The organism is Corallococcus macrosporus (genome assembly GCF_017302985.1).
Taxonomy (GTDB): domain Bacteria; phylum Myxococcota; class Myxococcia; order Myxococcales; family Myxococcaceae; genus Corallococcus; species Corallococcus macrosporus_A.
In genome coordinates, this window is the sequence record NZ_JAFIMU010000004.1 from 1 (window position 1) to 55,626 (window position 55,626).

Annotated in this window: 50 protein-coding genes, 1 tRNA gene and 1 pseudogene (1 of these 52 only partly in view); 29 read left to right on the forward strand and 23 right to left on the reverse strand. The window is 70.8% G+C overall.

The features are described 5' to 3' along the window. The 3 genes from JYK02_RS05465 to JYK02_RS05475 form a co-directional block, all read right to left on the reverse strand. The coding region (locus JYK02_RS05465; protein WP_207048990.1) for a hypothetical protein at positions 1-382 on the reverse strand (382 nt) is incomplete at its 3' end. A 357-nt stretch (positions 383-739) separates the two neighbouring features. After that, positions 740-2,128: a hypothetical protein gene (locus JYK02_RS39500; RefSeq protein ID WP_242588464.1), complete on the reverse strand. Its 1,389-nt coding sequence runs from the start codon at positions 2,126-2,128 to the stop codon at positions 740-742. Further along, on the reverse strand, positions 2,125-4,362 hold the full coding sequence (locus JYK02_RS05475; protein WP_207048993.1) for a glycosyltransferase family 4 protein: 2,238 nt from the start codon (positions 4,360-4,362) through the stop codon (positions 2,125-2,127). The genes JYK02_RS39500 and JYK02_RS05475 overlap by 4 nt, the downstream gene beginning before the upstream one ends. Positions 4,363-4,391: 29 nt before the next feature. On the opposite strand from JYK02_RS05475, the gene JYK02_RS05480 reads away from it, so the two are divergent. Then, complete coding sequence (locus JYK02_RS05480; protein ID WP_207048995.1) at positions 4,392-5,504, forward strand: glycosyltransferase family 4 protein; 1,113 nt, start codon at positions 4,392-4,394, stop codon at positions 5,502-5,504. A 37-nt stretch (positions 5,505-5,541) separates the two neighbouring features. After that, positions 5,542-6,099: a hypothetical protein gene (locus JYK02_RS05485; RefSeq protein ID WP_207048997.1), complete on the forward strand. Its 558-nt coding sequence runs from the start codon at positions 5,542-5,544 to the stop codon at positions 6,097-6,099. Here the strand turns inward: JYK02_RS05485 and JYK02_RS05490 are convergent. Continuing rightward, positions 6,089-6,601 (reverse strand): NADAR family protein, encoded by a 513-nt coding sequence (locus JYK02_RS05490; protein WP_207048999.1) that lies wholly within the window; start codon positions 6,599-6,601, stop codon positions 6,089-6,091. The two genes, JYK02_RS05485 and JYK02_RS05490, sit on opposite strands and share 11 nt — an antisense overlap. A gap of 93 nt (positions 6,602-6,694) precedes the next feature. Between JYK02_RS05490 and JYK02_RS05495 the strand changes: the two genes are divergently transcribed. Then, positions 6,695-7,435 (forward strand): hypothetical protein, encoded by a 741-nt coding sequence (locus JYK02_RS05495; protein ID WP_242588465.1) that lies wholly within the window; start codon positions 6,695-6,697, stop codon positions 7,433-7,435. Positions 7,436-7,455: 20 nt separating this feature from the next. Here the strand turns inward: JYK02_RS05495 and JYK02_RS05500 are convergent, their stop codons facing one another. Both JYK02_RS05500 and gmd read right to left on the reverse strand, forming a co-directional pair. Further along, the gene (locus JYK02_RS05500) at positions 7,456-8,379 is read right to left on the reverse strand and encodes a GDP-mannose 4,6-dehydratase (RefSeq protein ID WP_207049010.1); all 924 of its coding nucleotides are present in this window, start codon (positions 8,377-8,379) and stop codon (positions 7,456-7,458) included. Between the two features lies 1 nt (position 8,380). Then, positions 8,381-9,352, reverse strand: a complete 972-nt coding sequence (gene gmd / locus JYK02_RS05505) for a GDP-mannose 4,6-dehydratase (protein WP_207049018.1) — start codon at positions 9,350-9,352, stop codon at positions 8,381-8,383. A gap of 139 nt (positions 9,353-9,491) precedes the next feature. Here gmd and JYK02_RS05510 point away from each other — a divergent pair, with 139 nt between their 5' ends. From JYK02_RS05510 to JYK02_RS05520, 3 genes are all read left to right on the forward strand, one after another. After that, positions 9,492-10,751 carry a myxosortase-dependent phytase-like phosphatase gene (locus tag JYK02_RS05510; protein WP_207049026.1) on the forward strand — a complete coding sequence of 420 codons (1,260 nt, stop codon included), beginning with the start codon at positions 9,492-9,494 and terminating at the stop codon, positions 10,749-10,751. A gap of 51 nt (positions 10,752-10,802) precedes the next feature. Continuing rightward, positions 10,803-12,596 (forward strand): bifunctional metallophosphatase/5'-nucleotidase, encoded by a 1,794-nt coding sequence (locus JYK02_RS05515; protein WP_207049029.1) that lies wholly within the window; start codon positions 10,803-10,805, stop codon positions 12,594-12,596. Positions 12,597-12,830: 234 nt separating this feature from the next. Continuing rightward, complete coding sequence (locus JYK02_RS05520; RefSeq protein ID WP_207049030.1) at positions 12,831-13,262, forward strand: hypothetical protein; 432 nt, start codon at positions 12,831-12,833, stop codon at positions 13,260-13,262. 77 nt (positions 13,263-13,339) lie between these two features. Here the strand turns inward: JYK02_RS05520 and JYK02_RS05525 are convergent, their stop codons facing one another. From JYK02_RS05525 to JYK02_RS05540, 4 genes are all read right to left on the reverse strand, one after another. Continuing rightward, on the reverse strand, positions 13,340-16,120 hold the full coding sequence (locus tag JYK02_RS05525; protein WP_207049032.1) for an Hsp70 family protein: 2,781 nt from the start codon (positions 16,118-16,120) through the stop codon (positions 13,340-13,342). Between the two features lie 25 nt (positions 16,121-16,145). After that, the gene (locus JYK02_RS05530; RefSeq protein WP_207049034.1) at positions 16,146-18,008 is read right to left on the reverse strand and encodes an Hsp70 family protein; all 1,863 of its coding nucleotides are present in this window, start codon (positions 18,006-18,008) and stop codon (positions 16,146-16,148) included. Between the two features lie 87 nt (positions 18,009-18,095). Next, complete coding sequence (locus JYK02_RS05535; RefSeq protein ID WP_207049036.1) at positions 18,096-18,710, reverse strand: DUF2760 domain-containing protein; 615 nt, start codon at positions 18,708-18,710, stop codon at positions 18,096-18,098. Between the two features lie 96 nt (positions 18,711-18,806). Continuing rightward, positions 18,807-18,882, reverse strand: a tRNA-Ala gene (locus JYK02_RS05540). A 205-nt stretch (positions 18,883-19,087) separates the two neighbouring features. On the opposite strand from JYK02_RS05540, the gene JYK02_RS05545 reads away from it, so the two are divergent. The 5 genes from JYK02_RS05545 (at position 19,088) to JYK02_RS05565 (ending at position 25,326) form a co-directional block, all read left to right on the forward strand. Beyond that, positions 19,088-21,439, forward strand: a complete 2,352-nt coding sequence (locus JYK02_RS05545) for a tetratricopeptide repeat protein (RefSeq protein ID WP_207049038.1) — start codon at positions 19,088-19,090, stop codon at positions 21,437-21,439. A 204-nt stretch (positions 21,440-21,643) separates the two neighbouring features. Beyond that, entirely contained in the window at positions 21,644-22,528 is an 885-nt protein-coding gene (gene cyoE, locus JYK02_RS05550; protein WP_207049047.1) for a heme o synthase, read from the forward strand. Between the two features lie 45 nt (positions 22,529-22,573). After that, positions 22,574-23,563, forward strand: a complete 990-nt coding sequence (locus JYK02_RS05555) for an ABC transporter ATP-binding protein (RefSeq protein ID WP_207049048.1) — start codon at positions 22,574-22,576, stop codon at positions 23,561-23,563. After that, positions 23,560-24,426 carry an ABC transporter permease gene (locus JYK02_RS05560; protein WP_207049050.1) on the forward strand — a complete coding sequence of 289 codons (867 nt, stop codon included), beginning with the start codon at positions 23,560-23,562 and terminating at the stop codon, positions 24,424-24,426. Before JYK02_RS05555 ends, JYK02_RS05560 begins: the two co-directional genes overlap by 4 nt. A 69-nt stretch (positions 24,427-24,495) precedes the next feature. After that, complete coding sequence (locus JYK02_RS05565; RefSeq protein WP_207049052.1) at positions 24,496-25,326, forward strand: carboxypeptidase regulatory-like domain-containing protein; 831 nt, start codon at positions 24,496-24,498, stop codon at positions 25,324-25,326. Between the two features lie 48 nt (positions 25,327-25,374). On the opposite strand, the gene JYK02_RS05570 is transcribed toward JYK02_RS05565, so the two are convergent. The 4 genes from JYK02_RS05570 to JYK02_RS05585 are packed head-to-tail and all read right to left on the reverse strand — an operon-like array spanning position 25,375 to position 28,250. Next, complete coding sequence (locus JYK02_RS05570; RefSeq protein WP_207049060.1) at positions 25,375-26,790, reverse strand: HAMP domain-containing sensor histidine kinase; 1,416 nt, start codon at positions 26,788-26,790, stop codon at positions 25,375-25,377. Continuing rightward, on the reverse strand, positions 26,790-27,470 hold the full coding sequence (locus JYK02_RS05575) for a response regulator transcription factor (protein ID WP_207049062.1): 681 nt from the start codon (positions 27,468-27,470) through the stop codon (positions 26,790-26,792). Before JYK02_RS05575 ends, JYK02_RS05570 begins: the two co-directional genes overlap by 1 nt. Before the next feature lie 15 nt (positions 27,471-27,485). Further along, entirely contained in the window at positions 27,486-27,701 is a 216-nt protein-coding gene (locus tag JYK02_RS05580) for a hypothetical protein (protein WP_207050616.1), read from the reverse strand. Positions 27,702-27,734: 33 nt separating this feature from the next. Further along, positions 27,735-28,250 carry a periplasmic heavy metal sensor gene (locus JYK02_RS05585; protein ID WP_207049064.1) on the reverse strand — a complete coding sequence of 172 codons (516 nt, stop codon included), beginning with the start codon at positions 28,248-28,250 and terminating at the stop codon, positions 27,735-27,737. Between the two features lie 355 nt (positions 28,251-28,605). Between JYK02_RS05585 and JYK02_RS05590 the strand changes: the two genes are divergently transcribed. Both JYK02_RS05590 and JYK02_RS05595 read left to right on the forward strand, forming a co-directional pair. Then, positions 28,606-28,806 (forward strand): cold-shock protein, encoded by a 201-nt coding sequence (locus JYK02_RS05590; RefSeq protein ID WP_207049066.1) that lies wholly within the window; start codon positions 28,606-28,608, stop codon positions 28,804-28,806. 198 nt (positions 28,807-29,004) lie between these two features. Continuing rightward, entirely contained in the window at positions 29,005-29,370 is a 366-nt protein-coding gene (locus JYK02_RS05595; protein WP_207049068.1) for a cupin domain-containing protein, read from the forward strand. A gap of 131 nt (positions 29,371-29,501) precedes the next feature. Here JYK02_RS05595 and JYK02_RS05600 read toward each other — a convergent pair whose 3' ends face one another. Next, positions 29,502-30,425: a LysR family transcriptional regulator gene (locus JYK02_RS05600; RefSeq protein ID WP_207049070.1), complete on the reverse strand. Its 924-nt coding sequence runs from the start codon at positions 30,423-30,425 to the stop codon at positions 29,502-29,504. Between the two features lie 207 nt (positions 30,426-30,632). On the opposite strand from JYK02_RS05600, the gene JYK02_RS05605 reads away from it, so the two are divergent. From JYK02_RS05605 to JYK02_RS05620, 4 genes are all read left to right on the forward strand, one after another. Further along, positions 30,633-31,517 (forward strand): MBL fold metallo-hydrolase, encoded by an 885-nt coding sequence (locus JYK02_RS05605; protein WP_347402434.1) that lies wholly within the window; start codon positions 30,633-30,635, stop codon positions 31,515-31,517. A 114-nt stretch (positions 31,518-31,631) separates the two neighbouring features. Continuing rightward, positions 31,632-32,204, forward strand: a complete 573-nt coding sequence (locus JYK02_RS05610; protein WP_207049074.1) for a tRNA-uridine aminocarboxypropyltransferase — start codon at positions 31,632-31,634, stop codon at positions 32,202-32,204. Positions 32,205-32,209: 5 nt separating this feature from the next. Next, positions 32,210-32,836, forward strand: a complete 627-nt coding sequence (locus JYK02_RS05615) for an HAD hydrolase-like protein (protein WP_207049076.1) — start codon at positions 32,210-32,212, stop codon at positions 32,834-32,836. Between the two features lie 9 nt (positions 32,837-32,845). After that, complete coding sequence (locus tag JYK02_RS05620; protein ID WP_207049084.1) at positions 32,846-33,307, forward strand: GNAT family N-acetyltransferase; 462 nt, start codon at positions 32,846-32,848, stop codon at positions 33,305-33,307. On the opposite strand, the gene JYK02_RS05625 is transcribed toward JYK02_RS05620, so the two are convergent. After that, positions 33,304-34,752: a M20 family peptidase gene (locus JYK02_RS05625; RefSeq protein ID WP_207049086.1), complete on the reverse strand. Its 1,449-nt coding sequence runs from the start codon at positions 34,750-34,752 to the stop codon at positions 33,304-33,306. The genes JYK02_RS05620 and JYK02_RS05625 overlap by 4 nt on opposite strands. 289 nt (positions 34,753-35,041) lie before the next feature. Between JYK02_RS05625 and JYK02_RS05630 the strand changes: the two genes are divergently transcribed. The 3 genes from JYK02_RS05630 to JYK02_RS05640 all read left to right on the forward strand — a co-directional run bounded on the left by JYK02_RS05630 (position 35,042) and on the right by JYK02_RS05640 (position 38,168). Next, positions 35,042-35,968, forward strand: coding sequence for a GNAT family N-acetyltransferase (locus JYK02_RS05630; protein WP_347402435.1), 927 nt, complete (start codon positions 35,042-35,044; stop codon positions 35,966-35,968). Between the two features lie 155 nt (positions 35,969-36,123). Then, positions 36,124-37,170, forward strand: coding sequence for an acyltransferase family protein (locus JYK02_RS05635; RefSeq protein WP_207049103.1), 1,047 nt, complete (start codon positions 36,124-36,126; stop codon positions 37,168-37,170). A gap of 8 nt (positions 37,171-37,178) precedes the next feature. Continuing rightward, the gene (locus tag JYK02_RS05640; protein WP_242588466.1) at positions 37,179-38,168 is read left to right on the forward strand and encodes a GNAT family N-acetyltransferase; all 990 of its coding nucleotides are present in this window, start codon (positions 37,179-37,181) and stop codon (positions 38,166-38,168) included. A 10-nt stretch (positions 38,169-38,178) separates the two neighbouring features. Here JYK02_RS05640 and JYK02_RS05645 read toward each other — a convergent pair whose 3' ends face one another. Next, a complete protein-coding gene (locus JYK02_RS05645; RefSeq protein ID WP_207049118.1) occupies positions 38,179-38,373 on the reverse strand; it encodes a hypothetical protein in 195 nt (64 codons plus the stop codon). Further along, entirely contained in the window at positions 38,370-39,260 is an 891-nt protein-coding gene (locus tag JYK02_RS05650) for a LysR family transcriptional regulator (protein WP_207049120.1), read from the reverse strand. Before JYK02_RS05650 ends, JYK02_RS05645 begins: the two co-directional genes overlap by 4 nt. A 103-nt stretch (positions 39,261-39,363) precedes the next feature. Between JYK02_RS05650 and JYK02_RS05655 the strand changes: the two genes are divergently transcribed. From JYK02_RS05655 to JYK02_RS05685, 7 genes and pseudogenes are all read left to right on the forward strand, one after another. After that, positions 39,364-40,107: an SDR family oxidoreductase gene (locus JYK02_RS05655; protein WP_207049122.1), complete on the forward strand. Its 744-nt coding sequence runs from the start codon at positions 39,364-39,366 to the stop codon at positions 40,105-40,107. A gap of 208 nt (positions 40,108-40,315) precedes the next feature. Then, positions 40,316-41,528, forward strand: a pseudogene (gene cml / locus JYK02_RS05660) (CmlA/FloR family chloramphenicol efflux MFS transporter). 192 nt (positions 41,529-41,720) lie between these two features. Continuing rightward, positions 41,721-42,554, forward strand: a complete 834-nt coding sequence (locus JYK02_RS05665) for a hypothetical protein (RefSeq protein ID WP_207049125.1) — start codon at positions 41,721-41,723, stop codon at positions 42,552-42,554. A gap of 56 nt (positions 42,555-42,610) precedes the next feature. Further along, positions 42,611-43,645: an MAC/perforin domain-containing protein gene (locus JYK02_RS05670; protein WP_207049127.1), complete on the forward strand. Its 1,035-nt coding sequence runs from the start codon at positions 42,611-42,613 to the stop codon at positions 43,643-43,645. A gap of 64 nt (positions 43,646-43,709) precedes the next feature. Then, positions 43,710-44,702 (forward strand): cupin domain-containing protein, encoded by a 993-nt coding sequence (locus JYK02_RS05675; protein WP_207049130.1) that lies wholly within the window; start codon positions 43,710-43,712, stop codon positions 44,700-44,702. Position 44,703: 1 nt separating this feature from the next. Further along, the gene (locus JYK02_RS05680) at positions 44,704-45,735 is read left to right on the forward strand and encodes a hypothetical protein (protein WP_207049132.1); all 1,032 of its coding nucleotides are present in this window, start codon (positions 44,704-44,706) and stop codon (positions 45,733-45,735) included. Further along, a complete protein-coding gene (locus JYK02_RS05685; RefSeq protein WP_207049134.1) occupies positions 45,701-47,767 on the forward strand; it encodes an ArnT family glycosyltransferase in 2,067 nt (688 codons plus the stop codon). The genes JYK02_RS05680 and JYK02_RS05685 overlap by 35 nt, the downstream gene beginning before the upstream one ends. A gap of 42 nt (positions 47,768-47,809) precedes the next feature. Here the strand turns inward: JYK02_RS05685 and JYK02_RS05690 are convergent, their stop codons facing one another. Beyond that, the gene (locus JYK02_RS05690; protein ID WP_207049144.1) at positions 47,810-50,020 is read right to left on the reverse strand and encodes a DUF7594 domain-containing protein; all 2,211 of its coding nucleotides are present in this window, start codon (positions 50,018-50,020) and stop codon (positions 47,810-47,812) included. A gap of 345 nt (positions 50,021-50,365) precedes the next feature. Beyond that, entirely contained in the window at positions 50,366-52,297 is a 1,932-nt protein-coding gene (locus JYK02_RS05695; RefSeq protein ID WP_207049146.1) for a M61 family metallopeptidase, read from the reverse strand. Positions 52,298-52,372: 75 nt separating this feature from the next. On the opposite strand from JYK02_RS05695, the gene JYK02_RS05700 reads away from it, so the two are divergent. Beyond that, a complete protein-coding gene (locus tag JYK02_RS05700; RefSeq protein WP_207049153.1) occupies positions 52,373-53,320 on the forward strand; it encodes a LysR substrate-binding domain-containing protein in 948 nt (315 codons plus the stop codon). On the opposite strand, the gene JYK02_RS05705 is transcribed toward JYK02_RS05700, so the two are convergent. Continuing rightward, positions 53,277-53,870, reverse strand: coding sequence for a biotin transporter BioY (locus tag JYK02_RS05705; protein WP_207049155.1), 594 nt, complete (start codon positions 53,868-53,870; stop codon positions 53,277-53,279). The genes JYK02_RS05700 and JYK02_RS05705 overlap by 44 nt on opposite strands. Positions 53,871-53,975: 105 nt before the next feature. Here JYK02_RS05705 and JYK02_RS05710 point away from each other — a divergent pair, with 105 nt between their 5' ends. Beyond that, positions 53,976-54,389: an MAPEG family protein gene (locus JYK02_RS05710; RefSeq protein WP_207049157.1), complete on the forward strand. Its 414-nt coding sequence runs from the start codon at positions 53,976-53,978 to the stop codon at positions 54,387-54,389. Between the two features lie 37 nt (positions 54,390-54,426). Here JYK02_RS05710 and JYK02_RS05715 read toward each other — a convergent pair whose 3' ends face one another. Next, entirely contained in the window at positions 54,427-54,957 is a 531-nt protein-coding gene (locus JYK02_RS05715; RefSeq protein WP_207049159.1) for a hypothetical protein, read from the reverse strand. A 182-nt stretch (positions 54,958-55,139) separates the two neighbouring features. Continuing rightward, positions 55,140-55,626, reverse strand: the 3' portion of a protein-coding gene (locus JYK02_RS05720) for a LysR substrate-binding domain-containing protein (RefSeq protein ID WP_207049160.1). 398 nt of this gene lie beyond the right edge of the window; only the last 487 of its 885 coding nucleotides appear in the window; the start codon falls outside the window, past its right edge; its stop codon occupies positions 55,140-55,142.

Below are 55,626 nucleotides of genomic sequence, written 5' to 3' on the forward strand. Positions count from 1 at the left end.
GGGCATCCGGGCCCTTGGGGCAGGAGAGCTTCTTCGCGGGGAGCTTCACCTCGCGGGAGTAGGTCCCCGGCGCGAGCAGCTTGAGATGTTCGAGGACGGGGCCCGCTTCGTCGGCCGCGCAGGTGCCCAGGATCCAGACCCAGAAGCCGGGCTTGAGGCCAGGGAGGGTCTTGCTCTCGACGAGCTTGGGGTGGCCTTCGGGAAGGGTGAGGCCGGTCTTCTCGAGCAGTTCCTCAAGCTGGGACCAGGTGTCCTCCTGCGCCTCCGCTTCGGCCTTGTTCTTGGAGCCCTTCCAGATGAGCGCGGTGGGCTTGCCCTCGGCTTCGGCCCGGAAGGACGCGGTGAAGGCCAGCAGGCCCAGGACGAAGATGAACGGACGCATGGCGGTTCCCCCTTGTGGTGCATGACCGCACCGGCCGTGATGCTAAGCCCCGAGCATCCAGGCGGTACACCTCATCCGGCGCGGCCCATTCTCGCCCGGGTGTCTGACGGCACCTCCCGCGGCGCCAGGCTCCGGGTGCCTATGCCTGCTGGCTCCCGTCCTGCGCGGTCATCCAAACCTGTCCGACTGTCGGACAGGTTTCCGCTGGTCGGATGGAGGGGAAGCCCCAAGTCCGGGGGCACGAGGCGAGTGTCTGTGGACTTCCGTCAGGGCAGGGGGCCAGCGGCGGTTCAAACCTGTCCGACAGTCGGACAGGTTCGTGTGGCGCCGCTGGCGGGGAGCGTCGTGTCCGAAGGCTCAGCGCTTCTTCGGTCCGCCGCGCCGCGGGCGGGAACCGCGTGGGCCAGGGCTGGACTCGCCTTCCGGCCGGGGCGTCTGCTGACGCGAGGACTTCGGCGGCCTGGACGTCTTGGAGCGGGAGGGCTTCGCCGGACGACGGCGTTCGTCCTTCGTCACCGGCTTCGAGGACCCGCTGAGGTCGATGCGCGGAGGCATCGGCGGATGGGGCTGCTCGGCGGGTACAGGCTCCGTCGAGCGCGGAGCCCCAGAAGCTGACGACGGCTTCGGTGGACGCTTCCGCGCCTCATGCTGCGGCTTCCCGGAGCGCGGATGCCCGGAGGCTACTGATGGCTTCGGCGGACGGTTGTTCCCGGCACGCGAACCCTTCGGCGGAGGGCCCTGTTCGTCACGCGGCGGCTTCGGCGGACGGTTGTGCTCCTCAAGCGGGGCCTCTGGCGGACGACCCGCGTCGATGGCCTGCGGCGGCTTCGGCGGAGCGCCTTGCTCGTCGCTCGGCGGCTTTCGACCCGCATCGATGGCCTGCGGTGGCTTCGGCGGAGCGCCTTGCTCGTCGCGCGGCGGCTTCGGCGGACGACCTGTGTCGATGGCCGATGGCGGCTTCGGCGAACGGTCTTGCCGCTCATGCGATGGCTTCGGCGGACGCCCGGCGTCGATGGCCTGCGGTGGCTTCGGCGGACGGCCGTACTCGATATCTGGAGGCGCCTTCGGCGGACGACCGTGCTCGTGGTGCGGCGGCTTGGGGTGGCGGCCCTGTTCGCTTTGCGGCGGCTTCGGAGAACGGCCCTGCTGGCCTTGCGGCGGCTTTGGTGGACGGCCTTGCCCCTCATTCGGCGTCTCCCCTGGACGGCCGTACTCGATGGCCGGCAGGGGCTTCTGCCTGGGAGCGGTGCCTTCATCCTCCTCGTCGGACGGCGTCCGGGGCGCGGGCCGGCCGTGGCTGACGGGCGGGGGCGGCTTGGGCGGCCTGGGGGCTTCCGCGGGCGGCTGTGCCTTCGCGGCCTGGGCCCTCAGGGTGTCCACCTCTCGGCGCAGCCGGAGGACCTCCGCGGAGAGCTGGGCGTAGGAGTCCCGCACCAGCCCGTTGAACACACGCTGCCGGCCCAGGGTCTCGTTGATCAGCACCTGGCACGTCTTGCGGAAGGCCCACTTGGCCACCAGCACCGCCTGGCCCATGCCGGCGCGGTGCGTGTGCAGCGGCAGGGCCCGCGTGGTGTCCGCGTTCTCCTCCAGCGCGTGCATGTTGAACGTCAGCGGATCCACGCGCGGCTCCACGCCGTCCTCCGGCACCTCCGCCGGCTCCGACGTGGGCAGCCCGCGCACGCGCAGCCGCTCTTCAATGCGGGCCACCAGGGCCCCCGTGGGAATGTCCCGTCCGAGCAGCTTCATCGGTGTGTCTCCTCCACGATGCGCGCCATCTCTTCCCGGTACGCCGCGACCACCTGGGGCCACGTGTGCCGCTGCGCGTAGATGCGGGCCCGCTGGCCCATCGCGTCCCGGGCCTCACCCACCTCGCGCAGTCCCTCGATGAACGACGCCAGCCCCCGGTACACCCGGCCCGCGCCACTGCGCTCCACCTGTCCCACCAGCACGTCCGAGTGCCCGTTCACCAGCACCGGCGTCCCCTGCGCGAACGCCTCCAGCGTCAGCAGCGACAGGCTCTCGAACTTCGACGGCACCACCACCGCCAGCGCTCCGGCCAGCGCGTCGTGCTTGTCCTGTTCGGAAATGCGCCCCACGTGCCGCACGCCCTCGCCGCTCACGTCCATGTGCGCCTCGCCCGCGAGCACCAGCTCCGGCGCGTCCTGGTACTTCGCCCGCAGCTTGCGGTGGAACGTCAGCAGGTCCGGCACGCCCTTGCCTGGCTCCAGGCGGCCCACGTAGAGCAGGTAGCGGCCGTGCACGCCGTACTTCGCCCGGAAGCGGTCGGGCACCGCCGGAAGCGCCTCCACGCCCACGCCCACCACACGCGCCCGCGCATGGTCCGGGTGGAAGCGGCCAATCATGTCGACCTCCTCCGGCGTGTTGCACATCAACACCCGGGGCCGGTTGAACACGTCGCCGTAGACGCCGAAGCGGATGGGCGGCTCGTCGTGCGCGGTGGGCACCAGCAGCGCGCGGTCCGCCACCAGCGGCAGGCCCCACGCCGTGGGCGCGTAGAGGTACGTGAAGAACAGGTAGCCGTCGTACGCGTCCTGCGTCGTCGCCAGGTGCTCCAGCAGCCCGGGGCTCAGCGGGCCCTGCTCGGCCACCCACTGTTCCTCGCGCAGCCGCTCGTTGCCGTGGCCGAACACCTGCCGCGACAGCCCGTTGAACGCGTGGATGTTGCGCGTGCGCGTCACCGGGAAGCGCAGCACCTTCGTGCGGCCCACGCGGTCCTCGCCGGGCGGGAAGGCGTTCTCCCACGTCAGGTGGTTCTTCGCGCAGGTCGTCACCACCGTGACGTCCCAGTGCGGCGCCAGGTGCTCCGCCACCTGCGCGGCGTGGCTCTCCGCGCCGCCCGTCACCTCGCCGTAGCGCTGCACCACCAGCGCCACGCGCGGCCGCTTCGCCGGGGCCTTGCGCGGACGGGGCGGCGGCGCCACCACGCCCTCCAGCGCGCGCGTCAGCGACACCTGCGCGGCGGTGGGAGAGAAGTGCTGGAGCCGTCGCGCCTGGCCGTCGAGCACCGCCTTGCGCAGGTCGCGGTCCTCGCTCAGGTCCACCGCCAGCTCCGCGAGGAACGCATAGCGCTTCTGGTCGAACGCGATGCCCGCCCCGCCCAGCGTCTCCGGCACCGCCGCCGCCGCGTACGCGAGCACCGGGACCTCGGAGGCCATGGCCTCGATGATGGGCACGCTGAAGCCCTCGTGCTCGCTCATGGAGACGAAGACGGACGCGGAGCGGTACACGGCCACCAGCTCCGGATGCGACAGGCGCCCCAGGAAGTGCACCCCGCGCAGGTCCTTCATCTCGCGCTGGAGCAGCTTGAAGTAGCGGCTGCCCGGCTCGTAGCCGCCGACGATGAGCAGGCGCGCCTGGGGGCGGATGCGCAGCAGTTCCCGGTGCAGCGCGAGCAGGTCCTCGAAGCGCTTGTGCGGCATCACCCGGCTCACCGACACCAGGGTGGGCCCGGGCCCGGACAGCTCCTCGAGCTTCTTCGCATCCGCCACGGACGCGGCGAAGCGCTCCTTCTCGATGAAGAGCTGCACCGTGTGCACGTTGCGGTGGCCCGCGACGCGCAGCTCCGCGCCGTTGAAGTCCGAGTCCCCGATGGACACGTCCAGGAAGGGCGCCATCGCGGCCACCTGCGCGCGGCCCGCCACCAGCGCGTGCTCCAGCGGCGTGTCGCGGTAGAAGCGCGCGGGGCTGATGTTGTGGAACACCACGCCCCGCTTGCACTCCAGGTGCATCAGCCGGCCGCTCAACGGCGACGCGATGCCGTGGTGGTACAGCACCAGGTCATCCGGCTGGGGCTTCAGCGTGAAGACGTGGCGGGCCAGGCCCTGCAGCCCTCCGGCGACCTCCTCCGCGTAGATGTCCCCCGCGTGCCCCATGCGGCGCAGCAGGAGTTGCAGGTGCAGCGCGGCCTGACCGGAGGCGTCGCCGGGGCCGAAGCTCGGGATCAACTGATGGACCGCCATGGGGGGCCGTATGTACCACACGGCATGGTATGAGGCGGCCCGTGTCGACCCCCGGACCCATCGCCTTCGACGCCACCCTGTGGGACGAGCCCACCACCGGCATCGGCCTGTACACCCGCTGCCTCGCGGACGCGCTCCAGGCCCAGGGCGTCTCCCTGGACCGGATGGGCGCGCGCAAGTCCGGGGAGCACCCGCGAGGCGTCCAGAAGCGGACGCCGTGGACGCTGGCCACGCTGCCCCGGCAGCTCAAGGCCTCGCCGCCGGCCGTCTACCACGCGCTCAGCAACTTCAACCTGCCGCTCACGCGCACGCCGGGCACGGCGTACGTGCTCACCGTGCATGACCTGGTGCCGTTGGACTTGCCACACACGGTGTCCACGCCGTTCCGGTGGCAGTTCCGGCTGTGGCTCGCGCGAAGCCTGATGCTCGCGGACCGGCTGGTGTGCGTCAGCGAGTGCACGCGCCAGGACCTGGTGCGCCGCTTCCCCCAGGTGGAGCCTCGCGCCGTCGTCGTGCCCAACGGCGTGGACCACGTGAACGCGCCCACGCTGGACGCGGCCGACGAGGACTTCCTCCACGCGCTGAACCTGCCGAAGGACTACGTGCTGTACGCGGGCTCGCTCGACGTGCGCAAGAACGTGGACCTGGTGCTGGACGCGCAGGAGCGGCTGCACGCGCGCGGCCGGCCCTTCACGCTCGTGCTGGCGGGGCAGCGCTGGTTCGGCTCGGGCACGGTGGAGACGCGCATCGAGCGGCTGCGCTCGGAAGGGCTGGACGTGCGGGCGCTGGGCTACCAGACCCCGGCCATCTTCTACGCGCTGATGCGGCGCGCGGCGTTGTTCGTCTTCCCCTCGCGCTACGAGGGCTTCGGCCTGCCGCCGCTCGAGGCCATGCGCCTGGGCACGCCCACGGTGGTGTCCACGGCGGGCTCGTTGCCGGAGGTGTGCGGCAGTGCCGCGCCCGCGGTGGATCCGGACGACGCGGAAGGACTGGCGGCGGTCATCGACCGGCTGCTGCGTTCCCCCGGGGAGCGCCGCGCGCTGTCGGAGGCGGGCCCGCGTCAGGCCGCGAAGTTCACCTGGGCCCGCACCGCGGAAGGCACGCGGGCCGCCTACGATGCGGCGCTTCGCCACCACCGGTAGGCACTCAACCGGCCCGGGAAGGGCCCCCTGGAGGAACATGCGACTGCTCGTGTGGAGTGGAATCGTCTGCGGAATGCTGCTCGGGTGCGCGGGGTCGAACGCCGCGCGCAAGGACGAGGCCCAGGAGCCGGCCCCGGCCGCGCAGCAGGAGGCACCGCCCACCCCCGTGACGCCCCCGGAGAAGCAGGCCCCGTCGCCCGCGGCGGAGGCGGAAGGCCAGGAGCCGGCCGTCGTCCTGCCGCTGGAGATCACGGAGACGCCCGCGCCCCGCGACCCGCTCTCCATCGAGTCGCAGAGCGTGAAGGGCAACGTGCTGACGATCCACGTCCGCCACGGCGGCGGCTGCCGGGAGCACCGCTACGGCCTGGCGTGGGACGGGCGCTTCACGAAGACGGCGGCGGGCGAGCCTCGCGCCGAGCTCACGCTGCTGCACGACGCGAACAACGACCGGTGCAAGGCCCTGGTCTACAAGGAGCTGGCGTTCGACCTGTCCACGCTGCAGCAGGAGTGGAGCGAGAAGGGCCACGGCGACCACGCCACGCTCCACCTGGACTTCAACGGCGTGCCGGAGCAGTCCGCCCGCTTCAAGTTCTGACCGTGCCCGCTCCCTGCGCGAGGAGGTCCTCGCGCAGGCGCGTCAGCACGTTGCCCAGCAGGTTCAGCCCCCGCCACGTGGACGGGTCCTGGATGCGCGGGTCCTCCGCGTTCAGCCCCACGCCCCAGATGCGGTCCAGCGGGCTGGCCTCCACCAGCACGGTGCCCCGGGTGGCGAGCAGCGCCTCCAGGAGGTGCCGGTGCTGCGTGAACTTCGCGCGGTTGCCCTCGTAGACGATGCGCTCGCGCTCGCGCTCCCAGACGGCCGCGTCGAACGGGCTCACCTTGCGGCCCAGCGCCTTGTGCTGCTTGGGCGTGGCGGCGCGCAGCACCTGATCCAGCACGCGCGTGTCGCCGAACAGGCGCGCCTTGCCCGCCATCATGTACTGCTCCGCGCAGGTGTAGCGCACGCCCTCCACCTCGAACACGGAGGGGTGCCACTGCGAGAAGAAGGAGTCCTCCTTCCAGAAGAAGGTGAATCGCGGCGACGACGTCGTGGGCATCGCAAGTCTCCCTGAAGCTTGGTGTAATGATGACACGAACGTGCGGCGATGGAGGAACCTGACGCAGGCCTCTACAATGGCCGCCCGCTCCCCATGCGACTTCAAGACGCCCAGAAGCTGTTGGACCGTTGCTTTTCCGGCACGCGGGAGGGCGCGCCCCGCCTCCACGAGCCCTCGGACCCGCGCTTCGCGGAGCGGGGCGGGGCGGTGTGGCTGGAGTACCGCTGGTACGTGCGCGAGCGCGGCCTGGCGGAGGTGTTCCTCAAGTGGGACCGCGTGCCCCCCGGCGAGGAGAAGACGGTCGAGGCCACGGTGCTGCGCACGCACCTCTTGGGCCAGTCCCCCATGCTGTCCCAGCGCGCGCTGCGCACGGTGGAGGGCGGCACCCCCGCGCCGGAGCGGGTGCTGGCCATGCTGAAGAACGACGGCATCCGCCGCGAGTGCGTGGCCAGGGGGCGCACCACCGTGACGGTGGAGCACTGGGAGAGCCGGCGTCCGGCGGCCCTGCTGGACGAGGCGCGCTTCGCGGAGCTGGCCGCGCCGCTGGAGGCGGAGGCGGAGGACTCCACGCCGGAGTCCCGTCATGAGGCCGTGCAGCGGCTGGCGGACGCGGAGCGAAGCCCGCGCGTGCAGGACGTGCTCCTGCGGCTCGTCGCGCGCAAGCCGTCGCTGATGGCCCTGCGCATCCTGTCGGAGTGGGGGGAGGTGAAGGCCCGCGAGTTCGTCCAGCGGGACCTGGCCGCCGTGAAGCCGGGCAACGCGGGGGATTTGTGGGCCCTCACCGCGTTGGACCGGCGCCTGGAGGCGTGGCAGTCGCTGGCGCGCCCCACCTGAGGCGCGGCCAGCGGCTTGCGTCAGTGCGCGCCCACCCTGGGGCCCAGCACGTCGCGCAGCGCGTCCGCGACGGTGAGCTTCGGGGCCCAGCCCAGCGCGCGCAGCTTGGTCGTGTCCGCCACGAGGCTGGGGATGTCCGAGGGGCGCAGCCGCGCGGGGTCCAGCTCGATGCGCGCCTGCACGCCGGAGAGGGCAATCATCTCCTCCAGCACGCTGCGGATGGTGCGGCCCTCGCCGCTGCCCACGTTGTAGGCCTGTCCCGCCTCGCCCTTGAGCAGCAGCAGCCGGTACGCGTCCACCACGTCCTTCACGTGGGAGAAGTCCCGGATGGCGTCCAGGTTGCCCGTGCGCAGGATGGGGTCCACCGTGCCCAGCGCGATGGCGCGAATCTGCGCCGCGAACGACGGCACCACGAAGGTGGGGTCCTGCCCCGCGCCCAGGTGGTTGAAGGGCCGGGCGAGGATGACCTCCATGCCGTAGCTGCGGAAGAACTGCTCGCCGGCCAGCTCCCCCGCGGACTTCGACGCGGCGTAGGGGCTGAGCGGCACGTGCGGGTGGCCCTCCTTCGCGAGGGTCCCTTCCGCGACGGGGCCGTACACCTCACCGGAGCTCACCAGCAGCACGCGCGCCTTGGGGGCGCTCTCGCGCAGCGCGGTGAGCAGGTGCACCACGCCCATGGTGTTCACCGCGAAGACGCGCGCGGGGTTCTGGTGGCTCTTGGCCACCGAGCTGAAGCCGGCCAGGTGCAGCACCGCTTCCGGCTTCACCTCGGAGACCGCCGCCTTGACCTTCGCCTCGTCGGCGACGTCGAAGTGCAGGGCGGTGCTGCTGATGCCCTCGCCGCGGGGCCCATGCACCTCCACCACCTCGTCGCCGGCCGCCCGAAGGGCTGCGCAGGCATGCCGGCCGACGAATCCATCCGCTCCCGTGACGAGGACGCGCATCTTACCGCTGTCCTGCCTTCACGCGTTCCAGGTCGGCGTCGACCATCATCTCCACGAGCTGCTTGAAGCGCACCGTGGGCTCCCAGCCGAGCTTCTCCTTGGCCTTGTCGTACTTGCCGATGAGCAGGTCCACCTCCGCGGGGCGCACGAACGCGGGGTCGATCTTCACGTGCTTCTGCCAGTCCAGGCCCACGCGCGCGAAGGCGATCTCCACCAGCTCCCGCACGGTGTGCGTTTCGTTGGTGGCGACGACGAAGTCCTCCGGCGTGTCCTGCTGGAGCATGCGCCACATGGCGTCCACGTAGTCACCCGCGAAGCCCCAGTCGCGCTTGGCGTCCAGGTTGCCCATGGGCAGCGTGTCCTGGAGGCCCATCTTGATGCGCGCCACGTTGTACGTGACCTTGCGCGTGACGAACTCCAGGCCGCGGCGGGGCGACTCGTGGTTGAAGAGGATGCCGCTCACCGCGAAGAGCTTGAAGGACTCGCGGTAGTTCACGGTGATGTGGTGGCCGTACGCCTTCGCCACGCCGTACGGGCTGCGCGGGTAGAAGGGCGTGTCCTCCGACTGCGGCACCTCCAGCACCTTGCCGAACATCTCGCTGGAGGACGCCTGGTAGAAGCGCACCTGCGGGCGGGTGTGGCGGATGGCCTCCAGCATCTTCGTCACGCCCAGCGCGGTGAACTCACCGGTGAGCACCGGCTGGTTCCAGCTGGTGGGCACGAAGGACTGCGCCGCCAGGTTGTAGACCTCGTCCGGCTGCGTGAGGTTCAGCAGGGCCGCCAGCGAGAACTGGTCCAAGAGGTCGCCCTGGTGCAGCTGCACCTTCCCCTGGAGGTGAGCGATGCGCTCGAACTTCTCCTCGGAGGAGCGGCGCACCATGCCGTGCACCTCGTAGCCCTTCTTGAGCAGCAGCTCCGCCAGATAGCTGCCGTCCTGCCCCGTGATGCCCGTAATGAGTGCGCGCTTGGCCATGGCCCTTGTCTGTTCGCTGGAAGACGGTGGTCGTTGTACCCGAGGCTTTCGCCGTCTGCCAACAGTCCCAGGGTTCCAGGGAACTTGAATGGGGACGGGCCTATGCCTAGGTAGGGAGCGACCTGCCCAGGAGCCGCCCATGCGCAACCTCTCCCTCCCAGCGTTGACGGCCGTACTCGTGAGCACGGCGGCGGGGGCTCAGACGGCGCCTGTGCAAGCGCCGTACACCGTCCAGACCCAGCCTGGGGCCCGCTCCGGGGGCGGCACGGTGAACGACGTGGCCCTGTGGGTGAACCCGGCCAACCCGGCCGACAGCCGACTCATCACGGCGGACCAGAACAACGGCCTGTTCACCTACGCCCTGGACGGCGGGGAGCTCCAGGCCGTCACCGAGGGCACGTCCTCGAGCGTGGACGTGCTGGGAGGCTTCCCCCTGGCGGGCGGCACGTCCGGGGCGCTGGTGCTCAGCGCCAACCCCACGCTGACGGGGCTCGTGCCCTACGTGATGGATCCCAACGCGGACGGCGGCGGCCTGACCCGCCTGTCCCCCACGGTGCCCCCGCTGGGCTCGGGGGTGAGCTACGGGACGGTGCGCATGGCCCGCGGGGTGGACGGCTCCCTCCAGGCCTTTGGCGCCCTGGCATCGGGCGGCCTGCGGCAGTTCGCGCTGACGCCCACCGACGGTGGCGTCACGGCGACCCCCCTGCGGGACATCCCGGCCGGCGCGGTGCTGGGGCTGGCGGTGGACCCGGCCTACCGCGCGCTCTACGTGGCACAGCAGGGGCAGGGGCTCTATCGCTACGGCGCGGACGCGGACGCCGGGACGACGGGCACGCAGGTGGTGGGGCTGGGCGACGGCGGCCTGACGTCCGTGGGGCGCCTCGCGCTGTACGAAATCTCCGGCCTGGACGGCTACCTCATCGCGGCGGATCCGAACGCGAACACCTTCGTCGTCTTCGACCGGCGCACGCTGGGCCGGGTGGGGGCGTTCCAACTGGTGCAGGACGGCGGCACCGACGCGGTGGAGCAGTCGCGCGGGCTGGTGGCGTTCTCCGGCGCGCTGGGCACGGCCTTCCCGGAGGGGCTCTTCGTCGCGCATGACGGCATGAGCAGCAGCACGTTGAGCGACAACCTGAAGCTCACCTCCTGGGGCAACGTGGCCCGGGCCTTCACGCCGCCGCTCACCATCGCGCAGCAGCAGGTGGACGCCGGGACGGCAGACGGCGGCACCGGCACGGACGGCGGTGGCGTCATCATCAATCCGGGAGATGGCAACCCGATTGGCGGCGAGGGTGGCGACGACGACAGCGGCTGCGGGTGCACCAGCGCGCCGGTGTCGGCCGTCGCGACGCTGGGCCTGCTGGCCATGGCGCTCCTGGGCCGCCGGCGCCGCGGCTGAGACTCGAAGCGGGTTGAAAGCGACAGGGGGGCGGGATGAAGTGCGCGCCCCATGCGCTCCTTCCGCTCCACCGCCCTGGCGCTCGCGCTGCTCGCCTGCGCCTGCAAGGGCGGCCCGACGCCCGCACCCGCCGCCACGCCCCCCGCGCCTCCCCCCGCCGAGCCCGTGCGGCTCACGGTGGTGGGCACCAACGACTTCCACGGCTGGGTGATGCCCCACCGCGCCACGCTGCCGGACGGGCAGAAGGTGGAGGAGGGGGGCGCGGCGCTCTTCGCGTCCTACGTGGCGCGGCTGCGCGAGGACAACCCGGGCGGCGTGCTGCTGGTGGACGGCGGCGACCTGTTCCAGGGCACGCTGGCGTCCAACCTGGTCGAGGGCGCCATCGTCGTCGACGTGTACAACCTGCTGGGCTACGCGGCGGTCGCCATCGGCAACCACGAGTTCGACTACGGGCCGGTGGGCTCGGAGCCCGTGGCCCGCCGTCCGGACGAGGACCCGCTGGGCGCGCTCAAGGCCCGCGTGGCCCAGGCGAAGTTCCCCTTCCTGTCCGCCAACGTGCGCGAGAAGGACGGCCGCCACCCGGCGTGGCTGGGCAATGACGGCACCACGGTCGTCACCGTGAAGGGCGTGAAGGTGGGCCTGCTGGGCCTGACGACGCTGTCCACGCCGCAGACCACCAACCCCGTGAACGTCGCGAGCCTGAAGTTCCAGCCCCTGGCCGACGCCGCGAGGGAGGCCGCGAGGTCGCTGCGCGAGCAGGGCGCGGAGGTGGTGGTCGCCATCGCGCACGCGGGCGGCAAGTGCACGGACCTGGCGAACCCACGTGACACGTCCGGGTGCGAGCGCGACGACGGGGAAATCTACGCCGTGGTGGAGTCGCTGCCGAAGGGCGCGGTGGACGCGGTGGTGGCGGGCCACACGCACCAGCCCATGGGGCACTTCTTCGGCGACGTGCCGGTCATCGAGACGACGGGCCTGGCGCGCTCGTTCGGCGTGGTGGACCTCTTCGTGGATCCGGTGACCCACCGCGTGCTCCCCGAGCGCACGCGCATCCAGGCCGCCATCCCGGTGTGCGGCGCCGTGGACGCCACGCGGAAGACCTGCGACGCGCGGGTGCTCAAGGACGCGAAGGACGTGCGGCTGGTGCCGGCCACCTTCCTGGGCCAGCCGGTGACGCCGGACGCCCGCGTGCAGGCGCTGGTGGCCCCCGCGGAGGCGCGCGTGGAGGAGGAGCAGCGCCGCCCGGTGGGCGTGGAGGTCCAGGCCCGCATGCCCCAGGTGTACGAGGGCGAGAGCGCGCTGGGCAACCTCATCGCGGACGCAATGCGGGAGAAGGCCCGCGCCGACGTGGCGGTGATGAACGCGGGCGGCATCCGGGCGGACCTTCCGCAGGGGCCGCTCACCTTCGGGAAGCTCTATGAAGTCCTCCCCTTCGACAACACGCTCGCGGTGCTGGAGCTGGACAAGGACCAGCTGCTCAGCTTCCTGTCGCTGGCCTATGGCGGGCGCAAGGGCGTCTTCGCGGTGTCCGGGCTGGAGGTGACGCTGGGCGCGTGCCCGGGGTGGGATCGCTTCGAGGGCATGACGTGGCCGGGAAACAAGCTGCCGAAGCCGAAGCAGACCTACCGGGTCGCGATGCCGGACTTCCTGCTGCGCGGAGGCGACGGGGTGGGGCCACTGACGTCCAAGGTGCCACGGGAACGTATCAACCTGTTGCAGGGCCAGGACCTGCGCGAGGTGCTGATTGAGTACGGCCGTGCCCACGGCAACGTGCTGAAGCCCCCGGCGCTCGGGCGCGTGCACCTGACGAAGGCGGAGGGGCCCTGCGCGGACGCGAAGCCCTGAAAAAGTCGCGCCCGCCGTTGGAAATTTTCTCTCCGTGCTGATCCGCTGGGGCTGGATCGCGGCGCAACCCAGCGGAAGATCAACAGAAGGCGGCCCGGGCCGAATTTTCGGCCTGGGATCAGTTTCCAACGGAGGGAAACCTCCCTACTCTAGGGCACGCGAGAGCCCTTGCAGGCGCGGCCCGGAAGGCCAGCGCGAGCAAGTTGGAGCCCGTGCGTGGGAGGGACAGAAGAGATGCTCTACAAAGTGACCCCGATGATGGTCCCCGTTGCGCCCGAGAAGAAAGAGGCGCGGGAGCCGGGCCAGCCGCGCAAGCGGCGCAAGTCCTCCGTCTACGACGCTGACGGCCACGAGGTGCTCATCTCGCTGATGTGTCTGAAGTGCAAGACGCTCAAGCCGCTGGCGCAGTTCGGGCTGCGGAAGATGGCGGACGGCGCCATCCGCAACCAGCCGTGGTGCCGGGGCTGCCGCTCGGGCGCGGGCACGAAGAAGCCGAAGAAGGACGAGTCGCAGGTCGCCACCGTCGAGGTGCCCGCCGTCGCCGCCGTGGAGCCGGTGCTCCAGGTCGTCGCCTCGGTGCCGCTCGACGCCGCGCCCGTGGCTCCGACGCTCGTCGACGCCCCGGTCGCGGTCGCGGCCGACGTGACGGCCACCGCCCAGGTCTGATCCACCGTCTGGGATGATCCGCCCCGCCGGGGCGCGCGCCTCAAGCCGCGCGCCCCGCATGTCACGGATCCGCCCGCTCAGGACAGCCGCAGACCCGCGGGCAGCGTGTCGCCGAGCGCCCGGGCCTCGTCCGCGGCCTCCAGCGCCACCACTTCACGCACCATCCGCACCCAGGTGTCCGCGGCCTTCGCGGCCACCAGCGCCTGGGCCGTGCGCTCGCGCAGCGCCGGATCCAGATCGCGCGTGCGGTCGCCGGTGAGCCGCGCGAGCTGGGCGGCGGCGAAGGGCGCGCCGTCCACCTTGCGCAGGTCCAGCGACAGCAGCAGCTCCAGCCACGCCTCCGCCGTCTCCACGTCCACGACCTTGTGGCTGCTGCCGTACAGCGGCACGCGCGCGCCCAGCCGGCCCAGGGCCCACGCCCACGGGCCGCCGGAGCGGGACTCGGCCTTCAGGCGCGCGGCGATCCACCGGCCCACCTCCGCCTTGTCACCGGGCACCAGGTGCTCCAGCGAGGCGGCGGTGCGGATCATCTCGTCCAACCCCTCCGGCTGGATGCCCTTCAGCTTGCCGCCCTGCGTGGGCGCTTCCGGCGGCACGCGCCGGGAGAGGTGCGGCTGGAGGTAGCCGTACAGCTTCTGCTGCTGCGCTTCCGTGAGGCCGCCCGCGATGCGTCGCCACATCACCCAGAACTCCGTCCACACGGCCTTGTCCTGGTGGTGCTGCACCAGCGCGTCGAAGAGGCTGAAGGTCTGCTCCGCGCGCCAGCCGTCCAGCGGGTAGCCGAAGCCGGGGCGCAGGCAGAAGCCGGTGAGGCTGTAGAAGACGCGCTCGTGGTCGTCGGAGCGGCGGCGCTTGCTCGCGCCCGCGTAGAGCGTGCTCCACAGCTCACGCAGCACCGGCACGCGCCACGTCTCGCGCGGGCCCAGCACCTTCTCCAGCGTGCGCGACAGCTGCTTCACGTCCTTGGGCCCCAGGGGCAGCGGCTTGTTGCCGTAGACGCGCTCCACGTTGTCCTTCGCCTCGGCGAATCTCGCGGGCATGGACTCCGTGACGGTCAGCTCGTGCGAGCCGCCGGTGCCGCGCAGCTCGAACTCCAGGCGCCAGCGCTCGTCCGCGACGTCCGACACGCAGAACAGCTCCAGCGTGCCAATCTCCGTGAGCGCCGCCTGCAGGTGCACCGGCACTTCACTGACCTTGCCCGACGCGCCCTTGAGCAGCGTGTGGATGGGCGGCAGCGGCTTCAGGTCCTCCGCCAGCGGCACCAGGTCCCCCGGCTTGTCGATGCGGTCGCTCGTCGTGGAGTAGAGCGCGAACTGCACCGGCCGGCCCAGGGTGAGCGTGAAGGGGCGCTCGCCCAGGTCCACCTTCTGGCCCTCCTCGAAGCCGCGAGGGATGAGGCACAGCGTGGGCTGCTCCGTGCTGTCCGGGCCGCGCTGCAGGCCCACGTAGTACGCGCGCGCCGCACCACCGCCGATGCGCAGGCCGTGCCCGCGCCGCACCAGCCCGTAGTACGCGGCCCCCCGCGCCACCGCGAGCTCCAGCGACTCGTGCTTGAGCAGCGGGATGCGCGGCGCCTGAGGCCACCACGCGGACAGCGCGTCGATGAGCCGCGCGGAGATCTGCGGCGAGTTGAAGACGCCGCCGTTGAGCAGGATGGCGTCCGGGCGGGGCAGGGCGCCTTCGTGGGACGGCGTCTCGCCCAGCGCCGCGAAGCCCGCCGCCGCGTGCTGCGCGAGGAAGGCCGCCAGGTGCCGCGTGACGGCGGGGTCCTGCACGTACGGCAGGCCCAGCTCCTGGAGCGCCATGCGCGCCGAGCGCCGGGGCCGGTCCTCGGGCGGGGACAGCGGGAAGAAGCCGTCCAGCACCAGCGCGTGCGCCTCGTCGCGGCCCAGCTCCGTGGACAGCGTGCCGCCCAGGAGCCGGCTGCCCTCGCCGATGATGGACATGCCGTAGCGCTCCGGCGGCGCGTGCCCCAGCAGCTCCTCCTTCGCGGTGCGCGCGGCCTGGATGGCCTGCGTCCACTGGGTCGCGGACAGGCGCCGGCCGTTCTGCGTGAGCTTCTCCTCCATGCGCCGGGCAAGCGCCGCGTCCATGTTGTCGCCGCCCAGCATCAGGTGGTCACCCACCGCCAGGCGCCGCAGCATGGGCCCTTCCGGGGACACGCCCGCGTGCACCAGCGTGAAGTCCGTGGTGCCGCCGCCCACGTCCACCACCAGCACCAGCCGCACCTGGGCCAGCGTCTGCTCCAGGCCGGAGCGGTGGCGCGCGGTGTAGTCGTAGAAGGCCGCCTGCGGCTCCTCCAGCAGGGTGAACTTCTCCAGCCCCGCCTTGCGCGCCGCGCTCACCGTGAGGGCGCGCGCCGCTTCATCGAACGACGCGGGGACGGTGATGACCACCTCCTGCTTCGACAGGGGCTCGTCCGGGTGGGCGTGGTCCCACGCGCGGGCCATGTGCGTGAGCAGCAGCGCGGACGCGTCCACCGGGGACAGCTTCTGCACGTCCGCGGGCGCGCCCCACGGGAGGATGGGCGCGGAGCGGTCCACGCCCGGGTGGCACAGCCAGCTCTTCGCGGACGACACGAGCCGGCCGGGCACGCGCGCGCCCTGCCAGCGGGCCAGCTCGCCCACCACCCACGGGCCGCCGTCGTCGCCCCAGGGCAGGCGCAGCACCTCCGGGGCCAGCTCGTGGCCGGCGGGGACGTAGACGGTGGACGGCAGGAGCGGCCGCGCGGCCACCTCGCCCTGGCGGACGAGCTGGGGCAGGGGGAAGTCCTCGACGGGCGCCCCCGCGCCCCTGCCTGGATCCACGGATGCCACCGCGCAATGGGTGGTGCCCAGGTCGATGCCGACGATTCGCATACGCCTCCGGTGTGCGGGGCCCCTTCTACTCCTTCATGCGCACGTTGAGCTCCAGCTTCCAGCGCCCGGAGCCGTTCTTCTCCAGGCACCGCAGCTCCAGCGTGCCCACCTCCGTCACCGCCGCCTGGAGGTTCACCGGCGTCAGGTCGCCAAAGGGCGTGGGCTGTCCGGGCAGCGTCGTCTCAATCGGCGCCACCTCCTCCAGCCCTCCGGACGCCAGCTCCGACTCCACGTCCTCCACCATCTCGCCCACCCGGTCGTCACGCCGCACGGACGACGCGAAGAAGCGGAAGCTGGTGGGCTCGCCTGTGACGAGGCCGAACTCCTGCGGCGGCACGTCCGCCTGCGTCCCCTCCTCCATGCCGAAGGGCGCCACGCACAGCGCCTTCACCGGCGGCTCCATGCCCGGTACCGCCGGCATCGCCGTCTCCACGCCCACGTAGTAGGCGCGCGCCGTGCCGCCGCGGATGCGCAGGCCGTGTCCCTGGCGCACCCAGCCGTAGTACGCCGCGCCCCGCGCCACCGCGAGGTCCAGGTCCGCCCCCTCCAGCTCCTTCGCCGGGGGCGCCCCTTCGGAGGCGAGCCACTGGTTGAGGACCTCCATCACGCGGCCCTTCAGCGGGCCGGCCTTGAAGACGCCGCCGTTGAAGAGGACCGCGGTGGGGTGCAGGAAGCCCTTGCCCGCCACGTCCACCGGCGAGTCCGCGCTGGCCGCCAGCGCCTGGGCCTGCCGGGTGAGGAACGCCGCCAGGTGCTTCGTCACCGCCGGGTCCTGCGCGTACGGCAGCGCCATCTGCGCCAGGCCCGTGCGCCGGGCGGTGCGCGGCAGGTCCGCCACCTGCGTCACCGGGAAGAAGCCGTCCGTGAGGACGCGGTCCAGCTCCTCGCGCGTCAGCTCCGTGCGAAGCGTGCCGCCGATGAGCGACGAGCCCCGGCCCGGAATCGCGATGGGCACCCGGTCCACGGAGGGGTCCGCGTACAGCGTCTCCTTCGCCTGACGGCACCCGTAGGTGAGGCCGTTGAACTGCCACGCGTCCAGCTTGCGGCCCTCCGCCGCCATCCGCTGGTTGAGCGTGTGCGCCAGGGCGAGGTCCATGTTGTCGCCGCCCAGGAGGATGTGGTCGCCCACCGCCACGCGTAGCAGCTCCAGGTCTCCCTCGCGGTCCTTCACGGTGATGACGGAGAAGTCGGACGTACCGCCGCCCACGTCCACCACGAGGATGACCTCCCCGGGCTTCACCTGCTTGCGGAAGTTCTCCCCCATGGCCTCCAGCCACGCGTACAGCGCGGCCTGCGGCTCCTCCAGCAGGGTGATGTGCTCGATGCCCGCCGCCTTCGCGGCCTCCAGCGTCAGGTCGCGCGCCGCCGCGTCGAAGGACGCCGGGACGGTGACGATGACCTCCTGGTGGGACAGCGCGTTGCCGGACTCCTCCTGCGCGCGCGCGAAGGTGTGGTCCCACGCCTCCTTCAGGTGGCGCAGGTAGCGCGCGGACGCATCCAGCGGCGACACGCGCTGCACCTCCGGCGGCGCCTGCCAGGGCAGGAGCGCGGAGCGACGGTCCACGCCCGGGTGCGACAGCCAGCTCTTCGCGGACGACACCAGCCGCGTGGGCACCTTCGCCCCGTGCGAGCGGGCGAAGTCACCCGCGATGACGCCCGGCTCGCTGTTCCACGGCAGCCCCAGGCTGCCCTCCGGGAACTCCTGCGCGCCAGGCAGATAGAGGAAGGAGGGCAAGAGCGGCCGCGCTTCCACGGTGCCGGGCGCCGTCACCTGGGGCACGGGCAGCATGGACTGCGAGGGGCCGCGCGGCTTGCCGTCCTCGAGGTTGAAGTAGGACACCGCGGAGTGCGTGGTGCCCAGGTCGATGCCGATTGCGTATCGGGCCATATCGGTCAGGAACCCCTTAAGGGGCCTCGTGGTTCCTCGAAGAGAAGGGGACTTCAGGGGATGCGCCGCCGGGTGCCCGGGCGGGCATCAGGCGAGCTCGACTTCCGCTGGCGCCAGCACCCGCGGCTCCATGGCGGGGGAGACGGACGGGAACTTCACCTCGGTGGTCACCCAGCCGTGGTGCCGCAGCGTGCCTCCATAGGGAGGCTGGCCGGCCACGTTGCCGGTGAGCCGGATGCGCTGCGCGTCGAAGCCATCCGGCACCGTCACCCGGTCACCCTCGCCCTGCGGCAGCACCGGCTGGAGCGTGAGGTACTGGTGCACCACCTTGCGGCAGCCCTCGTGGACGATGCGGGCCGCCGCGCCCACGTCCGCGTCCGGGAACGCGGAGACGTTCTCCTGCACGAAGTCCAGGAAGCGCCCCTCGCGCTGGAGCATGGCCAGCAGCGACAGGGCGCTGGCGTGCTCGCGCTCGGGCGGTGGGGGAGGGGGCGCGACGGGGGCCTGGACGACAGGCGTCTTCACGGGCGGGGGGGCCTGCGTATCCCCGGCCGGAAGCTCCTTGAGCTGGCCGGCGTCATAGGCGCGGCTGGTCGGCAGCACGGCCTGCGCGAATTCGCGGGACACGAGGCAGCGCCAGAAGCACAGCCAGGCGAGCCAGAAGCGGGCGAAGAACGACAGGGAGGCGGACGGGTCGGTCATCGGCCCCGGATAACAAAGCCGGAAGCCTTTGCAATTCGCCAATGGCCCGAAATGCAAAGGGCCTCACGGTTTCCCGTGAGGCCCTTCGTTTCTGCATGGTGGAGGTGGACGGGATCGAACCGACGACCTTCGCATTGCGAACGCGACGCTCTCCCAACTGAGCTACACCCCCATACGGGGACTGCGTGCTGCCTGCTGCGCCTCGCGGGCGTTGGGTCCCGCGAAGTGAGTGGGCTAGTACCGGAGCCCCACCTTGCTGTCAAGCAGCTCGTTTCCGGCACCAACCCTGCGATTGACGTGCCGCACTGTGGATGCCATAAAAACCGCCTTCCGGTACCGCATCCTTCCCGGCCAATTACCGGGCCCCCTTCTGGTTCATGTCCACCTCCCCATCGAAGACGTTGAGCCCCACCGAGCTCGCGAAGCTTGAGCATTCGTTCGCTTCCGACCCCTCGTCGGATGCCTACAAGCCCCTGGCGGAGGCCTACCTCGACCTGGGCCGCTTCATGGAGGCGATGGTCGTCTGCAAGAAGGGCGTCAAGGCGCACCCGACCGCGGCCGATCCCCGCCTCCTGCTGGCGCGTGTCTACGCCGCGCAGAACAAGGACAAGAAGGCGCTCGAAGAGGTGATGGGCGCGCTCCAGGTCCAGCCAGAGGACAAGGCCGCCTTGCGCATGGCGGGCGTGCTTCAGATCAAGGGGGGCGAGGCGGACGTCGGCCGCGGCAACCTCCTCAAGGCCTACCAGGCGGACCCCGGTGATCCGGAGACCGTCACGCTCCTCCAGCAGTACAAGGTGGAGCTCCCGCGTCCCGCCGCGCCCGCCCCGGTGCTCGCGCCCGTGGCCGCGCCGCCCCCGGCCGCCCCGGAAGCGCCCGCCGCCGCGACCGTCCCCGTGACGGCTCCGCCCGCCGCCGCGCAGCCGGCCGCCACGCCCGTGGGCCGCATCAGCGCCCCGTCGCAGCAGGCCGCCCGCACGGCGCGCACCTCGGATGACTCCGCTCCCCGCCCCACCCAGCGCCGCCCGCAGGTGGTGGTGGAAGAGGTGGAGGACGATGACGACGAGCCGTCGCCGCGCCGCCAGGGTGGGGCCAAGGGCAAGGGCAGCAAGATGCTGTCGCTGGTCCTGCTCATCCTCATCCCGCTGTTCGCGGGTGGGTACGGCTTCTACTCGGCGCAGGCCAAGAAGCGCGGCCGCGAGCTCAAGAAGAACCTGGACGCCGCCACCGAGCAGCTGAAGCACGACTCGTTCGACAGCTACAAGAAGGCGTGCGCGGCGGCGGACCTGGCGCTGGAGGTGGACCCGGACTCCACCGCGGCGCACGGCTACCTCGCGTACGCGTACGCCATCCGCTGGGGTGAGCACGGCGGCGGCGACGACGCGCGCCGCCAGGCCGAGGAGCACCTGGCCGCGGCCCAGAAGGGCAAGGAGCTGTCCAGCCACCTCATCGCCGCGCAGGCGCTGATCAAGACGTACAGCGGCGACGGCAAGGGCGCGCTGGCCTCGCTGGAGACGCAGGTCAAGGCGCTCAACGACCAGAACAAGGCGTCCTCGCTGCTGTACCTCACGCTGGGCCTCATCCAGATGAACGCGGGCGACCTGGAGCGCGCACGCGACAGCCTGGAGCGCGCGCAGGCGCTGGCGCCGGACGACCCGCGCGTCTACGCCGGCCTGGGCGCCGTGTACCGCCGGCTGGGCCAGGACAACACCGCCTGGAAGAACTACGACTTCGCCCTGCGCTACGAGAAGGACCACCCGGAGTCGCTGCTGGGCCGCTCGCTGCTGATGCTGGAGCAGGACGAGCCGAACTACGCGGTGGCCAGCCGGGACATCAAGAAGCTGCTGGAGGCGGAGCCGCCGCCCAGCCCGCGTCAGCTCGCCACCGCGCAGCTCGCGCGCTCGCTGCTCATCGCCCGCGTGGCGCTGGCCATGCCCAACCTCAAGCCGGACCAGCAGCAGAAGATGACCGAGGTGACGGGCGTGCCGGCGGACCCCGCCAAGGCGAAGCAGGAGGTCACGAAGGCGGAGGAGACCGGCTTCGCGCTGGACAAGCAGAACCCGGAGCTCAACCTCATCAAGGGCCGCCGCCTGCTGGCGGAGGGCAACTTCGACGCGGCCGCGGAGGAGATCCGCAAGGCCATCCGCGTGGACGCCAGCCGCGCGCAGTTCCACGTCGAGCTGGCCAAGGCCCTCATGGGCAAGCCGGGCGGTGAGAAGGAGGCCTCCGAGGCCCTGGTCACCGCGCTCAAGACGATGGGCGACAGCCCCAAGCTGGTGGTGATGCTGGGCAACGCCTACCGCCGCCAGAACAAGCTGGAGGACGCGCTCGCGCAGTACCAGCGCGCGGTGAAGGACCCCAAGGCGAAGAACCCGGAGGCCCGGCTCGCCATGGGCACCATCTACCGGGAGCGCTCCGAGTGGGACAAGGCGAAGGAGCAGCTGGAGAAGGCCAGCCAGGAGTTCTTCGGCCAGCCGGACCGCGTCGCCAACGCGCTCACGGAGCTGGGCCGCGTCTACCAGGGCAAGGGCGACGCCGCGAAGGCGGACGAGACCTACCAGCGCGCGCTGCAGGCCGACGAGAACTACACCCCGGTGTACTACTTCTACGCCTCGCTTCTCTCCAAGGACCCCAAGCAGTCGGGCAAGGTGAAGACGCTGGCGCAGGAGTACGTGAAGCGCGAGCCCAAGGGCGAGTACCTCGCCGACGCGCAGCGTCTCGCGTCGAACTGAGACCCTCCCCGCCGTCCCCTGAGCGCCGCGATGCCCCTCTTCGGGTATTCGCGGCGCTTCGTTTTTGAAGGGGGGCGACAAGGCAGGCTGATGTTCCGGAGGCGCCGGAGCCTTGCCACCCCTGCCGGGTGACGGTATGGGAGGGGCACCCCACACCCCCTGACCGGTAGCGAGCACGGTCCGGGGCCTCCTGCTGGAGTCCGCTTGAGCGCGCGTGCCTTGTCCCAGTCCTCCACCGCGTCCGACCTGATCTCCCTCACGAAGCCGAGGCTGTCGTCGCTGGTGCTCATCACCGCGGCGGGCGGCATGTTCCTGGCTCCGGGGCCCCTGGGGCCGGTGCGGGCGCTGGTGACGCTGCTGGCGACGGCGGGGACGGTGGGCGCGGCGAACGCGTTCAACTGCTACCTGGAGCGCCACAGCGACCAGTTCATGGCGCGCACGCGCAACCGGCCGCTGCCCGCCGGGCGCATGGACCCGAACACGGCGCTGTGGTTCGGCCTGTCGCTGGCGGCGGTGTCCTTGCCCGCGCTGGTGCTGGGCGCCAACCTGCTGACCGGCGTGCTGGGGCTCATCGCGCTGCTCAGCTACGTGCTGGCCTACACGCCGCTCAAGGCCCGCACGTCCGCGGCCATGCTGGTGGGCGCCATCCCCGGCGCGCTGCCGCCGCTGATGGGCTGGACGGCGGTGACGGACATGGTGGACGCGGGCGGCTTCGCGCTGTTCGCCATCATGTTCCTCTGGCAGATGCCGCACTTCATCGCCATCGCGCTGTTCCGCAAGGACGAGTACGCCGCCGCGGGGCTCAAGTCCGTGCCGCTGGAGCGCGGGGACGAGTCCAGCCGCGCGCAGGTGGTGCTCTACCTGGTGGCGCTCATCCCCATGACGCTGCTGCCCTTCCAGCTGCACATCGCGGGCACGTGGTACCTGGCGGCGGCGGTGGTGCTGGGGCTGGGCTTCCTGGGGCTGGGAGCGTGGGGCTTCTTCAAGCACCTGGGGAAGCCCTGGGCGCGCCAGACGTTCTTGTATTCGCTCGTGTATCTCACCGGCCTGTTCGCCGCGATGACGCTGGACCGCATCCCCCGCGGCTAGCGCCCCCTGTCAGCGCGGCGTCCCGGCGCGAGGTCGACTCTTCGCATGCCTGACACCTCCGTTCCGACCCCGCCCCCGCCGCTGCTGCGCATCGAGGGGCTCACGCGCCGCTTCGGCGGGCGCACCGCCGTGGACGGTCTGTCGCTGTCCGTGCAGCCGGGTGAAATCCTGGGCCTCCTGGGGCCCAACGGCGCCGGCAAGTCCACCACCTTCCAGCTGCTCGCGGGACTGCTCGCGCCGGACGCGGGGCAGGTGCACTTCGCCGGCAAGGTGCTGTCGCTGAGCGACCCCGCGCTGCGCCGCCAGATGGGCATCATCTTCCAGCGCAGCAGCCTGGACGACCTGCTGACGGCCCGGGAGAACCTGCTGCTGGGCGCGCGGCTTTACGGGCTGGGCGGTGCGGACGCGAAGGCGCGCGTGGAGACGATGCTGTCGCTCATCGGCCTGTTGGACCGGGGCGATGAGAAGGTGGGCACCTGGTCGGGCGGCATGCGCCGGCGGCTGGAGCTGGCGCGCGCGCTGGTGCACCAGCCGCGCGTGGTGCTGATGGATGAGCCCACGCAGGGCCTGGACGAGGCGGCCTTCCGCACGTTCTGGACGCACCTCAAGCGGCTGCGCGACGCGCAGGGCGTCACCGTGCTGCTCACCACGCACCGCGCGGATGAAGCCGAGGGCTGCGACCGGCTGGCGGTGCTGGACGCCGGCAGGCTGGTGGCGTGCGACACGCCCCGGGCGCTCGCCTCGCGCATGGGCGGCGACATCCTGACCCTGGAGGGCCCGGAGCCGGAGGCGCTGGCCGCGCAGGTGACGGAGCGGCTGGGGCTTCAAGCGAAGGTGGTGGAGGGGCGGGTGCAGGTGGAGGCTTCGCAGGGACATGCGCTGGTGCCGCGGCTGGTGGAGGCCTTCCCCCCGGGACGGTTCGCCTCCGTGTCGCTGCGCCGGCCCACGCTGGCGGACGTGTTCCTCCAGCTCACCGGGAAGGCGCTGGGGGCGGATGCTCCCGCGCCCACGCCCGCGCCGAGGAAACGCCGATGAGCGCTGACATCCCCGTGCCTGTTTCGTCCTCCGTGGAGGCCTCGTCCGCCTCCGTGCACCGCCGGGAGCCGGGGACGCTGGCGCTGCAGTGGGCCACCGTGCGGGTGCTGCTGTCGCGCGACGTGGTGCGCTTCTTCCGGCAGCCCAGCCGGGTGATTGGCGCGCTGGCGCAGCCCATCCTGTTCTGGTTCGTCATCGGCTCGGGCTTCGCGGGGTCGTTCCGCGTGGAGGGCGCGCAGGGGCTGGGCTACCAGCAGTTCTTCTTCCCGGGCGTCGTCACCATGGTGGTGCTCTTCAGCGCCATCTTCGCGACCATCACCGTCATTGAAGACCGCAAGGAGGGCTTCCTCCAGGCGGTGCTCGCGGGGCCGGGCTCGCGGCTCGCGGTGGTGCTGGGCAAGGCGCTGGGCTCCTCGTCCATCGCGCTGATGCAGGCGTCGCTGTTCCTGCTCTTCGCGCCGCTGGCGGGCGTGGACGTGAAGTCGGTGGACTACGCACTGCTCGCGGCGGTGATGGTGCTGTCGGCGCTGGCGCTCACCGGCATGGGCATGGCGCTCGCGTGGTGGGTGAAGTCGAGCGCGGGCTACCACGCGGTGATGAGCCTGGTGATGCTGCCCATGTGGGTGCTCTCCGGGGCCATGTTCCCGGTGAAGGGCGCCGGGCCGGTGCTGTCGTGGGTGATGACGCTCAACCCCATGCGCTTCTCCGTGGAGGGCGTGCGCCGCGCGCTGTACGGGGCGCAGGCGTCGGTGGCGGTGGGCTCGCAGGGTGGGGCGACGGTGGGGTGGGAGGTGCCCGCGCTCCTGGCGTTCGCCGCGGTGTTCGTGGGGCTGGCCGCGTTCAGCGTGAGCCGCCGCGAGTAGCCGCCGCGCTGTGGGTTGTGGGATTTACCTGGTGCCTTTCACGAAGAATCCTCCAGAGGAGACCGCCTCATGAAGCTGCGTCTGCTTGGCTTGTCGATGGTCGGTGTCGCGGGGCTCCTGGCCCTGCCCGCGTGCAAGAAGGAGGAGGCGCCCGCGCCCCCCGCCGAGCGTCCGGCGGCGCCCACGCAGCAGGCCGTGCCCGCGGCCCCCACGGCGGGAGCGGGGACGGGCGAGGCGGCGGCCCCGGCGCCCGCGGGCAACGGCGTGGTGAAGGGCACGGTGTCCTTCACTGGCACGCCGCCGGCGATGGCGGACCTGGCGCCCAGCGCGGACCCCGCGTGTGACGGGCGGCCGGAGAAGGAGCAGTCCGTGCTGGTGAAGGACGGCAAGCTCCAGAATGTGCTGGTGCGCGTGAAGGGCCCGGTGGCGGGCGCGCCCGCGGCCCCGTCCACGCCGGTGGTGGTGGACCAGTCCAAGTGCACCTACGTGCCGCGCGTGCAGGGTGCGGTGGCGGGCCAGCAGGTGGTGTTCAAGAACAGCGACGGCACGCTGCACAACGTGCGCGGCGTGGTGGGCACGCGGCCGGTGTTCAACGTGGCGCAGCCGCCCTCGGGCGCGCCGGTGCAGAAACCGCTGCCGTCGGACGCGGAGGTGCTGCGCCTCAAGTGCGACGTGCACCCTTGGATGACGGCCTACGTGGTGAGCAACCCCAACCCGTACTTCACCACCACCGCCGCGGACGGCACCTTCACGCTGACGGGCCTGCCCGCGGGCACGTACACGCTGGAGGCGTGGCACGAGACGCTGGGCACGAAGACGGCGGAAGTCACCGTGAAGGACGGCGCGCCCGTGGAGGCCACGTTCGCCTTCGCCGCGACGGACGCGCAGGCGAAGCAGTAGTCCCGCGCGAGGGGGAGGGGCTGCTTGACGCGGCCCCTTCCTCCACGGTCAGACGCTCTGGAGGACCGCCGGCAGGTTCGGCGGCCCGGCCTTGCGCACCGTGAAGCCCACGCGCGCGCCTCCGTTGGGCCGGTTCTCCGCGAAGGCCTCTCCGCCGTGGGCCCGGGCAATGCGCTGCACCAGCGCGAGCCCCAGCCCCAGGGAGCCGGCCTCGCGCGCCTCGCCGCCCCGGTCCTTGCGGTAGAACGGCTGGAAGATGCGCGTCTCCTCGCCGGGCAGCAGCCCCGGCCCCCGGTCCTCCACGCTGAACGCCAGGTGCTCCTTCCCGTGCTCCTGCAGCCGCAGCGCCTCCACGCCCACGCCGTGCTTGCGCGCGTTGTCGAGCAGGTTCACCAGCGCCCGGCCCAGCAGCGTCGCGTCCGCCATCAGCACGACGTCGTCCGTCTCCGGCTGGAGAAGCGTCGCGGACAGCCCCACGCGCTCCAGCGCCTGCGCCGCCAGCACGCCCGCCTCCAGCGCCTTGGGCGTGAGCTGCCCGAAGTCCAGGCGTGAGCTGGCGAGCAGCTCGCCCACCAGCGCGTCCAGCTCCACCACCTCGCGGTCCACCTGGTCCAGCGTGCGCGGGTTGCCTCCGCCGTCGCGCAAGAGCTCCGTCAGCACCCGCAGCCGCGCCAGGGGCGTGCGCAGCTCGTGCGACACCGCGGCCAGCAGCTCACGCTGATCCGCCAGCTGCTTCTCGATGCGCGCCGCCATGTCGTTGAAGGACTCGGCGAGCACCGCGAAGTCTCCGGTGAGGTGGCGGTCCACGCTCGCCCGCGCGCCCAGCTTGCCCTCGCCCAGCTCCTGCGTGGCCTTCACCAGCGTGTCCACCGGCCGCGCCAGCTTGAAGGAGATGCCGCCCGCCGCCGTCCACAGCACCAGCACCGCGATGCCCAGCGGCAGCACCGCGCGCCAGGGGCCCCGCGAGCGCGTCTGCATGTAGCAGGCCTGCAGCGTCCCCAGCTGCGTGTCCTGCCGCATCACCGGGATGCTCGCGTCCGGCTTCGTGCACGGCGAGCCACCCCGGGCCACCACCGCGCCGGACAGGTCCGTCAGCTCCACGTCCACGTCCAGGTCGTCGGAGATGCCGCGCACCAGCGACGCTCGCGCGGCGGGCGCGTCCCACACCTCCGCGAAGCGGTGGCCCACGAACGAGCGCGCGCGCTCCGTCTCCTGCCGCCAGGTGTTGCCACCCGTGAGGTTCATCACCCACGACACCACCAGCACCGTCACCAGGATGGTGAGCCCGAACATGACGAACAGCCGGCGCCGCAGCCGCGCCTGCACGAAGGACCCCAGCCGGCCCAGGTGGAAGCGGCGCCGGTGGTCGTGATGGTGCCGTGCGTGCCGTGCGTGGCGGCCGAAGCCCCGCGGGGGACGCGGGATGCAGGGCTCCTCGTCGTGATGCCAGTGGCCCCAGCCCATCAGGCGCCTTCCTTCGCGAAGACGTAGCCCACGCCGCGCACCGTCTTGATGAGGCGCGTGCCCACGTCTCCCAGCTTCTGGCGCAGGTGGGAGATGTGCACGTCCACCGTGCGCTCGCTCACCACCGTGTCGTTGCGGCCCGCCTCGCCCAGGAGCGCGTCGCGGGGAATCACCCGGCCCGCGCGCCGCACCAGCGCGAGCAGCAGGTCGAACTCCAAACCTGTCAGCTCCACGGCCTTGCCCTCCACCTTCACCTCGCGCCCGGACACGTCGATGGAGACGCCGCTCGACTCAATCCGGTCCGCCACCGCCGCCGGCTGGGCCCGCCGCAGCACCGCGCGCAGGCGGGCGAGCAGCTCGCGCGGGCCGAAGGGCTTGGGCAGGTAGTCGTCCGCGCCCAGCTCCAGCCCCACCACGCGGTCCGTCTCGTCCCCCTTGGCGGTGAGCATCAGCACCGGGATGCGGCTCTTGGCCCGGATGCGCTTGCACACCTCCAGGCCGTCCATGCCCGGCATCATCACGTCCAGGAGCACGGCGTCGAAGGCGTTCGCCTCCAGTGCCGCCAGCCCTCGGCCTCCATCGGGAGCGTGGCTGACGGTGATGCCGTTCTGCCCGAGGTACTCCGCGAGCAACTCGTACATCCGGGTGTCGTCATCGATGAGCAGGACGCGGGTGGGCATGGGCGGGAGTGAATCCTAACGCGGTCCCGGTGCGTCGGCGGGCCCGGAGGTGCCCTGGGGCCTGGGCGCGTGCCAGTCCCAGTACGGCGGCGCCCCGTTGCGGTAGGCGGGGCCGCCCCAGTCGCCCCGGTGGCAGGCGGAGCGGTGGTTGCGGGCGAGGCTCGCGAAGCCGGAGGCATAGCCTCCGATGGCACCCGCGGCGAGGAGGACGACGAGCAGACGGTGTCTCATGGGTTGTCTCCAGGAAGAGGGGCAGGTGGGCTTTCAGACGAAGGACGCGGGGCCGTCATCGTTGTGCGGACGGCCACCCCAGCGGCCGTACCCGCCGCAGCGCCGCCCGCGCCAGCCGTAACCCCAGCCGTGCTCGATGATGTCCGCCAGTTCGCGGCGCTGGTTGGGCTCCAGCGCCTCGTGCACCTGGGACAGGGCGTCCTGCACGGCGTTGCGCAGCGACTCCAGCGCCACGTCGTGGCGGCTGAAGAGCTCGCGCAGCATGGCGCCGTCGAAGTGCTCACCGCGCAGCGAGCCCGCGAGCGACGTGCGGCTGGGGCCCCACTGGTCCTTCACCTTGGCGAAGGCCTCGCGCACGTTCTCCACGGCCTTCACGATGACCTTCTCCTGGCCGGGGGACGTCTCCAGCCGCTCGAAGAGCCAGCGCAGCCGGGGGCGCGTGTTCCAGCGGCCGCCGCGGCCGTGGTGGTGGTGGCGGTAGTAGTGGCCCCGGCGCAGGGTGGCGAAGAGACCGGCGAGGCAGGCGGTACCGAAGAGGAATCCGAACATGTGCGTGGCTCCAGGAAGCAGGCGGGCGGCCGACCAGGCGGGCCCGTGTCGTTTCTGACGGAGCTCAAGGTAGAAGGCGGGTGTGAAGCCCACGCCCGGGCGCGGTGAAGAAGTGTGAAGGCCGCGCATCCCGTCCGGAATGCCCCGGGGGGCATGGGATGTTCCAATGCCGGGCCTCGACGGATTCCGCTGTGTCGGATGAAGGACGGCTTCCAGCGGGAAACCACCCTCAGGAGTGGTGTTCCCACGGGAAGTGGGTAGAGTGCCCGGCGTGCCGGGGCGGTGTTCGTTCCGGCACCGGTGGTTGGCGCGAGCCTCTCACCTGTACAGAGCAGAGAAAGAGAAGAGACTCACAATGGCATTGGGTACCGTGAAGTGGTTCAACGACGCGAAGGGTTTCGGCTTCATCGCGCAGGACAATGGCGAAGACGTTTTCTGCCACCACACTGCGATCAACATGGATGGCTTCCGCACCCTGGCTGAAGGCCAGAAGGTGGAGTTCGAAGTCACCAAGGGCCCCAAGGGCCTGCAGGCCCAGAACGTTCGCGCGGTCTGAGCCCAGCTGAACCTTCGACTCACCCCTTGAGGTGAGTCCTCGAAGCCCAGTCTCCCCGAGGGAGGCTGGGCTTTCGTCTTTCCGGACGCAGGGCGGGCAGGCGACCGCACGACGCCATCCGGCAGCGCCGGGGGTCTTCCCTACCTTCTCCCCAGGAGGAGCGCGGCGCCGCACGCCGCCTCCCAAGGAGAGGCGAACATGGGCGACACCAGCGTGAAGAAGGTCGAGAGCCGCCACTCCCCCAAGGGGGAGATGGGCCAGAAGTACCTCGCATCCGGCGTCCGTGTGGCCATGCGGCTGTGGGAGGACGAGCCGCCCGCCGAGGCGAAGCCCCTCAGCACGCGCGACTACGAGACGGTGGGCTTCGTGCTCAAGGGCCGCGCGGAGCTGCACCTGGAGGGACAGATGATCCTCCTCAACCCGGGTGACTCCTGGCTCGTGCCGCGCGGGGCCAGCCACACGTACAAGATCCTGGAGACCTTCTCCGCCGTGGAGGCGACCAGCCCCGTGGCCACCGCCCACGGCCGCGACGAGCACGAGGGGACGAAGAGCGCCAAGGCCTGACGAAGTCAGGGACTGCCCTCCGGGAGTGACGCGGAGGGCAGTGCCTCAGCGCCGGGGCGCGAATGGGGCGCGGGTCCAGCGATCCCAGGCGACGAAGAGCGACGAAGAGCGACAGCGCGAAGTGACGGCGGCTACCCGTCGCGCCGCCAGACGTTCGTGCGGCTCGCGCACAGCTCCAACACCCAGTCGATGAACACCCGCAGGCCGGCATCCCGCTGCCTCGCGGGTGGGTAGACCAGGAAGATGGGGCGGGCCTCGGGCTGCCATCCCTCCAGCACGGACACCAGCTCCCCCGAGGCCAGGTAGGGCTCCACCACGAAGCGGGGCGCGATCATCACGCCCAGCCCGGCGAGCCCCGCGGCCAGGTAGGCGTTGGTCTCGTTGAGCAGGAGCTGGCTGCGGCCGTGGACCTCGAGCCGCTCCGTGCCGCGCTGGAAGACGAAGGGGAGCTGCTTGCCGCTCGGCGCCGCGAAGTAGCTCACCATCGCGTGCGACGCGCCGGCCAGCTCCAGCGGATGGTGCGGCGCGCCGTGGCGCTCCAGGTAGCGCGGTGCCGCGCAGACCCAGTAGTCCAGGTCGCCCAGGTGCCGCGCGACCAGCGAGTCGTCCTTCACGCCGCCGCCCCGGATGGCGCAGTCGACGTTGTCCGACAGGAGGTCCACCACGCGGTCGCTCACGCCCAGCTCGATCTGCAACTGCGGGTAGCGCGCGCAGAACGACGGCAGGGCAGGGATGATCAGCAGCCGGGAGATGGTGCCACTCGACTCCACGCGAAGCCGTCCCCGGGGGCCGCGCCGCGTCTGCGTCAGCGTGGCTTCCAGGTTCCGCACCTCCCCGAGCAGCCGCAACGCCTGCTGGTAGTAGGTCATGCCCTCCGGAGTGACCGTCACGCGGCGCGTGGTGCGGTGGAGCAGCTTCACCCGCAGCTGCGCCTCCAGTTGCTGGATGAGCCGCGTCACCGCTGCCTTCGGACGGCCCATCGCGTCCGCCGCCTTGGTGAAGGTGCCGCTCTCCACCACGCGGACGAAGGCCTCCATCGCCGCGAACCTGTCCATCCCTCACCTCATTGTTTCAGCGGTGAAACGGAGTGTGTGCCCGGCGCCTGTTTATCGCAGGGCCCTCCAATCGCTATCTCATCGCGCATGAAAAGAACGCTCCTTCGCCGTGGTGTTGTTTCCCTTTCCCTCGCTCGCGCCCTCGCGCTGGGAGGCCTTGCCGTCGCGCCACTGATTCCGTCCGCCGTCCACGCGGCGGCGCCCCAGGTGCGCACGCAGGCCCCTGGCTACTACCGGATGATGCTCGGCGACTTCGAGGTCACCGCGCTCTCCGACGGCACCGTGCCCCAGACCGTCCGCGAGATCGCGACGCACACGACGCCGGAGCAGGTGACGGCCCTGCTCGCGCGCGACTACCTCCAGGACCCGGTGGAGACGTCCATCAACGCCTTCCTCATCAACACCGGCAGGTCGCTCGTGCTCGTGGACACGGGCGTGGGGAACCTCTTCGGTCCTGACGTCGGCGGCCGGCTGGTGCAGAGCCTCCGCGCCGCGGGCTACCAGCCCGAGCAGATCGACGTGGTGCTGCTCACGCACATCCACTCCGACCACTCCGGCGGCCTCATGACGGGAACGAGCCGCGCGTTCCCCAACGCCGTCCTCCGGGTGCACGCCCGGGAGGCGGAGTACTGGCTCAGCCCGGAGAACCTGGCGAACGCCGGGGACGCGCGGAGCTACTTCGAGCAGGCGCGCGCGATGGTGGGGCCGTACCAGGACGCGAGGAAGCTGAAGACGTTCGGGGACCGGGACTTCCTCCTGCCGGGCATCCGGGCCGTGCCGACGCCGGGACACACTCCCGGGCACAGCATCTACGTCGTGGAGAGCCGGGGACAGCGGCTGGTCCTGTGGGGGGACCTCATGCACTTCGGCCCGGTCCAGCTGCGCGAGCCCTCGGTGACGGTCTCCTACGACGTGGACTCCCGCGCGGCCGCGGCCCAGCGCGCGCGGATGTTCTCGGAGGCCGCGGGGCGCGGCGACCTGGTGGGGCTGGACCACATGCCCTTCCCCGGGCTGGGGCGGCTCGCCGCGGATGGAAGGGGCTACCGGTGGGTCCCGGCCAATTACACCTCGGCCCAGCGGTGGCAGGACTGACGGGCACGGCGGAGTGAGGGGCGCGGGGAGTCGGGAGCCATCCAGGCCATGGGCTGCCCGCCCTGGCAACGAAGGCTTCTCTTCCCGCGAGGGCCAGCACAGGATGCCCGGAGGATGCCTCCCCGCGCCGCCCGCCCACCCCGCTGTCCGCGTTGCAACCTCGCGAAGCATCTGTGCCTGTGCGCGGAGGTTCCCCGGGTGGAGACGCGCACCCGGTTCCTCTTCCTCCAGCACGTGATGGAGGTCTCGAAGCGCAGCAACACCGGGGGCGTGGCCGCGCTGGCGCTCGCGAACGCGAAGCTGCTCGTCCACGGTGCAATGGCCGGGACCTTCGACCTGGAGGTGCTCTCCGAGCCGGGGACCTGGCTGCTCTATCCCGATGGCCCCACCGCGCCACCGGATGCCCCCGCGCCACGGCAGCTGGTGGTGCTGGACGCGAACTGGTCGCAGGCCCGGCGGATGACCCAGCGGCTCCCCGAGCTGCGGGCACTCCCCCGGCTGGTGTTGCCGCCGCCGGAGCCCGGGATGCTCAAGCTCCGCGAGCCCTCGCACCCCGCCGGCATGTCCACCCTGGATGCCGTTGCCCGCGCGGTGGCCCTGCTCGAAGGGCCGGAGGCCGCGGCTCCCCTGGCGCGGCTGGCGGCGCTCCGCGTGCAGCGCATCGCCGACTGCGGGACGCTGAACTGAGGACCATGGGATACCGGCTGATCATCTTCGACTTCGACGGGACGCTCGCGGACAGCGCGGACTGGTTTCGCGGTGTCTTCAACGACGTGGCGCTCCGCTATGGCTTTCGCGCCGTGAGCGCGGAGGAGCTGGAGTCGCTGCGCGGGCAGGACAGCCGGGCCATCATCGCGAGGCTCGGCGTGCCCATGTGGAAGATGCCGTTCATCGCCTCGCACATGCGCAAGCTCCTCGCGCGGGACGCGCACCGCATCCCGCTCTTCCCGGGCGTGGAGGCGATGCTCGAACAATTGCAGGCACGGGGCCTCACCCTCGCCGTGGTGAGCTCCAATTCAGAGGAGAACGTGCGGCGCGTGCTGGGGCCGGTGATGTCCGCGCGCATCCGCCACTACGCCTGCGGCGCGGGCATCTTCGGAAAGCGAGCGAAGTTCCGGAAGGTGCTGAAGGCAGCGGGCGTGCGTCCCGCCGAGGCCCTCTCGGTGGGCGACGAGGTGCGCGACATCGAGGCCGCGGCGGCCGAGGGCATCGCCACCGCCGCGGTGACGTGGGGCTACGCGACGGAGGAGCTGCTGCGCTCGCGCGCGCCCACGCTCGTCTTCACCCGTCTGGAGGACCTGCTGCTTGCGGCAGGGTGACAGGACCCCATGACCCCCAGCTCTCTCGACTGGCAGTGGAAGCGCTTCGGTGAGCTCACGCTCGAGGAGCTGTACCGGCTGCTCGCGCTGCGCTCCAAGGTCTTCGTGGTCGAGCAGAAGAGCCTCTATCTCGATGCGGACGGCCTGGACGCCGCGTGCTTCCACCTGCTGGGGACCCTTCCGGGCACGGGGCAGTTGGGCGCCTACCTGCGCGCACTGCCGCCGGGCCTCAAGTTCCCCGAGGCGAGCCTGGGCCGCGTCGTCACCGCGCCGGCGCTGCGCGGGCAACGGCAGGGCCACGGTCTGGTGGAGCGCGGCCTGCGGTTCCTCGCCGAGCGCTTCCCGGGCGCGCCCGTGCGCATCGGGGCTCAGGCCTACCTGCAGCGCTTCTACGAGGGCTTCGGCTTCGTGGCCGTGAGCGACATCTACGACGAGGACGGCATCCCGCACCTCGACATGCGCAGGGGCTAGCGCGTGGTGTTGCGCAGGTACTGCGCATAGAAGCGGATGGCGGCGGCGTGCTCTTCAACGGAGAGGCGCTCGTCGCGGCCGTGCATGCGCGCCAGGTCCTCGCGCGTCAGCCGCACCGGGACGAAGCGGTACACGCTGTCGCTCAGGGAGTGGAAGTAGCGCGCATCGGTGGCCGCCACGGTGAGGAAGGGCCCCACCAGCACATCCGGGAACGTCTGGCGGATGCTGCGCTGCAACTGCCGCCATCCTTCCGTGTCCAGGCTCGACACCGGTGAGGCCTCGTCGCCCTCGGCGGCCACCTCGACGCGCGGGTCGTCCACCACGTCATGCACGTGGGCGAGGACGTCCTCCAGGCTGTCGCCCGGCAGGAGCCGGACGTTGAGGACGGCGCGCGCCTGCGAGGGCAGCACGTTGGGCTTGGGGCTGCCCTCCAGCATGGTGGCCGCGGTGGTGGTGCGGATGCTGGCGTTCGTGGAGGGCGCCCCGGCCATCTGCCGCTCGATGAGGGGCGCGAAGAGCCAGGTGTTGGCGAAGAGCAGGCGCATGCCGAAGTTCATCTCCGGCCCCACGTACTCGAACAGCGCCCGCGTGCCGCCGCGCAGCTCCGGCTTGAAGGGGCGCTCCTCCAGCCGCACCAGGGCCCGGGCCAGGACGTTCGCGGCCGTCTGGGGCGGCGGCATGGATGCGTGCCCGCCCGCGCTGCGCACCTTCAGCTCCACGCGCGCCGAGCCCTTCTCCGCCACGCCCACCAACGCCACCGGCGCGGCCACGCCGGGCACGAGCCCCACGCCGATGGGACCTCCCTCGTCCAGCACCGACTCCAGGCGCACGCCCCGCTCGCGCAGCCGCTGGGCCACGCGCTCGGCGCCGTCGTGTCCGCCCACCTCCTCGTCCGCGCCGAAGGCGAGCATCACCGTGCGGCGAGGGCGGTAGTCCTGCGCGAGCAGCCCCTCCACGGCCTCCAGGATGGCCAGCACGCTGCCCTTGTCATCCAGCGTCCCACGCCCGTGGATGAAGCCGTCCGCCACGACACCGCCGAAGGGCGGGTGGCTCCAGGTGGCCTCCGCCTCCGCGGGCACCACGTCCAGGTGGCCCATCAGCAGCACGGGCCGCAGGCCGGGCTCCGAGCCCTTCCACGTATACAGGTGCGAGTGCGCGCCCACGGCCTCGTGCTCCAGCCGCGCGTGCACGCGGGGAAACCCGGTGACGAGCTGCGCGTGCAGGGCGTCGAACGCGGCGTCCTCCGCGCGCATGCCGTCGGAGGCGGCGATGGTGCGGTGCCGCAGCGCCTCGGCGAGCCGGCCCGCCGCGGCGGAGGCGTCCACCGCGAAGGGCTCCGCGGGCTCGGCGGACACCTGCCGCGAAGCGAAGCGCAGCGTGCGGACGACGAGGACGCCCGCGAGAAGGAGCACGAGGGTCAGCAGGACGAGGAGGACGCGCTTCATCGGCTCGGGGCTTTCCGGGGAGGGGGCCGGAGAGCCTAACCGGAGGACTCCGACGCCGGGATTCCAACAGCCGGACCGCCCCTGGGGGCGGCTTCAGCGAACGGGCGTAAAGGCTACCCTGCAATGGGAACGCCAGTAATAAACGGAAATACATCGTATCAACACAAGCAGAAAATCGCTGTTTCCGTCTGGATTCAGTCCGGGCCCTCCAATGGATGGCTGGCCGGACCGGTCGCGGACACAGGCAGGACCGGGGGGACGCAGAATGCGGATGATGCGAACAAGGGCCGTGCTCGTGCCTGACGCGGGGGAGCTGGCGCAGTCGGAGGACTACTTCCGTTCCGCGCACCACCTGCGGGCCGAACGGGTGACGCATACCCTGGTCATCGAGGACGGCGAAGGGCATACGCAGCGCGTGCCCCTCATCGTGCGGCCCATCGAGGGAACGCCGTACCGCGACGCCATCTCCCCGTATGGGTTTCCTGGAGCCGCGCAGAACGGACTCCAGGAGGTGGCGAAGGAGGCGGTGGACTGGACGGAGACGGGGCTCGTCAGCATCTTCGTGCGCGACCGGGTCTCGGGCCCCCGTTGCTTCGCGGGCGGCACGGAGCGCAACGAGGTGTTCTTCATCGACCCGCGCCTGCCGGTCGAGTTCCGGGAGATGCATTACCGCCACATCCGGCGCAACCTCCGGCTGGGCTTCGTGAGCACCGCGCGGGAGGCGCGCGAGGTGCCGCGCGAGGAGCGGGAGGGCTTCCAGGTGGCCTACCGGCAGACCATGGTCCGCGAAGGGGCCAGCGCCCGGTACTTCTTCTCCGACACCTACTTCGAGGAGCTGTTCGCATCCCCCAGCGCCTGGCTGGTGACGACGCATGCGCCGGAGGGTGGGGTGGCCTCCTCCGCGCTGTGCGTCCGCAGCGACGGCATGCTGCACTACTACCTGGGCGGGACGATGGACGCGCACCTGCCGCGCTCGCCGGCGAAGAATGTCTTTGGGACATTGGCCGAGCTCTGCACGCGGCTGGGGGTTCCGCTCCATCTGGGCGGGGGCGTGAAGCCCGGTGACAGCCTGGAGCAGTTCAAGCGGAGCCTCTCCAACGCCAGCTCCCGGCTCCATACGCACGAGCTCATCTGCGAACCGGAGCTGTATGCGCTCCTGTCGGAGGGCCACGCAGGCGGCGACTTCTTCCCGGCCTACCGCGCGCCACGCCACTGAGCCTCGGACGCAAGCGCCTGCGACGCGAGGGCCGGTGGATGCGGGAGAAGTGACAGCCGCCCGGGACCCCGGGGGGCATGGTGGGGGGAGCAAGCGAAACCTACCGTTCACCCCGCTCCGAGCACTGCCCGGAGAAATCCAGAAGGTGAACTCGGATGCCCCGCTCCCCCGCCACTCCGGAGACGAATCCCCCGCGCCTGGTGGAACTGGATGCGCTCCGGGGGATCGCGGCGCTGGCGGTCGCGCTGTATCACTTCACCGCGGAGTACAGCGACCTCTACGGGCACTCCGTCCCGCTCTGGGAGATGCGCTTCGGGAAGTACGGCGTCCAGCTCTTCTTCGCCATCAGCGGCTTCGTCATCCTGATGTCGCTGGAGCGCATCGAGCGCGTCCGGGACTTCGTGTGGAGCCGCGCGGCCCGGCTCTACCCGTCCTACTGGACGGCCGTCGCGCTCACCTTCACGGTGGTGACGCTGTTCGGGCTGCCGGAGCGTGAGTTCAGCTTCCAGACGGCCCTGGTCAACCTGACCATGGTCCACGAGCTGCTTCGCGTCCCGCACGTCGACACCGTGTACTGGACGTTGACCATCGAGCTGTCCTTCTACGTCTTGATGTTCGCGCTCGCGTACACGCGGACGCTCCCGCGGATCATCCCCATCTTCATCGTGCTCGTCACGCTGCAGACCGTGGCGGAGCTGGCCGCGCAGTCGCTGGGGATGACCTTCCTCGCCAGGCTCGCGAGCCGGCCGCACCTGCAATACTTCGCGCTGGGCGTGCTGGCCTTCAAGCAGGGCCGCGGTGAGGTCTCCGGTCCTTCCGCGCTGGCGCTCGTGGGTGTCAGCCTGGCGCACGAGGTGCTCGTCGGGAGCGAGGCTCCTGCCCCCGTGTTCGGGGTGGTGCTGGGCATCACCTCTGCGTTGTCCCGGGGCTGGCTGCGCTGGCTCACCTGGCGCCCGCTGCTCTTCATGGGGTTCATCTCCTATCCGTTCTACCTGGTCCACCAGAACATCGGTTACGTCCTCATCCGGCGGCTCGAGGCCGCGGGCTGGCGTCCGGAGGCGGCCATCGCGGTCGCGTTCGCGGTCGGGTTCCTGCTGGCTGTCTTCATCACCTACCGCGTCGAGCAGCCCGCGCTGCGCGGCTTCCGGCAGTGGCGACGGAAGACCCAGGCTCGCACGGCGGTCCCACCCCACATCGCATGAGCGCTCGAATGATGAACCACACCGAAGCCTCGCGGCTCACGTCGTCCGGTCTGAAGCCCTGCCGTGCCGTCCTGGTGCCGGATGAGGGAATGTCCGCCCTGTCGGATGACTACTTCCGCTCCGCGTATCACCTGCGGGCGGAAGGGGTGACGCACACGCTGGCCATCGAGGACGGCGAGGGTCGCGCGCTGCGGGTGCCGCTCATCGTGAGGCCCATCGAGGGAACGCCGTACCGCGACGCCATCTCCCCGTACGGGTATCCCGGCGGGAGGTTGGATGGGCTGAGCGAGGTGCCCAAGGACGCGGTGGACTGGGAGGACACGGGCCTGGTCAGCCTCTTCGTGCGCGACCGCGTCGTGGGTCCCCGCTGCTTCGCGGGCGGCACGGAGCGCAACGAGGTGTTCTTCATCGACCCGCGTCTGCCCATCGAGTTCCAACCGGAGGCCCGCCGGCAGATGCGGCGCAACACCCGGCTGGGCTTCGTGAGCACCTGCTGCCCGGTGCGCGAGGCGTCACACGAGGAGCGGGAGGGCTTCAAGGACGTCTACCGGCAGACCATGATCCGCGACGGAGCGCAGTCCCGGTACTTCTTCTCCGACGCCTACTTCGAGCAGTTGTTCGCCTCGCCGAACGCCTGGCTCGCGACGACGCGCGCACCGGACGGCCGCATCGCCTCCTCGGGGATCGGCGTCCGCAGCGACGGCGTGCTGCACTACTACCTGGGCGGGACGGCGGACGCGGACCTGGGGCGCTCGCCGGCCAAGAACACCGTCTTCGGGGCGCTGGTGGAACTCACCACGCAGCTGGGACTGCCGTTCCACCTGGGCGGCGGCGTGAAGCCCGGGGACGGGCTGGAGCAGTTCAAGCGAAGCTTCTCCAACGCCAGCTCGCACCTGTGCACCCACGAGCTCATCTGCGAGCCCGGGGTATACGCGCGCCTCTCCGGCAACAGCAGCGGCACGGGCTACTTCCCGGCCTACCGCGCGCCGAGGAGCTGAAGCCGCGGCGCTACAGGTAGTACGTCACGCGCCGCGCGTCGTTGCCATCCGTCTCCACCGGCTGCATCGAGTTCCAGGCACCCGGATTGAAGGTCCGGGTCATTCCGCCTCTCGTGATGGTGACGTTGAACCCGGAGATGAGCACGCTGTCCGCGGCGCCGTCGCCACTCAGGTCCAGACAGTCGGTCTGGGCCTGCGCGGTCAACGCCTCTCGGCGCGTGATTCGCGGGTCATGCGCAGGAAGGCCGCTGCGGCTGGCGACAACCGTTGGGCGTTCCAGGCCATCCAGACGCTTGCGCGGGGCAGGGCGTCCCAGCGCAGCGCCACGACGTCGCCACGCGCGAGTTCGTCCATCACCGCCACCTCGGGCAGCACCGCGAGCCCCATCCCCGAGGCGACACACCGGGCCACCGCCGCCACGCTGCCGACCTCCGCGACGACCTGGGGCAGGGGGCCCGCCTCCGCCCAGGCGCTCTCGAAGATCTCGCGGTACGCGCACCCCGTCTGCGTGGAGATGAAGCCGCAGGCCGCCAGCTCCCGGGCCGTCACGCCCGGACGTCCGGCCAGCGCATGGCCCGGCGGCGCCACGAGCGACAGGGGCTCCTGGGCAACCTCCTCGCACGCGACGTCGAGCCCGGGCGGTACGCGGCCCAGGAAGAGGCCGAGGTCGATCTCCGCCTCCTGCAGGCCCCGGCGCACGTCGGCCCGGCCCGAGGGCTGCACCGTCAGCCGCACCTGGGGATGGCGTGCGTGGAAGGCCGTCAGCAAAGGCGGCAGCCGTCGCGCGCACAGCGTCTCCGGCGCGCGGAGCGTCAGCGGGCCGGAGGGCGTCACGGCCTGTCCCGTGACGGCGACGCGGGCCTCCTCCGCGAGCGACAGCAGCTGATCCGCGTAGGTCAGCAGCCGCGCGCCGGCCTCGGTGAGGCGGAGCTTGCGTCCCGTCCGGTCGAAGAGGGTCACGCCCAGGTCGGACTCCAGGCCCTGCACCTGCTCGGTCACGCTGGACTGGGCGTAGTGCAGCCGCTCCGCCGCGCGCCGGAAGTTGAGCGTGCGCGCCACGGTGCGGAACGTCTCCAGTTGCGTGAGTCGCATCGCCTGCCCCTTCGGAGATTCCGAAGTCCCTGAACGGAACTTCCCGTTTCCGGCGCACCCGCGCGCCGTGGAACCGTGACCGCATCTAACAGCGAGGATGCCCATGACACCTGTGGATCCGAAAGCCGTCGTTCCAAAGAAGGTCCTCGTCGTGGGGGGCAGCTCCGGCATCGGGCGGGGCGTGGCCCGCGCGGTGCTCCAGCGAGGAGGGCGGGTGGCCGTCGTGGGACGCTCACGGGAGAAGCTCGACGCCGCCGTGGCGGACCTCGGTGCCGGGAGCGACCGCCTGGAGGCCCATGTCGCGGACGTCACCGACGAGCCGGAGGTGGAGCGGCTCTTCGACGCGGTGGGCCCGCTCGGTCACCTGGTCACCACCGTGGCGGACGTGACGTATCAGCCCGTGCGGGAGCTGGACGTCACCGCCGCGCGGCGCACCCTCGACTCGAAGTTGCTGAGCTCGCTGCTCCTGGCCAAGCACGCGGCGCGCCGGATGGAGGCGGGCGGCTCGCTGACGTTGACGTCGGGCATCGCGGCGCACCGTCCGGCGGCCCGGGGCGCGGTGGTCGCCGCGGTCAACGGCGCGCTGGAGGCCCTGGCACGCGCGCTCGCCATCGAGCTGGCGCCCCTCCGCGTCAACGCCGTCTCTCCGGGCTGGGTGGACACGCCCATCTGGGAGCGCGTCGCGGGAGCCGCGAAGAAGGAGCGGCTGGAGGCGATGGCCCAGCGATTGCCCGTGGGCCGCGTGGGACAGCCGGACGACATCGCCCAGGCCGTGTGCTTCCTGATGGAGAACGGCTTCACCACCGGCTCCGTGCTGCACGTGGACGGAGGGCACCGGCTCGTCTGAGCCACGCCCTGTCAGGAACGGGCGGGCATTTTCGTCCCGCCCGGACCTGACGCACCCCGGAGCCCGCCCGATGGGAGATGCCAGTTCCGCAGATGAGTGAGCCGCGGCGACACGTCCACCGTTGCCGCGGCCCTCTGCTTCAGCTCCTCCCGCTCCCCGTGGAGAGGCAGAGCGCCGCCAGATGTCTTCCATTTGCGCGGATGCCTTCATGTCTCACTCGAAAATCCTGTCGTGGAATCACTCCGTGCCAGCAGCGCTGTTGCTGATGGCTCCCTTCGACCTCCTGGCCTCGCTGGCCATGGACATCTACCTGCCCGTGGTTCCGGTCATGACCGGAATCCTCGACACCACGCCTGGCATCGTCCAGCTCACGCTGAGCCTCTACATGGCCGTGCTCGGGCTCGGGCAGTTGGTGTTCGGCCCGCTCTCGGATCGCGTTGGCCGGCGCCGGGTGCTGCTGGGCGGCGCGCTGCTGTTCGCGGCCAGCTCGTTCCTGCTCGCGGGCACCTCCGAGGCCATGACGTTCGTCGGGCTCCGGTTCCTGCAAGCCGTGGGAGCGTCCGCGGCCCTCGTCGCCACGTTCGCGACCGTCCGGGACGTCTACGCGGAGCGGCCTGAAGGTGCGGTCATCTACAGCCTGTTCAGCGCCATGCTGGCCTTCGTCCCGGCGCTCGGCCCCATCGCCGGGGCGCTGCTCGCGAAGCACTTCGGATGGCGGGCCCTCTTCTTCACGCTCGGCATCCTGGCCACGGCGGCGCTGCTCCAGGCCCTGCCACGCTGGCCTGAGACACGTCCCGCTGGCGCGCCCCGTCAGGCCATGGCGCTCCGGCCCATCCTGGGCAGCGCCGCGTTCTGGACGTACACCCTGGGCTTCAGCGCGGCGATGGGCTCCTTCTTCGTGTTCTTCTCCACGGCGCCCCGGGTGCTCATGGGCCGGGCCGGCTTCTCGGCGTTGGGCTTCAGCCTGGCCTTCGCCACGGCGGCGCTCGCCATGATGGTGACGACGCGCTTCGCGAAGCACTTCGTGGCCCGCTGGGGACAGGCGGGAAGCCTTGCGCGCGGCATGGGCCTGCTGCTCCTGGGCGCGGGGCTGCTGACGGCCGGGCAGCTCTTCGCGGCGCCGTCCTTCTGGACGTTCGTCGTGCCCATGTGGGTCATCGCCGCGGGGATTGTCTTCGCCGTGTCCGTCACCGCCAATGGCGCGCTCCAGGCCTTTGGCGCCGTGGCGGGAACGGCGGTCGCGGTCTACTTCTGCATCCAGAGCCTCATCGTGGGCGTCCTGGGAACGCTGATGGTCGTCCTGCTCGACGGCGACACGGCGTGGCCCCTGGTGGGCTACGCGTCGCTCATGGCCGGGGTGACGTTGGGCTGCCTGCGACGCCTCTAGCGCCAGCCGGGTGACTGGAGCGCGGGGCCGCTGACGCGTCAGGGACAGGCCTTGACACGTCAGCGGTCCGTTCCTGACATCCGGGTCTTGCGGGAATTTGTAATGATTTGGCGCATTTGCGACCTCGGGTGGCTGGCATTGCCCTTGCGATAGGCCTGTCGTGCATGAAGAGAGGGAAGCCTCTTGCCTGCCAACAACAGCCATTGGATGCCGTGAGGATGCAAGCATGTCACTCGTGAGTTGCAATGCGCAGAATCAGCTCTTTCAGCAAGGCATCATGACCGTCAAGGTCGCCTACAACATGGCCGACGCCGTCGCCAAGGCCGCGAACGAGCGCCAGATCGCGACCTACTCGGGCATCTCCGGCCTGCCGGACCTCTCCACCCCCCTGATGGTGGAGAACGTCACCAACCTGAAGAACGGCTCCCTGGTTGACAATGGAAAGGGCGTCATCGTCCCCCCGGATACCTATCTGGCCTTCCAGATCGGCTTCGGCTGCCAGGTGGGGTTCGGCTTTGGCATCGAGATCCTCCCGAGCTCCATCGCCATCGTGGACAACAACTCCCTGATCCTGCCCCGGTCATCCGTTCCGTCCACCAACCAGTGGGCTGTCGCGGGTCAGTACGCGTTCTTCGCCAGCAACAACTACAACGGCGACATGATTTATGTCTATGACAACAACTTCGGGACGCACTCGCTGGACCAGTCGATAGCGGCCAACTCCTACCAGATCCGGATCACCTGCACCCCGCTGCGCTCCTGGACCGACAGCAACGGCAACACGTACTCCGTGAACAGGCCGAACCTGGATCCCCCCTCGAACCCGCCGCAGCTGCCAGGCGTCATGGCGGCGGGAGACGGCGACGGCATCAACGTCCACGGCGGCACGGTCACCGGCTCGGGTACCTCTGGTGAAACGTATGGCGGTTGCCAGGGGTACACGATGGACAGCCAGTCTGTCTCCATGGTGTTCGACGTGTTCGTGGTCAACCAGAAGTATTACACCACGCAGACCTATCAGCTCTTCCAGTCGAATGGCGGCGACGGCCTGAACGACTAGCGATGCCGGATTGATGTCCTCACGAAGAAGCGACACTCCTGCAAGGAATCAAGACAATGCCCAAGCTCAAGAACGCGGACCTGCCCAGCGATCCGCATGACTTCACCGCCCAGGACTGGCTCCACCTGTTCGAGGACCGTGGCCTCTTTCACGCCATGGTCATCACGCAGGAGCAGAATCCCACCAACGTCTTCAGCATCCACCAGGGCCTGCAACTCACCGGGGATCTCATCCTCCCGGACCCGCTCCATCCGGGAAACCACGCGACGTTCCAGTGGCTCGTCCCGAACATCACCGCCCAGCTGCACACGGTGGAGACCTTCTTCCACACGGTGCACACCTACCACTCGCAGGGGTACGACGTGGAGAAGGCGGACATCGGCATCCCCGGCATCTTCAGCGTGAACTTCCAGCACGAACACCAGTACTCGAACGACCAGTCGTTCTCGGAGACGGACTACTACGTCACGAGCATGTACCGCGTCCCCAAGCTGCAGATCGGCTTCAGCGACGGCGCGATGACGCTGACGGCTGACTTCATCCAGGCGCTGGCGCAGGCCGTGGAGCCCGGGGTCAATGACCCTCGCAGCTACGACAACGTGACGAACGTGTTGAACACGTGGGGCCACTACTACGTGAAGCAGCTGGACCTGGGCGGCCTCCTGTACGGCACGGACACCCGGAAGGTCACCAGCATGAGCCAGGGGCACAGCTTCTCGGACAGCGTCTCCGCGGGCTTCCAGGCCAACCTGGAGCTGGAGGACGTGCCCATCTCCGGCGGAGGCAGCGGCGGTGACGGCAATGGCTCGTCCTCGAACGACAGCTCCACGCAAGCGGACAAGAACGTCACCATCAACGTCATTGGCGGCGACGGCTCGCTGATGGGCAAGTACCCGGCCTGGGCCGCGTCCTTGAATGGCAACTACGTGAGCTGGCACATCATCGACACGCTCGTGCTGGAGCCCGTCATCAACCTCATCCCCGACAAAGCCCTGCGCTACAAGGTGGCGAACACGATCAGCGCCAGGTACGGCGTCACGCCGTACACGCAGGCCATCTCCAATGACGAGCAGGGCGCGCTGAACGACTGACGGAGCCCCTGGGCAGCGCACGCCCGTGCGCTGCCCTCGCGCTTGCTTCCGGGGAGGGAACGCCATGAAATATGACACCGAGCACCTGCTGAAGCCTGTCTCCCCGGAAGCGTTCCTGCGAACGCACTTCGAGCGGGAGCGTCTGCTGATCCGCCGGGGAGACGCGGGATATTACTCCGGGCTCTTCGGCATCGAGGAGATGCTGTCGTTCCTGCAAAAGGAGAACAACGCCTATCCCAACGTGCGGATGGTGAAGGAGGGGCGCGAGACGGCGTACAGCGAGTTCTCGTCGTCCGTGTCCTACAAGGAGGCACGGGTCAACTTCAATCATCTGATCAACCGGGAGCGCGTGTCGCGCCTGTTCCTGGAGCAGGGCCACTCGGTGATTGTCTATCAGGCGCAGACGGCCCTGGACCCCCTCCGGCGGTTCTGCGACACGCTGGAGCGGGAGTGGCGGGTGCGGGTGCAGGCGAACCTGTACATGACGCCCGCGGGCAGTCAGGGCTTCACGCTCCATTACGACACGCACGATGCCTTCATCCTCCAACTGGAAGGGGAGAAGCGCTGGCGGCTGTATGACAAACCCATTCACCTGCCCTATGACGGCGAACCCATGCAGAACCCGGAGCAGCACCGGTCGACGTTGAACTGTGTGTTCGACGAGGTGCTGCGCAAGGGCGACCTGCTGTACGTGCCCCGGGGGCACTTCCACGACGTGAGCGCCACGGACGTGCATTCCCTGCACATGACGGTGGGCCTCCTGACCAGCCCCTGGCAGGCGCTGTTCCGGCGGGTGGCGGAGGAACTCGAAAAGGAGGACTTCATGCGCAACACCGTCCCGCTGGCGGTCTGGCAGCAGGGGGAACTGGGGGCGTTCCAGGACCAGCTGAAGGCCGCGGTGATGGCGGGGTTGGACGCGAAGCTGGAGGGGCTGGTGGACGAGTACCTGGGCCGTCACGCGAACGGGAGCGCTTCCGCCGGGATCAACAGGCTGGCGCGGTCCTTCGCGCAGATGGAAAGGCCGCGCGTCCGGGCAGTCTCCTCCGGGGTCGGGTGACATGGAGCGCGTCCCCATCCCCACCCGCCTGTACCTCCAGGACGGACAGGCCATGCTCCAGACGGCGCGGCTGCCTGCCGCGGTCTACGAAGCGCCCTTCCTGTCCGACGGCCTGCGCCAGGCCCTGTCGGAAGCAGAGGCGGCACGCTCCGCCGTGTCGTGTCCGGTGAAGGACCTGCCGGAGGAGGGGGCACTGCCGGCGGGCCTCATCTTCCACGTCTCGAGGTGCGGGAGCACGCTGGTGACCCAGATGCTGGGGACACTCCCGGGGGTGAGGGGCGTGAGCGAACCGGAGGCGCTGTCGCTCTACCTGCTTCATTGCGCCCAGGGCGCCTGCGCCTTCGACGCGGAGGTGTTCCGCCGGTTGATCAAGGCCTTCGGGCGGGGAGCCGCGCCTGGGGGGCGGTATGTGATCAAGTTCTCGTCATGGAACCTGCTGTTCCTGGACCGCATCCTCGCCGCCCTGCCAGAGGTGCCCTGGGTGTTCCTGACGCGGGACGCGACGGAGGTGATGGCGTCCAACTTCCGGAACCCTTCCGCGCCGTTGCGGTGGTACCGGAGCCGGGAGCCGTGGTTCAAGACGTGTTTCCCGGATTGGCCCGGCGACGCGCCGGACGCGCCTGAAGCGTTCTTCGCGGGGTGTCTGGCGCGCTACACGCGGAAGGCACGGGAGCACGAAGGGCCTCGGTGCTTGTGGGTGGACTACGCGAGCCTGCCCGGCATGGTGCACAGCCACCTCCTGGCCCACTTTGGCTTGGAGGTGGATGCGGCGCAGCGGGCGCGGATGGCCGAGAAGGGCCGCTACCGGGCGAAGGGCGACACGCGGCAGCCCTTCGTGCCCGACGGGGCGGCGAAGCGGGCGGAAGCCACGGAGGCCATCCGGGAGGCGGTGAAGCGGTGGCTCCCACCACCTGCGGGTCCCGCTCCGGAATCAGGCCGGGCGGATGGCAGGCAGGCTTGCGGTCACAGGACGCGGGTGGTGAATTCCGCCCCTTCCGATGAGCGCTCCCCTCCAGACCGTCCCCGCTCCTGACCCCTTCCGGACGAAGCTCGACGGCCTGATCCTCGTGGCGCTGGTGGTATGGGGGCTCGCGCAGCTGGCGCCGCACCTGGCCCATCCCGCCATCTACAACTGGGACGAGGCGATGCATCAGGCCGCCGCGCGCGGCACGCACGACACCTTCTTCACGCCGCACATCTACAAGGACCCGCTCTACCCGAGCGACATCCGGCACTGGTGGGCCGCGAACGTCTGGATGCACAAGCCCACGGGCCCTTTCTGGTTCGGGGCGCTGATGATGCACGTCGTGGGGGTGACGCCGCTGGCACTGCGGCTGGCGTCGCTGCTGGGCCACCTGGCCGCGGGCGTCGCCATCTACCTCATCGCCCGGCGGCCCGCGGGGCGGCTGTGGGCCACGCTGGGCGCGGTGGGCTTCCTGGCGCTGCCCTTCGGCTGGCAGCTCGTGCAGGGGCGCTTCTTCGGCGACGTGACGGACTGCACCCTGGCGGGCTGCAACGCCCTGGCGGTGGCGCTGCTCTTCCACGCTGCCCGGGAGAACTCCTGGCGCTGGGGGCTGGCGGCGGGCGGGGTCGTGGGGCTGGGCTTCCTCTGCAAGACGGGGCTCGCGCTGACCCCGCTGGGCGTGGCCGCGACGCTGTGGGCCTTGAGCCGGCTGCGCTTCTGTCCAGGCCCGAGGCTCGGCACGGTGGTGGCCATGATGGCCGCGGCCGGTGTGGTGGCCGCGCCGTGGAGCCTCTACTCCGCGTGGCGCTGGCCGGAGCTGCACGACCTGGAGTCGCGCGTCACGCGCGCGCACCTCTTCCATGATCCGACCGTGGACGTGGGGCCCTGGCGCCGCCCGTTCGACGCCGTCCTCAACGAGGTCAACCGCACGAGCCTCCAGCCCCTCGCGAACGTGCTGCCGTTGATGGCCTTCTGCTGGCTGCTGGTGCGCGCCGTGCGCAAGCGGGACATGGAGACGGTGGGGCTCGCGCTCTGGATTGGCGCGACGTGGCTCGTGCTGTCGCTGGGCACGGTGAAGGTCCCGGCCATCGCGTGGGGGGCCGTGCCCGCGGTGCTCGCCGCGCTGGCCATCGCGGGCTCGGACGCGTGGCGCCATCCGGTGCTCGCGGCCCTGCTGCTCGCGGGGCTCGGCACGCCGCTGGCCATCGAGCACCTGCCCGTCCTGACCCGGCTGCGCGAGTCGCTGCCCGCGACCTGGGACCAGACGCGGACCCTCCCGGGGCTCGCCGAGGGGCTGGTGCTGTCCGTCTGCGCGGCGGTGCTGACGGCCATCGTCTTCCGGCTGGCCCGCAGGCCCCGGTGGATGACCGTGGGAATGGGCGTCGCGGCGTCGGCGGTGCTCGCCTGGCACCTGGCCATCACGCTGCCGGTGGAGAAGGCGCGCTACCTGGAGGAGCACGTCGACGAGCTGTACGTCACCTATTCGCGCGAAGTGGGTCTGGCCATCTCCCGGCACACGCCGAAGCGCAGCGTCCTCTTCGCCGCGCTGGATACGGATCCGCCGCTCAGCTTCGAGAACCTGAACCTCATGTTCTACAGCGGCCGCATGACGTACCGGCGGGCGCCGGACGTGCCGCTCGCGCGTGAGCGGGGCTACCACCCCTATCTCGTCTCGCCCCTCGCGGAGCCCTACGCGCCCGTGCCCGGCGTGCCGCCCCAGGCCGCGCTGCGGGCCTATGACCTGGAGGCGCCGCTGCCCCAGCCCGCGCCCCTGCCGGACGGCCTCACGCCGCTGTCCGTGCGCCAGGGGAACCTGGAGGTGCTCGGGTTCGCTTCCCGTGGCGTGGGCCATGGCCGTGGGCGCTACGCCTTCTATGCGCGGGCGCTCGGCCCGCTCCAGCCGCTGCGTGTCACCTTCCACGGCCCGGACGGCATCGTGGAGCGGGTGCTGGACCCAGGCTCGACGTTGCGTGGCCCGCAGGCCCTGCGAGGCGCGGCGTGGTTCATCCTGCCCACGGTGGGGCCCGCCCTCTCGAAGGTGACGCACCTGGAGTTCGGCGCCGTGGGGCAGCGCGTGGCCATCCCCTCACGGACGCCCTGAGCCGGCCGCCACCCTGAACCGTGGCAGCCGGCGCTCCTCACCTCACGGCGTGGCCGGGGGGACGGAGTAGTAGACGATGAGCCGCGGCCAGCGCGCCGAGGTGTTCGAGTACTCGCGCGAGTCGTACGTCGAGCGGCTTCCCGGCGAGTCGAGCCGCAAGGAGAGCAGCCCGTCCATGGACAGGACCTCCTGCACCACCGGCACCAGCAGCGGGCTCGCGTTGATGCCCGCCTGCGTGATGTACGGCACGGACCGGGTGGGGAACTGCCAGGAGCCCAGCTCGCAGCTGAAGACGGAGGGCTTGGTGTTCCAGGTGATGCCCGTCTCGCTCCAGGTGTTGTTGCGAACCCACCGCGTGTAGACGTTGCCGTCCGCGCCGGCCGTGACGTCGCCACCCGTGGACGTGGTCGCGAGGACGACGGAGGCCACCTGGGCGCCAGGCGGGAGGCCCGCCAGGTTGAAGCGCAGGAAGGTCTCCGCGTCGTCACGGTTCACGGTCAGGCCCATGGACGTGCCCGCGTTCGCGTTCGGGTTGCTCCACCACACGGAGCTGTCCGCCACCGGGAAGAAGGACGCCGACTCCAGGTGGGACGTCACCTGCGTGTCCCCGGGCTCGAAGTAGCTGACGACCAGCCGGGGCCGCTCGCTGGTGACGCCGTACTCACGCGAGCGATACACGGTCTTGTAGGCCGACTTCAGGCGGAAGGAGACGAGCCCATCCGAGTCCAGCGCCTGCTGCACGGGCGCCTTGAGCTTCGCGTCGAAGTTGACGCCCAGCTGCAGGGGCTTCGGCGAGCTGCTGTTGTACCAGAGCCACCAGGAGCCCAGGTCATTGCCGGTCACCGCGGGGCGGGTGTTCCAGGTCATGGCCGTCTCGCTCCAGGTGTCGTCCGGCACCAGGTGCGCATAGACGCTGCCGTCGCCGCCGTTCGCATAGCCGTCGTAGGCCAGGGCCTCCAGCCGGACCGACGCGATGTGCGCTCCGGCCGGGATGCTGCCCAGGTTGAAGCGCAGGTAGGCCTCGCCCTTCTTGTCGTCGACCCACAGGTTCTGGTTGGCGCCGTAGCTCGTGTTCGGGTTTTCGGACCAGACGTACGTGTCCGCCTCCGGCTCCAGGACCACCTGCGTGGGCGCGGACGCGACAGGCGTGGGGCAGGGGGGCGGCACGAAGTAGGAGACGAGGAGCTGGGGCCAGCGCGCCTCCGTGTTCGTGTACTCGCGCGAGTGGTACAGCGTCCGGTACCCCGGCGAGTCCAGCCGCAGGGAGATCATCCCGTCCGACTCCAGCGCCTGCTGCACGGGCGAGACGAGCTTCGGGCTCGAGTTGATGCCCACCTGGGTCGTGTACTGGCCATTGCGGTTCCACAGCAGCCAGGAGCCCAGGTCGTCGCTGGAGGCGGTGGGCTTGTTGTTCCAGGTGATGCCCGTCTCGCTCCAGGTGTTGTCGGAGACCAGCCGCGTGTAGACGTTGCCGTCCGCGTTGTCATACGCGTAGCCGTCATTGGACGTGGCCACCAGGGACACGGCGACCACCTGCGCGTTGTCCGGGACGCTGCCCAGGCCGAAGCGCAGGAATGTCTCCGCCGCGGTCCGGTCCACGGTCAGAGCCGCGCTCTTGCCGTAGTTCGTGGTGGGGTTGCTCGACAGGACCTGCGCGTCCGCCTGCGGGTAGAGCGCCACGACCTGGAGGTCGGTGGTCACCCGCGGATCACCGGGCTCGAAGTAGTTGATGATCAGCCTGGGCCGCTCGCCGGCGACGCTGTATTCACGCGAGCGGTACACCGTGTGGTAGCCCGGGGACATCAGCCGGAAGGACACGAGCCCATCCGAGTCCAGCGCCTGCTGCACGGGGGCCTTGAGCTTCGGGCTGAAGTTGACGGCCACCTGCAAGGGTTTGGGCGAGGTGTTGGGATTCCACAGCCACCAGGAGCCCAACCGGTCGCCCGTCACCGCGGGGCGGTTGGACCAGGTCATGCCTGTCTCGCTCCAGGTGTCGTCCGGCACCAGGTGCGCGTAGACGCTGCCGTCACCGCCGGGGGAACCGCCGTCATAGGCCAGCGCCTGGAGCATGACCGACGCGATGTGGGCGCCGGCCGGGATGGCGCTCAGGTTGAAGCGCAGGTAGGTCTCGTCCTTGGCGGAGTCGACGTTCAGGTTCTGCGCGGTGCCGTAGTTCACGCCCGGGGTGGTGTACCGGACGAACGTGTCGGCCTCCGGCTCCAGGATGATCTGCTTGGGCGTGGGAACCGTCATGAGCGGCGTGGCCCGGGCCTGAGCCAACGGGGCTGGCTGCGGCGGTGCTTCGCCGCCACCACAGCCAGGGACGAGCCCCGCCACGAGCGGCGCGAGGAGAAGGGAACGAAGGGACGGCTTCCACGGGGGTGCGCGATGCATGCAGTGGCACTCGGGGTCACGCGCGCCGGTCCTTTCCGGCGCGACACGCATCCCTTGAGCAACCCCTGCGCCAGGGCTTGGACGGCGCAGGAATCCCTGTCACTTCCAGCGCTTGCGCGACGGAGGACCGCGTGACGCCGCCGGCGGCGGGGAGGAACGTGCCAGAACCGGCACGCGCGCGACGGCGCCCAGCGGACGCGGATGTCACGGGCCTCGCGGCGCCAGGATTCCATCCAGGAGCGCCGGTGTGCCCTCGACCCGACGAAGCCGCGGGTAGCGCAAGCCTCCATGCCAGGGAACAAGGGCGGAGCGGGTGGTCGTGCCCTGGCGCCAGGAGAGCCGCAAGGGCGTCTGGCGCGCGGTGGCCTTGACGGCGTCCTTCAGCCTTTGCGCGTCGTAGGGGCTCCCGTTCACGGCCGTCACCACCGCGCCGGGCAGCAGGCCCACCTCGAAGGCCGGCCGCTCCCACTCCACCCGGAGCACCTTTCCATCCTTCGCGAGCGTCACGCCGAGCGAGTCGCCGAGGTCCACGTTCCCGCTCGCGGCCTCGGCCCGCCGGATGGCGTTCGTGGGTTCCTCGCTCCAGGCGAGCGCGTAGCCGCCCCGCGTGATTCCTTCCAGGGGCGCGGCGTCGCGCGTCTCTTCAACCCGGGAGCGGAAGAAACCGGACCAGTCGTGGGGCTGGATGTCATTGAGCGTGGTGATGATGTCTTCCAGCGTGTACGTCATCGTCACCTGGCTGCCCGGGCGCACGCCGAAGAACGCACGAGCGAAGTCATCCAGCGACTTGCGGCCGCCACTGCGCTCGCGGATCAGCGTGTCGGCCTCCAGCCAGATCAGCTCGCCCTCGGAGTAGGCGTCGAACATGTCGCGCTGCCAGCCCTTCCAGGAGAGCGCCTTGCGGCGCTGCACGATGGCGTCGTTCGTCACGTCCCGGAGCGGGCGCCAGCGCCGGCCAGGACGGTTGGCCATGGCCGCCGCGGTCGCGGCCAGGTCATCGAGTGCGTCCTCCCGCGTCCACAACCCTGACCGGGTGGTGAGCACGTCCTGCCAGTAGTAGGTCAATCCCTCGAACACCCAGAGCAGCGAGTCGCGCTCCGGCGTGTTGAAGTCCGGCGTCCACATCTCCGCGGGGCGGCGGAACAGGCCGTTCCACGAATGGACGAAGCCATGCGCCAGCCGGCCTCGCTGCTCGGGCCGGTCGTTCCAGGTCGTGAAGAAGTCGGCGGGGAGGGCGTTCTCGCCCGCGCGCAAGTGCTCGAAGTAGCTGGGGCCGAAGCCGTCCGCCAGCCAGACCATCAGGTCGTAATGGTCATGGTGGTGCGAGCCGAAGAGCCGGTAGGCCTGTCGCACCAGGGACTGGTAGCCCCGGACGAAGCCTGGAGGCGGCTCGAGACTCGCGGCGTCGTCGGCGACGATGTTGACGTGGACCGGGACGGGGTCCTCGCTCAACAGGATGCGCTTGAAGGCGCGGCCGGCAATCACGGGTGAGTCGATCAGCGTGTCCAGCGTCACCGGCTGGAACCGGACCTCATCGCCCTCCCGTCGGGCGACGGTCAGCGGCGAGGCGAACTCCCAGGCGGGCGGCAGCTTCACGCTGGCCTCACAGGTGATGCGCCGGGCGTAGTGGCCCGCTGGGTACAGCACCAGGTTGTGCCATTGCAGGTCCAGCATCGTGGACGTGGCCACCACCGGGCCCACGCGCGGCTCCGTGGCACCAAGGAACTGGAAGTGCACGTCGATGGACGTCACGCCGGCGGGGATGTTGATGTGGAAGGCCGCGACCTGGACGGCGTCACGGGTCCAGGCAATGACCCGCTTCCCGGCCTGGACCTTCAGCCCCGCGAGTCCGTCCAGTTGAGCAGTGGGCCCATGGTCCCCGGGAAGCCACTGCGGAAAGAGCAGCGTCAACCGTCGTCCAGGCGTGACCGGAAGGGTCTCCGTGACGCGGAAGACACCGCGCGCCGTGTCGGTGGCGTCGACGCGCAGCCGGAGGGTGCCGGGGAAGGGCGTGTCTCGCGGCGCCTCGATGGGCGGCGGCATGGGCGCGGGTTGGGGCAGCGGCCAGGACTGGGACTGCGCATGCGCCGCCGTCGAAACCATCCAGACGGCCACCAGAGCGATAACGAGTGGCATGACCACCGTCGTATCCCGGACCCGGCTTGCCGAAAATTTCGAACTCTGGAAGCCTGGGTTCGAGGAAATCGAACGATGCTCCCGCGAATCAACCTGGACATGGATGTCTTGCGGACGTTCGTGACGGCCTTCGAGCTGGGCAGCTTCGCCAAGGCCGCCGCGCGGGTGGGCCGTTCGCCATCCGCGGTGAGCTCCCAGTTGCGCAAGCTGGAGGAGCAGGTGGGCCGCGCGCTGGTGGAGCGCTCCGGGCGAGGCCTGGTCCTGACCGAAGCGGGCGAGGTGTTGCTGGGCTGCGCGCGGCGGATCCTCGAACTGAATGACCAGACCGTGGACAGCCTGCGAGGCAGCGAGCTGGAGGGCGAGGTCCGTCTGGGATTGCCGCAGGACTTCGCTGAAACCTGGCTGCCCCGGGTGCTCAGCACGTTCGCGCGAGCGCATCCGGCGGTGCGCATCGAGGTGCGCACCGAGCGCAACGCCCAGCTCATCCACCACGTCACGACCGGCAAGCTGGACCTCGCGCTCGCCTGGAGCAGCGGCGTGCGGGGTTGCAGCGAGCGCATCGCCGAGCTGCCGCTCGCATGGATTGGTCAGCGGGGTTGGCAGCGCACCGGGGGACGTGGCCAGTCGCTGCCGCTCATCGCCTTCGAAGCGCCCTGCGTCTTCCGGAAGGCCTGCACGACCGCCCTGGACCGGAAGGGGCTCGCCTGGAGGATCGCGTTCGCGAGCCCGAGCCTCGCGGGCCTGTGGGCGGCGGCCGAGGCAGGGCTGGGCGTGACGCTGCGAACAGCCTTCGGCCTGCCCAGGACGCTGGCAGTCCTGGAACCGAAAGCCTCGGGCCTGCCCGCGCTCGGGAGCATCCCGGTGTACCTGCTCAGGGCTGAACGGGAGCCGAGCAAGACCGTGGCCCAACTGGCGGGCATCCTGCGTGAAGCGCTCGCGCAGGAGCTGGCGACACCCCAGCGGGCACGGCCCCGCCGCTTCAGGACGCGCGAGGCCGGACGAACTTCCACGCGAGGGGCATGAGCAGTCCCGCGACGGCAGCCTTGATCAGTCCGCCAGGAATGAAGGGAACGAAGCCCTTCTGCAAGGCCGTGGCGAAGTCGAGCCCGGTCTTCACGCGGAGCCAGGACACTCCAATGGCCAGGATGAGCAGCTGGCCCGCGAGGAAGAGCGGGGCCGCCGTCCACCACCGCCGGTCGTAGCCGTGGCGCGCCGCTAGGCCCACGAGGAACGCCGCGGGGAGGAAGGCCACCAGGAAGCCGCCGGTCGGCCCGACGAGCGAGCCCCAGCCGCTGGCCCCCTTCGCGAAGAAGGGCAGCCCCACGGCTCCGAGCAGGAGATACGCGGCCTGCCCGGCCAGCCCCCGTCCCGCTCCGAGCGCCGCCGCCGTGAGGACGACCGCGAGCGTCTGGCCTGTAATCGGCACCGGGGACCCCGGCACCGGGATGGCCACCTGGGCGAGCAACGCGGTGCAGAGCGCCGCGCCCAGGATGACCGCGCCCTCCTGCGCGCGCGTGCGGACGAAGCCGTCGGCCAGGACCCGGTGGGGCGATGCGGAGGGGAGGGGAGACACGCGCCGATGCTCGGCGAGGACGCACACCGGTGCAAGGCTGCCGGTGCCCACGGACGTCGTGAAACGGCTACGTTCCCGGACCTCTCGTGGTCGGAGGCTTCTCCTGTGACGACTCCCTTGCTCGGCACATCGTCGTTCCTGGTCCCGGTGACGTCGCTCTACGCCGCGCTCAATGCCTTCCTCACGCTGGCGCTCTCCATCAACGTCAGCGCGGTCCGCACGAAGCTCAAGATCTTCCGGGGCGACGGAGGCCATGCAGGACTGGGGTCCGCCATCCGCGCGCATGGCAACAACGTCGAGCAGGTCCCCCTGGCGCTCATCCTGCTGTTGCTGGCGGAGCTGAGCGGTGGTGGCTCGACGCCGCTGCACATCTTCGGCGGCGCGCTGCTCGTGGCGCGCCTGGCGCATGCCTTCGGGATGCTGCGCGGGAGCCCGGTCCAGGCGGTCGGCGCGACGCTCACCCTGGTCGTGCAACTGGGATTGGCCGGTTGGGTCCTCTGGCTGCGGCCCTGGGGCTGAAGCCTCATCCCCAGGGCGCGAGCGTCAGTGCCCGCGCCTACCACCGGGTGACGTGCAGCAGGACGTTGCCGCACGCGCCCTGGTAGCCCTCGACGATGATGAGCAACTGATAGCCCTTGATGAGCATGAGGGAGATCGCGGACGTCGTGCCATTGCTCGAGTCATCGTTGCACTTCAAGACCTCCGACGTGGCCCTGGAGTTCCGGATCTCCATGAGGGTGTCGAAGTTGGAGCCCCTCGTGCTGAACGTATAGGTCCCCGTCTCGGGAACCTTCCAGGTGTAGGCGACGTCTCGCGACGAACCCGAACCGCACGTGGTCGTCCACTGATTGCTGGCCGTGCAGCTCGTGGGGTACGTCGCGACCGGAGAGCTGATGGCGCTTCCCAGGTCCGCCGCGAACGTCTGCGCCTCCAGGCGGCGGGGCTCCTCGGACTGGCTGTCGTCCAGGACCCCGGCCTCGCCGGGCACGGAGCCGTCGAGCGCCTCACCCTCGGGAAGGGGGCCGCAGGCGCCGAGGAACAACGCACACGAGGCCACACCCACAACGGTCTTGCCGAAGTTCGCCATGGTTCACCTGAGGGGGAATCAAGGCGGCCCCGCACTTACGGCTGTGTCCGCCTGGAACCGAAGGTGCGCCCCGTTCGCAATGGCAGCCATTGCCCTGCCCGGCCACGACACGGGTCATTTGTGGATGGTGTGGACTCCTTGCGGATGCTGACTCGCGTCAATTGAGGGTCGCCGGGTGATTCCTACCCTCCGTCTTCCTTTGCCCGCGCCCGGACCTCCGCCGCGAACAGCTCCGCGGCGGGTGTGCGCGGCGCCCCCTTGCGCCAGAGGAGCGCCGCCAGCTCCGAGCGGGGTGCGGGAGACAGCCGCTTCACCACCAGCCGCTCGGCGTCCGCGAGCCGTGGCTCGGGAAGCACCGTGACCGCGAGTCCCGCGCGGACGATGGCCAGCACGGTGGCCACCGCGTTGGACTCGAGCGCGATCCGGGGCGCGAACCGCATGGCCGCGAAGTGCGCGTCCACCCGGGCGCGCACGCGCAGGCCGCGTGACAGGAGCGCGAAGGGCTCCTCCGTGAGCAGCTTCATCCCCACGGACTCCACACCCGCCAGCGCATGTCCGCGTGCGACGACGAGCGTGAGCCGGCTGTCGAAGACGGGCTCCGCGTCCAGGTCCGCCAGGCGCGCGGGGGCATAGCCCAGTCCCACGTCCAGCTTGCCGTCCGCCAGTTGC

Bases quoted from the DNA above. Each gene is read 5' to 3' on its own strand.
- JYK02_RS05665 (WP_207049125.1), top strand. From the start codon at position 41,721: ATGTCACTCGTGAGTTGCAATGCGCAGAATCAGCTCTTTCAGCAAGGC.
- JYK02_RS05575 (WP_207049062.1), bottom strand. From the start codon at position 27,470: ATGCCCACCCGCGTCCTGCTCATCGATGACGACACCCGGATGTACGAG.
- JYK02_RS05615 (WP_207049076.1), top strand. From the start codon at position 32,210: ATGGGATACCGGCTGATCATCTTCGACTTCGACGGGACGCTCGCGGAC.
- JYK02_RS05650 (WP_207049120.1), bottom strand. From the start codon at position 39,260: ATGCGACTCACGCAACTGGAGACGTTCCGCACCGTGGCGCGCACGCTC.
- JYK02_RS05475 (WP_207048993.1), bottom strand. From the start codon at position 4,362: ATGGCGGTCCATCAGTTGATCCCGAGCTTCGGCCCCGGCGACGCCTCC.
- JYK02_RS05635 (WP_207049103.1), top strand. From the start codon at position 36,124: ATGCCCCGCTCCCCCGCCACTCCGGAGACGAATCCCCCGCGCCTGGTG.
- JYK02_RS05695 (WP_207049146.1), bottom strand. From the start codon at position 52,297: ATGCCACTCGTTATCGCTCTGGTGGCCGTCTGGATGGTTTCGACGGCG.
- JYK02_RS05545 (WP_207049038.1), top strand. From the start codon at position 19,088: ATGTCCACCTCCCCATCGAAGACGTTGAGCCCCACCGAGCTCGCGAAG.
- JYK02_RS05525 (WP_207049032.1), bottom strand. From the start codon at position 16,120: ATGCGAATCGTCGGCATCGACCTGGGCACCACCCATTGCGCGGTGGCA.
- JYK02_RS05685 (WP_207049134.1), top strand. From the start codon at position 45,701: ATGAGCGCTCCCCTCCAGACCGTCCCCGCTCCTGACCCCTTCCGGACG.
- JYK02_RS05520 (WP_207049030.1), top strand. From the start codon at position 12,831: ATGCTCTACAAAGTGACCCCGATGATGGTCCCCGTTGCGCCCGAGAAG.
- JYK02_RS05640 (WP_242588466.1), top strand. From the start codon at position 37,179: ATGATGAACCACACCGAAGCCTCGCGGCTCACGTCGTCCGGTCTGAAG.
- JYK02_RS05485 (WP_207048997.1), top strand. From the start codon at position 5,542: ATGCGACTGCTCGTGTGGAGTGGAATCGTCTGCGGAATGCTGCTCGGG.
- JYK02_RS05565 (WP_207049052.1), top strand. From the start codon at position 24,496: ATGAAGCTGCGTCTGCTTGGCTTGTCGATGGTCGGTGTCGCGGGGCTC.
- JYK02_RS05715 (WP_207049159.1), bottom strand. From the start codon at position 54,957: ATGGCGAACTTCGGCAAGACCGTTGTGGGTGTGGCCTCGTGTGCGTTG.
- JYK02_RS05590 (WP_207049066.1), top strand. From the start codon at position 28,606: ATGGCATTGGGTACCGTGAAGTGGTTCAACGACGCGAAGGGTTTCGGC.
- gmd (WP_207049018.1), bottom strand. From the start codon at position 9,352: ATGGCCAAGCGCGCACTCATTACGGGCATCACGGGGCAGGACGGCAGC.
- JYK02_RS05595 (WP_207049068.1), top strand. From the start codon at position 29,005: ATGGGCGACACCAGCGTGAAGAAGGTCGAGAGCCGCCACTCCCCCAAG.
- JYK02_RS05610 (WP_207049074.1), top strand. From the start codon at position 31,632: ATGCCTCCCCGCGCCGCCCGCCCACCCCGCTGTCCGCGTTGCAACCTC.
- JYK02_RS05570 (WP_207049060.1), bottom strand. From the start codon at position 26,790: ATGGGCTGGGGCCACTGGCATCACGACGAGGAGCCCTGCATCCCGCGT.
- JYK02_RS05515 (WP_207049029.1), top strand. From the start codon at position 10,803: ATGCGCTCCTTCCGCTCCACCGCCCTGGCGCTCGCGCTGCTCGCCTGC.
- JYK02_RS05490 (WP_207048999.1), bottom strand. From the start codon at position 6,601: ATGCCCACGACGTCGTCGCCGCGATTCACCTTCTTCTGGAAGGAGGAC.
- JYK02_RS05560 (WP_207049050.1), top strand. From the start codon at position 23,560: ATGAGCGCTGACATCCCCGTGCCTGTTTCGTCCTCCGTGGAGGCCTCG.
- JYK02_RS05600 (WP_207049070.1), bottom strand. From the start codon at position 30,425: ATGGACAGGTTCGCGGCGATGGAGGCCTTCGTCCGCGTGGTGGAGAGC.
- JYK02_RS05670 (WP_207049127.1), top strand. From the start codon at position 42,611: ATGCCCAAGCTCAAGAACGCGGACCTGCCCAGCGATCCGCATGACTTC.
- JYK02_RS05675 (WP_207049130.1), top strand. From the start codon at position 43,710: ATGAAATATGACACCGAGCACCTGCTGAAGCCTGTCTCCCCGGAAGCG.
- JYK02_RS05510 (WP_207049026.1), top strand. From the start codon at position 9,492: ATGCGCAACCTCTCCCTCCCAGCGTTGACGGCCGTACTCGTGAGCACG.
- JYK02_RS05555 (WP_207049048.1), top strand. From the start codon at position 22,574: ATGCCTGACACCTCCGTTCCGACCCCGCCCCCGCCGCTGCTGCGCATC.
- JYK02_RS05585 (WP_207049064.1), bottom strand. From the start codon at position 28,250: ATGTTCGGATTCCTCTTCGGTACCGCCTGCCTCGCCGGTCTCTTCGCC.
- JYK02_RS05495 (WP_242588465.1), top strand. From the start codon at position 6,695: ATGCGACTTCAAGACGCCCAGAAGCTGTTGGACCGTTGCTTTTCCGGC.
- JYK02_RS05690 (WP_207049144.1), bottom strand. From the start codon at position 50,020: ATGACGGTTCCCACGCCCAAGCAGATCATCCTGGAGCCGGAGGCCGAC.
- JYK02_RS05580 (WP_207050616.1), bottom strand. From the start codon at position 27,701: ATGAGACACCGTCTGCTCGTCGTCCTCCTCGCCGCGGGTGCCATCGGA.
- JYK02_RS39500 (WP_242588464.1), bottom strand. From the start codon at position 2,128: ATGAAGCTGCTCGGACGGGACATTCCCACGGGGGCCCTGGTGGCCCGC.
- JYK02_RS05500 (WP_207049010.1), bottom strand. From the start codon at position 8,379: ATGCGCGTCCTCGTCACGGGAGCGGATGGATTCGTCGGCCGGCATGCC.
- JYK02_RS05480 (WP_207048995.1), top strand. From the start codon at position 4,392: ATGAGGCGGCCCGTGTCGACCCCCGGACCCATCGCCTTCGACGCCACC.
- JYK02_RS05625 (WP_207049086.1), bottom strand. From the start codon at position 34,752: ATGAAGCGCGTCCTCCTCGTCCTGCTGACCCTCGTGCTCCTTCTCGCG.
- JYK02_RS05680 (WP_207049132.1), top strand. From the start codon at position 44,704: ATGGAGCGCGTCCCCATCCCCACCCGCCTGTACCTCCAGGACGGACAG.
- JYK02_RS05530 (WP_207049034.1), bottom strand. From the start codon at position 18,008: ATGGCCCGATACGCAATCGGCATCGACCTGGGCACCACGCACTCCGCG.
- JYK02_RS05535 (WP_207049036.1), bottom strand. From the start codon at position 18,710: ATGACCGACCCGTCCGCCTCCCTGTCGTTCTTCGCCCGCTTCTGGCTC.
- JYK02_RS05655 (WP_207049122.1), top strand. From the start codon at position 39,364: ATGACACCTGTGGATCCGAAAGCCGTCGTTCCAAAGAAGGTCCTCGTC.
- JYK02_RS05700 (WP_207049153.1), top strand. From the start codon at position 52,373: ATGCTCCCGCGAATCAACCTGGACATGGATGTCTTGCGGACGTTCGTG.
- JYK02_RS05620 (WP_207049084.1), top strand. From the start codon at position 32,846: ATGACCCCCAGCTCTCTCGACTGGCAGTGGAAGCGCTTCGGTGAGCTC.